This is a genomic window from [Micrococcus luteus] ATCC 49442 (assembly GCF_010367585.1).
GTDB lineage: Bacteria > Actinomycetota > Actinomycetes > Actinomycetales > Micrococcaceae > Arthrobacter > Arthrobacter luteus_A.
Map to the genome: position 1 here is coordinate 515042 of NZ_JAAAXP010000001.1, position 55735 is coordinate 570776.

At 65.5% G+C, this 55735-nt stretch carries 55 protein-coding genes and 1 riboswitch (1 of these 56 only partly in view); of the genes, 34 read left to right on the plus strand and 21 right to left on the minus strand.

Going from position 1 to position 55735, the window contains the following annotated elements:
- On the minus strand, positions 1–32 hold the 5' portion of the coding sequence (locus GUV69_RS02380) for an SAM-dependent methyltransferase (protein WP_164199379.1). 1276 nt of this gene lie to the left of the window's left edge; 32 of the gene's 1308 nt are visible here — the first part of the coding sequence; its start codon is at positions 30–32; its stop codon lies beyond the left edge, outside the window.
- Positions 33–116: 84 nt separating this feature from the next.
- Here GUV69_RS02380 and GUV69_RS02385 point away from each other — a divergent pair, with 84 nt between their 5' ends.
- From GUV69_RS02385 to GUV69_RS02415, 7 genes are all read left to right on the plus strand, one after another.
- Positions 117–470, plus strand: a complete 354-nt coding sequence (locus tag GUV69_RS02385; RefSeq protein WP_223883685.1) for a zinc ribbon domain-containing protein YjdM — start codon at positions 117–119, stop codon at positions 468–470.
- Between the two features lie 19 nt (positions 471–489).
- A complete protein-coding gene (locus tag GUV69_RS02390; protein WP_164199383.1) occupies positions 490–1548 on the plus strand; it encodes an FAD-dependent oxidoreductase in 1059 nt (352 codons plus the stop codon).
- A gap of 61 nt (positions 1549–1609) precedes the next feature.
- On the plus strand, positions 1610–2752 hold the full coding sequence (locus GUV69_RS02395) for a class I SAM-dependent methyltransferase (RefSeq protein ID WP_244292592.1): 1143 nt from the start codon (positions 1610–1612) through the stop codon (positions 2750–2752).
- Positions 2753–2910: 158 nt separating this feature from the next.
- On the plus strand, positions 2911–4113 hold the full coding sequence (locus GUV69_RS02400) for an ROK family transcriptional regulator (protein WP_164199385.1): 1203 nt from the start codon (positions 2911–2913) through the stop codon (positions 4111–4113).
- Positions 4114–4221: 108 nt separating this feature from the next.
- Complete coding sequence (locus GUV69_RS02405; RefSeq protein ID WP_164199387.1) at positions 4222–5574, plus strand: extracellular solute-binding protein; 1353 nt, start codon at positions 4222–4224, stop codon at positions 5572–5574.
- 3 nt (positions 5575–5577) lie between these two features.
- A complete protein-coding gene (locus tag GUV69_RS02410; RefSeq protein ID WP_431197090.1) occupies positions 5578–6495 on the plus strand; it encodes a carbohydrate ABC transporter permease in 918 nt (305 codons plus the stop codon).
- Positions 6492–7376, plus strand: a complete 885-nt coding sequence (locus GUV69_RS02415) for a carbohydrate ABC transporter permease (protein WP_164199389.1) — start codon at positions 6492–6494, stop codon at positions 7374–7376. Before GUV69_RS02410 ends, GUV69_RS02415 begins: the two co-directional genes overlap by 4 nt.
- Positions 7377–7394: 18 nt before the next feature.
- Here GUV69_RS02415 and GUV69_RS02420 read toward each other — a convergent pair whose 3' ends face one another.
- Positions 7395–7598 (minus strand): hypothetical protein, encoded by a 204-nt coding sequence (locus GUV69_RS02420; RefSeq protein ID WP_164199391.1) that lies wholly within the window; start codon positions 7596–7598, stop codon positions 7395–7397.
- A gap of 153 nt (positions 7599–7751) precedes the next feature.
- Between GUV69_RS02420 and GUV69_RS02425 the strand changes: the two genes are divergently transcribed.
- The 8 genes from GUV69_RS02425 to metE all read left to right on the plus strand — a co-directional run bounded on the left by GUV69_RS02425 (position 7752) and on the right by metE (position 16623).
- A complete protein-coding gene (locus GUV69_RS02425; protein WP_164199393.1) occupies positions 7752–8759 on the plus strand; it encodes an AAA family ATPase in 1008 nt (335 codons plus the stop codon).
- Positions 8760–8767: 8 nt separating this feature from the next.
- Entirely contained in the window at positions 8768–9652 is an 885-nt protein-coding gene (locus tag GUV69_RS02430; protein ID WP_164199395.1) for a DUF58 domain-containing protein, read from the plus strand.
- On the plus strand, positions 9642–10112 hold the full coding sequence (locus GUV69_RS02435; RefSeq protein ID WP_164199397.1) for a hypothetical protein: 471 nt from the start codon (positions 9642–9644) through the stop codon (positions 10110–10112). The genes GUV69_RS02430 and GUV69_RS02435 overlap by 11 nt, the downstream gene beginning before the upstream one ends.
- Positions 10103–11104 carry a vWA domain-containing protein gene (locus tag GUV69_RS02440; RefSeq protein WP_164199399.1) on the plus strand — a complete coding sequence of 334 codons (1002 nt, stop codon included), beginning with the start codon at positions 10103–10105 and terminating at the stop codon, positions 11102–11104. The genes GUV69_RS02435 and GUV69_RS02440 overlap by 10 nt, the downstream gene beginning before the upstream one ends.
- Entirely contained in the window at positions 11101–12168 is a 1068-nt protein-coding gene (locus GUV69_RS02445) for a VWA domain-containing protein (RefSeq protein ID WP_164199401.1), read from the plus strand. Before GUV69_RS02440 ends, GUV69_RS02445 begins: the two co-directional genes overlap by 4 nt.
- The gene (locus tag GUV69_RS02450; protein WP_244292593.1) at positions 12165–12932 is read left to right on the plus strand and encodes a hypothetical protein; all 768 of its coding nucleotides are present in this window, start codon (positions 12165–12167) and stop codon (positions 12930–12932) included. The genes GUV69_RS02445 and GUV69_RS02450 overlap by 4 nt, the downstream gene beginning before the upstream one ends.
- Positions 12933–13249: 317 nt before the next feature.
- On the plus strand, positions 13250–14233 hold the full coding sequence (locus GUV69_RS02455) for a methylenetetrahydrofolate reductase (protein WP_164199403.1): 984 nt from the start codon (positions 13250–13252) through the stop codon (positions 14231–14233).
- 50 nt (positions 14234–14283) lie between these two features.
- Entirely contained in the window at positions 14284–16623 is a 2340-nt protein-coding gene (gene metE, locus GUV69_RS02460; RefSeq protein WP_164199405.1) for a 5-methyltetrahydropteroyltriglutamate--homocysteine S-methyltransferase, read from the plus strand.
- Positions 16624–16731: 108 nt separating this feature from the next.
- On the opposite strand, the gene GUV69_RS02465 is transcribed toward metE, so the two are convergent.
- From GUV69_RS02465 to GUV69_RS02475, 3 genes are read right to left on the minus strand one after another with little or no spacing between them, the layout of a single operon-like run.
- Complete coding sequence (locus GUV69_RS02465; RefSeq protein WP_164199407.1) at positions 16732–17421, minus strand: DUF4386 family protein; 690 nt, start codon at positions 17419–17421, stop codon at positions 16732–16734.
- 25 nt (positions 17422–17446) lie between these two features.
- On the minus strand, positions 17447–17953 hold the full coding sequence (locus GUV69_RS02470) for a DUF2004 domain-containing protein (protein ID WP_164199409.1): 507 nt from the start codon (positions 17951–17953) through the stop codon (positions 17447–17449).
- Positions 17954–17998: 45 nt separating this feature from the next.
- Positions 17999–18916, minus strand: coding sequence for a LysR family transcriptional regulator (locus tag GUV69_RS02475; protein WP_164199411.1), 918 nt, complete (start codon positions 18914–18916; stop codon positions 17999–18001).
- Positions 18917–19043: 127 nt separating this feature from the next.
- Between GUV69_RS02475 and GUV69_RS02480 the strand changes: the two genes are divergently transcribed.
- The 3 genes from GUV69_RS02480 to GUV69_RS02490 are packed head-to-tail and all read left to right on the plus strand — an operon-like array spanning position 19044 to position 22515.
- Positions 19044–20423, plus strand: coding sequence for an NAD(P)/FAD-dependent oxidoreductase (locus tag GUV69_RS02480; RefSeq protein ID WP_164199413.1), 1380 nt, complete (start codon positions 19044–19046; stop codon positions 20421–20423).
- Entirely contained in the window at positions 20420–21151 is a 732-nt protein-coding gene (locus tag GUV69_RS02485; protein ID WP_164199415.1) for a DUF1365 domain-containing protein, read from the plus strand. The genes GUV69_RS02480 and GUV69_RS02485 overlap by 4 nt, the downstream gene beginning before the upstream one ends.
- Positions 21148–22515 carry a class I SAM-dependent methyltransferase gene (locus GUV69_RS02490; RefSeq protein WP_164199417.1) on the plus strand — a complete coding sequence of 456 codons (1368 nt, stop codon included), beginning with the start codon at positions 21148–21150 and terminating at the stop codon, positions 22513–22515. The genes GUV69_RS02485 and GUV69_RS02490 overlap by 4 nt, the downstream gene beginning before the upstream one ends.
- 48 nt (positions 22516–22563) lie before the next feature.
- Here the strand turns inward: GUV69_RS02490 and GUV69_RS02495 are convergent, their stop codons facing one another.
- Positions 22564–24105 (minus strand): HNH endonuclease signature motif containing protein, encoded by a 1542-nt coding sequence (locus GUV69_RS02495; RefSeq protein WP_164199419.1) that lies wholly within the window; start codon positions 24103–24105, stop codon positions 22564–22566.
- Between the two features lie 149 nt (positions 24106–24254).
- Between GUV69_RS02495 and GUV69_RS02500 the strand changes: the two genes are divergently transcribed.
- The 6 genes from GUV69_RS02500 (at position 24255) to GUV69_RS02525 (ending at position 31253) form a co-directional block, all read left to right on the plus strand.
- Positions 24255–26039 (plus strand): long-chain-fatty-acid--CoA ligase, encoded by a 1785-nt coding sequence (locus tag GUV69_RS02500; RefSeq protein ID WP_164206155.1) that lies wholly within the window; start codon positions 24255–24257, stop codon positions 26037–26039.
- A gap of 354 nt (positions 26040–26393) precedes the next feature.
- Positions 26394–26639 carry a glutaredoxin-like protein NrdH gene (gene nrdH, locus GUV69_RS02505; protein WP_164199421.1) on the plus strand — a complete coding sequence of 82 codons (246 nt, stop codon included), beginning with the start codon at positions 26394–26396 and terminating at the stop codon, positions 26637–26639.
- Positions 26640–26685: 46 nt separating this feature from the next.
- A complete protein-coding gene (gene nrdI, locus GUV69_RS02510; RefSeq protein WP_431197091.1) occupies positions 26686–27162 on the plus strand; it encodes a class Ib ribonucleoside-diphosphate reductase assembly flavoprotein NrdI in 477 nt (158 codons plus the stop codon).
- A 62-nt stretch (positions 27163–27224) separates the two neighbouring features.
- On the plus strand, positions 27225–29345 hold the full coding sequence (gene nrdE / locus GUV69_RS02515) for a class 1b ribonucleoside-diphosphate reductase subunit alpha (protein ID WP_164206157.1): 2121 nt from the start codon (positions 27225–27227) through the stop codon (positions 29343–29345).
- Between the two features lie 93 nt (positions 29346–29438).
- Complete coding sequence (gene nrdF / locus GUV69_RS02520; protein WP_164199425.1) at positions 29439–30413, plus strand: class 1b ribonucleoside-diphosphate reductase subunit beta; 975 nt, start codon at positions 29439–29441, stop codon at positions 30411–30413.
- A gap of 231 nt (positions 30414–30644) precedes the next feature.
- On the plus strand, positions 30645–31253 hold the full coding sequence (locus GUV69_RS02525) for a hypothetical protein (RefSeq protein WP_164199427.1): 609 nt from the start codon (positions 30645–30647) through the stop codon (positions 31251–31253).
- A 52-nt stretch (positions 31254–31305) separates the two neighbouring features.
- On the opposite strand, the gene GUV69_RS02530 is transcribed toward GUV69_RS02525, so the two are convergent.
- From GUV69_RS02530 to GUV69_RS02550, 5 genes are read right to left on the minus strand one after another with little or no spacing between them, the layout of a single operon-like run.
- The gene (locus tag GUV69_RS02530) at positions 31306–32340 is read right to left on the minus strand and encodes an AAA family ATPase (RefSeq protein ID WP_164199429.1); all 1035 of its coding nucleotides are present in this window, start codon (positions 32338–32340) and stop codon (positions 31306–31308) included.
- 25 nt (positions 32341–32365) lie between these two features.
- Positions 32366–33133, minus strand: coding sequence for an SCO1664 family protein (locus GUV69_RS02535; protein ID WP_164199431.1), 768 nt, complete (start codon positions 33131–33133; stop codon positions 32366–32368).
- Positions 33133–33687: a DUF3090 domain-containing protein gene (locus GUV69_RS02540; protein WP_164199433.1), complete on the minus strand. Its 555-nt coding sequence runs from the start codon at positions 33685–33687 to the stop codon at positions 33133–33135. Before GUV69_RS02540 ends, GUV69_RS02535 begins: the two co-directional genes overlap by 1 nt.
- Before the next feature lie 24 nt (positions 33688–33711).
- Positions 33712–34404, minus strand: a complete 693-nt coding sequence (locus tag GUV69_RS02545) for an MSMEG_4193 family putative phosphomutase (RefSeq protein WP_164199435.1) — start codon at positions 34402–34404, stop codon at positions 33712–33714.
- A 30-nt stretch (positions 34405–34434) separates the two neighbouring features.
- Positions 34435–34797, minus strand: coding sequence for a UBP-type zinc finger domain-containing protein (locus GUV69_RS02550; RefSeq protein ID WP_164199437.1), 363 nt, complete (start codon positions 34795–34797; stop codon positions 34435–34437).
- Between the two features lie 154 nt (positions 34798–34951).
- Here GUV69_RS02550 and GUV69_RS02555 point away from each other — a divergent pair, with 154 nt between their 5' ends.
- Positions 34952–36718, plus strand: a complete 1767-nt coding sequence (locus GUV69_RS02555; RefSeq protein ID WP_164199439.1) for an NAD(P)/FAD-dependent oxidoreductase — start codon at positions 34952–34954, stop codon at positions 36716–36718.
- Positions 36702–37568: a hypothetical protein gene (locus GUV69_RS02560; protein ID WP_164199441.1), complete on the plus strand. Its 867-nt coding sequence runs from the start codon at positions 36702–36704 to the stop codon at positions 37566–37568. The genes GUV69_RS02555 and GUV69_RS02560 overlap by 17 nt, the downstream gene beginning before the upstream one ends.
- A gap of 101 nt (positions 37569–37669) precedes the next feature.
- Here the strand turns inward: GUV69_RS02560 and GUV69_RS02565 are convergent, their stop codons facing one another.
- Positions 37670–38494, minus strand: coding sequence for a CAP domain-containing protein (locus GUV69_RS02565; RefSeq protein WP_164199443.1), 825 nt, complete (start codon positions 38492–38494; stop codon positions 37670–37672).
- Positions 38495–38898: 404 nt separating this feature from the next.
- On the opposite strand from GUV69_RS02565, the gene GUV69_RS02570 reads away from it, so the two are divergent.
- Complete coding sequence (locus GUV69_RS02570) at positions 38899–39483, plus strand: hypothetical protein (protein WP_164199445.1); 585 nt, start codon at positions 38899–38901, stop codon at positions 39481–39483.
- Positions 39484–39501: 18 nt separating this feature from the next.
- Here the strand turns inward: GUV69_RS02570 and GUV69_RS02575 are convergent, their stop codons facing one another.
- A complete protein-coding gene (locus tag GUV69_RS02575) occupies positions 39502–40401 on the minus strand; it encodes a DNA/RNA non-specific endonuclease (protein ID WP_164199447.1) in 900 nt (299 codons plus the stop codon).
- A gap of 128 nt (positions 40402–40529) precedes the next feature.
- Here GUV69_RS02575 and GUV69_RS02580 point away from each other — a divergent pair, with 128 nt between their 5' ends.
- Complete coding sequence (locus GUV69_RS02580) at positions 40530–40940, plus strand: hypothetical protein (protein WP_164199449.1); 411 nt, start codon at positions 40530–40532, stop codon at positions 40938–40940.
- 44 nt (positions 40941–40984) lie between these two features.
- On the opposite strand, the gene GUV69_RS02585 is transcribed toward GUV69_RS02580, so the two are convergent.
- Both GUV69_RS02585 and GUV69_RS02590 read right to left on the minus strand, forming a co-directional pair.
- On the minus strand, positions 40985–41236 hold the full coding sequence (locus GUV69_RS02585; protein ID WP_164199451.1) for a hypothetical protein: 252 nt from the start codon (positions 41234–41236) through the stop codon (positions 40985–40987).
- A 68-nt stretch (positions 41237–41304) separates the two neighbouring features.
- On the minus strand, positions 41305–42513 hold the full coding sequence (locus GUV69_RS02590) for an aminotransferase class I/II-fold pyridoxal phosphate-dependent enzyme (RefSeq protein ID WP_164199453.1): 1209 nt from the start codon (positions 42511–42513) through the stop codon (positions 41305–41307).
- Positions 42514–42771: 258 nt separating this feature from the next.
- On the opposite strand from GUV69_RS02590, the gene GUV69_RS02595 reads away from it, so the two are divergent.
- The gene (locus GUV69_RS02595) at positions 42772–43314 is read left to right on the plus strand and encodes a flavodoxin domain-containing protein (RefSeq protein WP_164199455.1); all 543 of its coding nucleotides are present in this window, start codon (positions 42772–42774) and stop codon (positions 43312–43314) included.
- Between the two features lie 45 nt (positions 43315–43359).
- Here GUV69_RS02595 and GUV69_RS02600 read toward each other — a convergent pair whose 3' ends face one another.
- Complete coding sequence (locus GUV69_RS02600) at positions 43360–44259, minus strand: diacylglycerol kinase catalytic domain-containing protein (RefSeq protein WP_164199457.1); 900 nt, start codon at positions 44257–44259, stop codon at positions 43360–43362.
- A gap of 8 nt (positions 44260–44267) precedes the next feature.
- Entirely contained in the window at positions 44268–45311 is a 1044-nt protein-coding gene (locus GUV69_RS02605) for an SPFH domain-containing protein (RefSeq protein ID WP_164199459.1), read from the minus strand.
- Between the two features lie 102 nt (positions 45312–45413).
- On the opposite strand from GUV69_RS02605, the gene GUV69_RS02610 reads away from it, so the two are divergent.
- Complete coding sequence (locus tag GUV69_RS02610) at positions 45414–46148, plus strand: NUDIX hydrolase (RefSeq protein WP_164199460.1); 735 nt, start codon at positions 45414–45416, stop codon at positions 46146–46148.
- Between the two features lie 222 nt (positions 46149–46370).
- Positions 46371–47303, plus strand: a complete 933-nt coding sequence (gene ppk2 / locus GUV69_RS02615; protein ID WP_164206159.1) for a polyphosphate kinase 2 — start codon at positions 46371–46373, stop codon at positions 47301–47303.
- Between the two features lie 51 nt (positions 47304–47354).
- On the opposite strand, the gene GUV69_RS02620 is transcribed toward ppk2, so the two are convergent.
- Positions 47355–48113 carry an SDR family NAD(P)-dependent oxidoreductase gene (locus GUV69_RS02620; RefSeq protein ID WP_164199462.1) on the minus strand — a complete coding sequence of 253 codons (759 nt, stop codon included), beginning with the start codon at positions 48111–48113 and terminating at the stop codon, positions 47355–47357.
- A gap of 541 nt (positions 48114–48654) precedes the next feature.
- Positions 48655–49185: a MarR family winged helix-turn-helix transcriptional regulator gene (locus tag GUV69_RS02625; protein ID WP_164199464.1), complete on the minus strand. Its 531-nt coding sequence runs from the start codon at positions 49183–49185 to the stop codon at positions 48655–48657.
- Between the two features lie 128 nt (positions 49186–49313).
- Between GUV69_RS02625 and ribA the strand changes: the two genes are divergently transcribed.
- Positions 49314–51203 (plus strand): GTP cyclohydrolase II RibA, encoded by a 1890-nt coding sequence (gene ribA, locus GUV69_RS23570; protein WP_208786570.1) that lies wholly within the window; start codon positions 49314–49316, stop codon positions 51201–51203.
- A gap of 11 nt (positions 51204–51214) precedes the next feature.
- On the opposite strand, the gene GUV69_RS02635 is transcribed toward ribA, so the two are convergent.
- A complete protein-coding gene (locus GUV69_RS02635; RefSeq protein ID WP_164199466.1) occupies positions 51215–52423 on the minus strand; it encodes a globin domain-containing protein in 1209 nt (402 codons plus the stop codon).
- Positions 52424–52552: 129 nt separating this feature from the next.
- Here GUV69_RS02635 and GUV69_RS02640 point away from each other — a divergent pair, with 129 nt between their 5' ends.
- Together GUV69_RS02640 and GUV69_RS02645 are read left to right on the plus strand one after the other, a co-directional pair.
- Positions 52553–53458: a ribonuclease Z gene (locus GUV69_RS02640; protein WP_164199468.1), complete on the plus strand. Its 906-nt coding sequence runs from the start codon at positions 52553–52555 to the stop codon at positions 53456–53458.
- 64 nt (positions 53459–53522) lie between these two features.
- Positions 53523–54494 (plus strand): dienelactone hydrolase family protein, encoded by a 972-nt coding sequence (locus GUV69_RS02645; protein ID WP_164199470.1) that lies wholly within the window; start codon positions 53523–53525, stop codon positions 54492–54494.
- A gap of 66 nt (positions 54495–54560) precedes the next feature.
- Here GUV69_RS02645 and GUV69_RS02650 read toward each other — a convergent pair whose 3' ends face one another.
- The gene (locus GUV69_RS02650) at positions 54561–55415 is read right to left on the minus strand and encodes a C40 family peptidase (RefSeq protein ID WP_164199472.1); all 855 of its coding nucleotides are present in this window, start codon (positions 55413–55415) and stop codon (positions 54561–54563) included.
- 3 nt (positions 55416–55418) lie between these two features.
- Positions 55419–55589, minus strand: a riboswitch (cyclic di-AMP (ydaO/yuaA leader).
- Positions 55590–55735: the final 146 nt, after the last annotated feature.

The window sequence follows — 55735 nt, forward strand, 5'->3', positions numbered from 1 at the left end:
AGCAGCGATGCTGCTCCGTTGTCTCTTGCCATGGTCTGCGCCTTTCTACCGGTATGGCCCAACAGTACGACGGCGGCGCGCCCCTGTCAGTGCACCGCCCCGATTATCATGGGGGAGTGAATGAGTCCCTGCCGCCGTGCCCCGAGTGTGCCAGTACCTACGCGTATGAGATGGGTGCACTCCTGGTGTGCCCCGAGTGCGGCCACGAGTGGTCAGCCGAATCAGCCGCGGAAGCGGAAGAGGCCGGACCGCGGGTGATCAAGGATGCCGTGGGCAACGTGCTCGCTGACGGCGACACTGTCACGGTGATCAAGGACCTGAAAATCAAGGGCAGCTCCAGCGTCATCAAGGTGGGGACCAAGGTGCGTGGCATCAGGCTGATGGACGGCGTGGGCGATCATGACATCGACTGCAAAGTGGACGGTGTGGGGCCCATGCAGCTCAAATCCTCCGTGGTGAAGAAGGTCTAGCGGAACCGGCAGGCAAACCATGAAAGACGCAAGCACCGATGTTGTGGTCATCGGCGCGGGGCAGGCGGGCCTGTCGGCCGCCTACCATCTGCAGCGCCGGGGACTTGAATACACGGTACTCGACGCAGAGCAGGGCCCGGGCGGTGCGTGGCGGCATCGCTGGAAAAGCCTGGTGATGGCAACGGTCAACGGCATCAGCGACCTTCCCGGAATCGCGAAGCCCGACGTGGACCCCGCCGAACCCAGCTCTGAATTCCTGAGCAGGTACTTCGGCGGCTACGAGCGCGAAGTCGGGATCGAGGTCTTTCGACCGGTCAAAGTCAGCTCCGTTGCCAGGGAAGATACGGATCCGGCCGGAAACCTGCGCGTCAGTTCCGACCGCGGCGGGTGGTCCGCGAAGGCCGTCATCAACGCCACCGGCACCTGGACCCGGCCGTTCTGGCCCATCTACCCGGGCCGCTCCACTTTCCTGGGCCGGCAGCTGCACGTGGCCGACTACGTCTCAGCTGAGGAGTTCCGCGGGCTGCACGTCATCGTTGTCGGCGGCGGTATTTCCGCTGTCGGGCTGCTGGACGAGATCTCGCAGGTCACCACCACGAGCTGGTTCACACGGCGCGAACCGGACTGGCGGGACGCGACGTTCGACGCCCAGGCCGGGCACAACGCCGTTGCCCTCGTGGAAGAACGCGTGCGGCAGGGACTGCCGCCGCAGAGTGTTGTGGCGGTGACCGGGCTCATCCGGACTCCCGCCCTGCGCGCGGCAGAAAAGCGCGGGGCGCTTGAGCGTCGGCCCATGTTCACAGCCATCGAGCCCGACGGCGTCCGGCTCACCGATGGCAGCCTGCTCCGGGCGGACGTCATCCTGTCGGCCACGGGGTTCCGGGCCGAGCTGGAACACCTCGCGCCGTTGCACCTCCGCGGTCCCGGCGGCGGAATCGCCATGGACGGCACCCAGGTGGCAGCCGAACCGCGCGTGCACCTGGTGGGCTACGGCCCGTCGTCGTCCACCATCGGCGCCAACCGGGCGGGCCGGGCGGCCGTGGCCGCCATCCTCAAGCTCCCCGCGCTGCAGCCCTGAACGCCCGCCAAGCAGCGCACCACAAACACACATCAACCAGAACAACGACGGCAGGAACCACGTGGCAGAGAACAGCCTTGAAGACATCTTCGGCATGCTCAGGCGGTACCCGGACGTCGAAGCGCCCAACCTTCAGGCTTGGGACGCAACGGACAGGCTCCTGCTTGAAGCCGCAGCCGGCCGCGTGGGTCCGGACAGCAGCCTGGCGGTGATCGGCGACCGTTACGGCGCCCTGACCCTCGGCGCGCTGGGCACGCTCGGAGTCCGGCGGGTCCGCGTGCATGAGGACCTCATCACGGGAGAACGGGCCCTGCAGAACAATGCCGGTGCCCTGGGGCTGGCAGGCTTTGAGCAGTTGCCGCTGGGGGCGGAGCTGCTCGCCGGTGCACAGACCGTGCTGCTGCAGCTTCCCCGGACCCTGGCGGAACTCGAAGAAATCGCCGCTGCCGTGGCCCGGCACGCCGCCCCGGATGTTGTGCTCCTTGCCGGTGGACGCATCAAGCACATGTCGATGGGGATGAATGCGGTGCTGGAGCGCCACTTCCAGGATGTCCGGCCGCAGTTGGCGCGGCAGAAGTCCAGGCTCCTCATCGCCGCCGGAGCGGTCCGGGAGGGCAGCCCCGGGCACCCCGCCGTCGGGCATTCCACTCTTGAACACATCGCCGAACTGGACCTGGATGTTGAAGTACACGGCGCCGTGTTCGCCGGCGCGAGGCTGGACATCGGCACCAGGTTCCTGCTGACGTTCCTCCCGGAAATGCCCGCCGCACGGCATGCCATCGACCTGGGCTGCGGTTCCGGGATCCTGGCTGCCATGTATGCCCGCCAGAACCCCGGAGCACGCGTCACGGCCACGGACCGGTCAGCCGCCGCCGTCGCCTCGGCGCTGGGCACCGCACGTGCCAACGGCCTGGCGGAGAGGATCACCACGCTCCAGGATGACGCCATGAGCACTTTGCCCGATGCCAGTGCCGATCTGGTCCTGCTGAATCCGCCGTTCCACCTGGGGGCAAGCATGCATGCCGGCGCCGGGATCAAGCTCTTCGAGGCAGCTGCCAGGGTACTGGCGCCCGGCGGTGAACTGTGGACGGTGTTCAACCGCCACCTTCAGTACCTCCCGGCGCTGGAGCGGCTGGTGGGCCCCACCACCGTCAAGGGCAGCAACCCGAAATTCACCGTGGCGGTCAGCGCCAGGCGCCCCTAGCCACGGGCCCGCTGCGCGGCCTGCCTCCGGCTCTGGGCGTGCGTCAGGCGGTAACGTACCATTCAGACATCATCACTACGAGGCCGCTAACCATAGGGGAGACCGTGCCAGAAACTCGCCAGCCCTCGGCGCCACGGCGCGGTACCAACCTGCCGCGCATGGGGGACTTTAACCTCACAGTGATTCTCGATGCCATTCGCCGGTCAGCCGGTGGCCTCAGCCGTGTTGAGCTCGCCCAGATCGTCGGGCTTTCGCCGCAGACCATTTCCAATATCTCGCGCCGTTTGCTGGACCAGCACCTGATTGTCGAAGCCGGCAAGGAAGGCAGCGGTCCCGGCAAGCCGCGCACCATGCTCCGGCTCAACCCGGCGGGCATGTATGCGGTCGGGGTGCACCTGGACCCTGCCGTGACAACCTTCGTGGTCCTGGACCTGGTGGGCTCCGTGGTCCAGCACTCCCGGATCAAAACACCCGGCGGGAACGATCCTGCCGCCGTGATCGCAACCATGGCCACCGAGATTGAGCAGCTGGTCGCCGGGTCCGGCGTCGACACCAGCAGGATCGCCGGCCTGGGCCTCGCCGCTCCCGGGCCGATCGACCTCGATCACGGCACCGTGGTGGACCCGCCGCTGCTGCCCGGCTGGGACCGCGTGGAACTCCGGGACGCCCTGGGCAAGGCCACCGGCTACTCCGTCCTCGTGGACAAGGACGTCACCAGCGCCGCCGTGGCCGAAACGTGGGCCGGCGGCCCCAGCGGCGCGGGCAGCTTTGTGTTTATGTACATGGGCACCGGCATCGGCTGCGGCATTGTGCTCAACGACGAAGTGGTGCGCGGAACGTCGGGGAACGCCGGCGAGATCGGCCATATCATCGTGGACCCTGACGGCCCGGCCTGTGACTGCGGCCTGCGGGGCTGCGTGAAGTCATCGGCCATCCCGCAGGTTCTGGTGGCTGAGGCCATCGAGGCTGGCATTCTTGACGGCCCGGGAAAGCACACCAGCGGAGCTGAGGTGCAGCAGAGCTTCGCGCAGTTGTGCGACCTCGCTGATGCCGGAGACGCCAGGGCCCTGGCCATCATCGACAAGTCTGCCGTGCTCGTTGCCCGGGCAGTTTCCGTGGTCACCAACACGCTCGATGTGGAGCGGGTGGTATTCGGGGGCCCCTTCTGGAGCCGGATCGCGGACCGCTACCTGGAGAAGATCCCGGCCCTGGTGGACGCCAGCAGCGCCGCCCGCCAGATCCATACCATCGAGGTTGTCGGCACAGGTGTCGGTGAGGACGTGGGCGCCATTGGTGCTGCCTGCCTGGTCCTGGAACATACCCTCGCGCCCCGGGCGCAAAGGCTTCTCCTGGAGGTCTGAACGGGGGCTTCTTGCCTGTGGCGGGAGCCCCATCTAGCATGTGGATATCACCGCGGCTGGGGGCCCGCAGTCAAAGGGGACGGCAGCCATTGATTTGAATGGAGCACCATGCGTCGTCGGGTCTTTGAAATCACCGCCCTCATCGCTGCAACAGCGTTGATGCTGACAGCCTGTTCACCGGCCGCCCCGCAGGACGAGGCAAAAACACTGAAGGTGGTTTACCAAAAGACCGATTCCTTCAGCGCGCTGGACAATCTTTTCCAGGCCGCCAAACAGGAGTTTGAGGCCGCCAACCAAGGGGTCACAGTTGCATTGGAACCCATCCAGGCAAACGACGACGACTACGGCACCAAGCTTGCCCTGGCCCTCCGGTCGCCTTCCACCGCTCCGGACGTCTTCTACGAGGACACCTTCAAGGTCCGGTCCGACGTTGATGCCGGCTATCTCCTGAAACTGGACAGCCACCTTGAGGGGTGGACGGACTGGGACACCTTCGATGAGGGAGCTAAGGCGGCAGGGCTGGCGGACGACGGCGGCACGTACGCTGTCCCGCTGGGCACGGACACCCGGGCCATCTGGTACAACAAAAAAGTCCTCACCGCTGCGGGCGTCAGTGTCCCGTGGGAGCCACGAAGCTGGCAGGAGATCCTGGATACAGCGCGGAAAATCAAGGCCAGCGATCCCAGCGTGGTGCCCTTCAACATGTACGCCGGAAAGGCCACCGGTGAAGGCACCGTGATGCAGAGCTTCTACGAACTGCTCTATGGAACCGGATCTGAACTGTACGACGCCGACGCCAAGAAATGGGTAGTGGGTTCCCAGGGGTTCACGGACTCGCTGGCCTTCCTCAAAACCCTCTACGACGAACAGTTGGCCGTCTCCCCGGCCGAGGCCCTCGACGCGAATGTGTGGAAGAAGGTCTTCGGGGAATGGCTCCCGCAGGGCAAGATGGCCGCCACCGTGGAAGGCTCGTACACGCCCTCCTTCTGGCAGAAGGGCGGCAGCTATGAATGGCCGGGGTATGCAGAGGACATGGGGGTGGCAGCGTTCCCCACGCAGAACGGCCAGGCGCCCGGCGGTGTCAGCATGTCCGGCGGCTGGACACTGGCGGTCGGGGCCGGAACCAAGGAACCGGACCTGGCCTTCGACTTCCTGGCCACAGCCCTGAACCGGAAGAACTCACTGGCGTTTAACATCGCCAGTTCCCAGATTGCCGTCCGGAAGGACGTCGCCGCGGATTCCGGCTACCAGGCGGCCAACCCCTTTGTGAAAGACGTGTCCGAACTCGTGGCGGTCACCCACTACCGCCCGGCCACGGCAGATTATCCGCGGATCTCGGCAGCGGTCCAGGAAGCTACCGAAGCTGTGATCACCGGGGCGAAATCCCCTGAGCAGGCGGCAGCGGACTATGACACGGCGGTGAAAGGCATCGTAGGTGACGCCAAAACCGCCGCGAAGTAGCCTGTGGCCACAACTACTCCCCAGCGGCTGCGGACAGTAAACCGGCTTCATCCCCTTGTCCGGCGGCAGGCACGGCTGCTGCCGGTCCTGCCGGCCGTGCTGCTTCTGCTGGTGTTCCTGGCCGGGCCCGTGCTGTGGGCGTTCCACGCGTCATTCACCAACGCTGCGCTGACCGGCCGCAACGCCCGCAGTCCGGGCTGGGTGGGGCTCGAGAACTACCAGCGCCTCATCACCGACCCCGTTCTCCCGCTGTCCCTCGTGCTGACCGTCGTCTTCGTCGGCGGCTCGGCCATCCTGGGGCAAAACCTGCTGGGACTTGCCCTCGCGCTGCTGATGAAGCGGGCACGCCGGCCGGTGGCCGCAGTTGTCGGAACCGCGGTGGTAGCTGCCTGGGTGCTGCCGGAGATCGTGGCAGCCTTCGCCGCTTACGCCTACTTCAGCCGCGACGGCACCCTGAACCAGATCCTGGGTGGCCTGGGATTCGGGCAGCCTGACTGGCTGTATTCGTTCCCGATGGTGGCCATCATGCTGGCCAATATCTGGCGCGGCACCGCGTTCTCCATGCTGGTGTACCGCGCGGCGCTGGACGATGTTCCCGGTGAGGTCACGGAGGCCGCACTGATGGACGGCGCCAGTGGCTGGCAGCGCCTGGCCTACGTGACCATCCCCATGATCCGCAGCAGCATCGCTACGAACCTGATGCTCATCACGCTGCAGACGCTGGCGGTGTTCACCCTGATCTGGGTCATGACGGCGGGGGGACCCGCCAACGCCAGTACCACGCTGCCTGTGCTGGCGTACCAGGAAGCCTTCAAGTTCGGCGATATCGGGTACGGAACGGCGGTCGCATCCGTGCTGATCCTTATCGGCCTGGTCTTCGGCGCGGCCTACGTGCGGCTGCTCCGCGGGTCCAAAGCATGACGACGGCGGCGCGGGCGTCACCCGGGGCCCGGCGGCGGGCGGGAGCGGGTGCTGTTTCGCGCGCGCAGCATCGTGCCCGGGTGCCGGCGGATGCAGCCCTGATCCTGATCGGCGCCTGCTTTGTGTTGCCGCTGCTGTGGCTGGTCCTTGCCTCCCTTGACGTCTCGGCCGGTCACGAGGCACGGCTTCCCGCCCGGGTTTCGCTGGATAATTTCGCTGCGATTATGACCCCGGGCCTGCTGTTCCAGCCGCTGTGGAACAGCATGGTGCTCTCTGCCGGGACCGCGGCCGTCAACCTGATAGCAGCTGTCCTGGCTGCCTACCCGCTCTCGCGGTACCAGTCGCGGTTCAACAAGCCGTTTATGTACACCATCCTGTTCGGGACCTGCCTGCCGATCACCGCCATCATGGTCCCGGTCTACGGGCTGTTTGTGCAGCTGGACCTCCTGGATTCCATGGCGGCAACCATCTTCTTTATGGCCACCACCACGCTGCCCATGGCCATCTGGATGATGAAGAACTTCATGGACGCGGTGCCGGTGTCCTTGGAAGAGGCGGCCTGGGTGGACGGAGCGTCCGGATTGACGGCGCTGCGGACCATCGTGCTGCCCTTGATGCGCCAAGGGCTGGGCGTGGTGTTCATCTTTGTGTTCATCCAGGCCTGGGGGAACTTCTTTGTCCCGTTCGTCCTGCTCCTGTCCGAGGCAAGGCAGCCGGCAGCGGTATCGATCTTCAGCTTCTTCGGACAGCACGGCGCCGTGGCATATGGCCAGCTGGCCGCATTTTCCATCCTGTACTCAGTACCGGTGCTGGCCCTCTACGTGATTGTGGCCAGGGGCGCCGGCAGTTCCTTCGCCTTGTCGGGAGCAGTCAAAGGCTGACCCGGCCGGGCAAGGCATTCAGTCGATGTCCTCAACAATGACGCCGTAGGGGATGGAGTCGTCGAGATGCGCCTGGTGGCCGGTGGGACCTACGTTGTAGGTGACCCGGACGCCATGGGACTGGTCGGCGGCTGACTGCTGCAGGACAGGCTTGACGGCAAGGATAAACCGCTCGCTTTTGTCGGCGAGAAACAGTTGGTAACTGGCTGGAAGCTCCTTCATTGCAACAGGATAGACCCGCGGACCCGCCATGGGGAGGGGTCCCCATTGCGGGTATATCCGCAGGTGGCTTGGATAGGATGGCGGGCGGAGTGCAGCCGGCAGGCAACACCATCAGTCCATCGTCATCAGGCACCACCATCAGGGGGAATTTCAGTGCTTCAGACCAGTGCGCCCGCACGCATCGAACCGGCGGAACTGGCCCGTGCACAGCAGGTTGTGGCGAATATTTCACGCAGCTTCGACGCCAAAGTGGTGGGGCAGGCACGGCTGCGTGAATCCCTGCTGGTGGGCCTCCTGACCGGCGGGCACATCCTCTTGGAGAGTGTTCCGGGCCTGGCGAAAACCACCGCCGCCCAGACCGTGGCCGAGGCCGTGAGCGCCGAGTTCCGCCGGATCCAGTGCACCCCGGACCTGCTGCCGAGCGACATCGTGGGCACGCAGATCTACGACGCCGCCAAGGGCACCTTCGTCACTCAGCTGGGCCCCGTGCATGCCAACATCGTCCTCCTTGATGAAATCAACCGCTCCAGCGCCAAGACCCAAAGCGCCATGCTCGAAGCCATGCAGGAACGGCAGACCTCCATTGGGGGCCAGGAATACAAACTGCCCGCACCGTTCCTTGTGCTCGCCACCCAGAATCCGATCGAGCAGGAGGGCACGTACCAGCTGCCGGAGGCGCAGATGGACCGTTTTATGCTCAAGGATGTGCTGGACTATCCGTCGCCGGCAGAGGAAACGGAGATCCTCCGGCGGATTGACGCCGGCGTCTTCACGGTGGAGCAGAAACCAGCAGCCGCGGCCTCCCTCGATGCCGTGGTGGGAGTGCAGGACCTGGTCCGGCGGATCTACATCGACCCGGCCATCATCAACTACATCGTGGGCCTGGTGTTTGTCACCCGCAATGCCGGGCAGTACATCGAACCCCGTCTGGCCGGCTTTATAGAATTCGGCGCCAGCCCGCGCGCCAGCATCGCCTTCACCCAGGCCGCCCGGGCCGTTGCGCTGCTGAACGGCCGGGACCACGTCATCCCGGAGGACGTTAAGTCCCTCGCCCACCGCGTCCTGCGGCACCGCCTCATCCTGGGTTTCGACGCCGTCGCCGAGCAGGTGCCGGTGGAGGCCATCATTGACGCCATTGTGGCGTCCGTCCAGACCCCCTGAGCCCGGCGGTGACCAGTCTCCTCCAGCGTGTGAAGTCGAAGATGGCCATCTTCGCCCACCGGAAAGCCCGCGGCATGCTCGACGGTGAATACGGTTCCGTCTTCCGTGGCCGCAGCCTGGACTTTGACGATCTCCGCGCCTACGTTCCCGGCGACGACGTACGGGATATTGATTGGAAGGCCTCCGCCCGCCATGGCTCCCCGCTCATCAAGAGGTATGTGGCGGTTCGCCGCCAGACAGTCCTGCTGATCGCCGACACCGGGCGGAACATGGCGGCTGAAGCCCGCGACGGGGGAACCAAAAAGGACATCGCCGTGATGGCCCTCGGTGTGGTGGGGTACCTGGCCCACCGGCACGGCGATGTGGTGGGCCTGGTCCACGGTGACGCCAACGGCACGCGCACGGTTCCGGCCAAGGCAGGCGAAGCGCACCTGGAACGGCTCCTGCGGGACGTCGACTCGGCTGCCGGCCCGGACTCCGGCCCCAGCAGGATTGATGACCAGCTCGACCACGTGGCCCGCATGGTCAAGGGCAGGTTCCTGCTGTTTGTGGTGGCCGACGAGCTGGCCGCCAGCCCGGGCACTGAGCAGCTGCTGCGCCGGCTCCGCGCCCAGCATGAGATCCTTTGGCTCACCGTCCGGGACGCTGACCTGGCCGGGGACGGCAGCATCCCGCAGGACGCCTTGAACGTGGCCGACTCCTCCGCGCTGTTGGGGCACCTGGCTGCTTCCGCAGCTGTCACCGCGGCCTACGCCAGGGCCGCGGAGGAGCGGGACGCCGGCAGGCTGGCCATGTTCCGCCGGACCGGCGTCACCCAAGGCCACGTGACCGGAAGCAGCACGGTCATGACTGAACTGTTCGCCCTCCTGGAAAGGCACCGGCGTGCAGGCTGACCCCGGCATCATCGGACCGCTCCCGTACAGCACGGGCTGGCTGTGGGCGGGCCTGGCCCTTCTCGCCGTGATCCTGGCCTGGTACGGCTTTGTGCTCCTCAGCACGCGGCCGCGCAGGTCACCCCCGCCGCTGGCCCGGTTCACCCCGCCGTCGGACCTTAACGACCTGAAGGCGGCCTATCTGCACAGGATCGACGCCGTGACGGCCGATGCCGCCGCCGGGCTCCTGACTGCCCGGGAGTCGCACCTTGAGCTGAGCCTGCTGGTGCGCAGGTTCGCCCGTGACGTCACGGGTGTTGATGCTCCACGCATGACGCTGGCTGAGCTGCACGCCCACCCCCTGCCGGCGGTTGCTGAAGCCGTCCGCAGGATCTACCCGGGTGAGTTCGGGCTGGAGCCGCTGCCGCAGGTTGAGCAATCGGCCGAGACGGCGCGCCAGGCGGTGTGGCAATGGAACTGATGTTCTGGTGGCTGATCCCGCCGGCCGCCGTTCTTGCTGGTGCAGCACTCTGGCGTGCGTACCGTCCTGACCCGCAGGCAAACGAACGACGACGGCTGGTAGCCAACGCGGACCGCCTCACCGCCCTGCCCGAATACCAGGCTGCCCTGCGGCGCCACCGGCGCTGGCTCGCCGTGGCCGCGCTCGCAGCAGCCACCTTGCTGGTGTCCGCCGTGGCCGCCGCTGCCCGGCCGGCGGAACTGACCACCATCAGCCCCGGGCAGCGGAACCGGGACATCATGCTGTGCCTGGACACCTCCGGCTCCATGAGCAGCGCCGACGCTGCCGTGGTGGAGGTCTTCGGCGTCCTGGCGAAGGAGTTTGACGGCGAACGCGTAGGCCTGACCATCTTCGACAGCAGCGCCGTCCAGGTCTTCCCGCTCACCGACGACTACGAGTACGTGCAGGAACAACTCACGCTTGCCAAGGATGCCTTCGACGGCGACCCCGGCAGTGCGGGGTTCCTGGACGGCACGTGGAGCGGCCGGGGATCGTCGCTGATCGGCGACGGCCTGGCCTCCTGCGTCAACGGCTTCCCCGGCGCCGGGCCGGGTGGTGCCGACAGCCAGCAGCGCTCGCGGTCCGTTGTCCTCGCGACAGACAACTTCCTCTCCGGCGACCCGATTTTCACCCTTGAACAGGCGGGCGTCCTGGCACAGGAGGCCGGCGTGCGTGTGTACGCACTGAATCCCGGGGACTTCGATTACGGCCCTGGCCCTGACCAGCCCGGGGCCACGCTGCGTGCGGCAGCCGATGCCAGCGGCGGTGCCTACTACGCGCTGGACACTCCCGATGCCGTGGCGGACATTGTGCGGCGCGTGCAGGAAAAGGAAGCCGCCGCACTGCAGGGCGCCCCCCGCGCCGTTGTCACGGACGTTCCTGATGTGCCGCTGACAGTGGCACTGCTCTCCGGCCTGGTGCTGGCCGGCGCATCCTGGCGGCTGAGGCCATGACCCTGCAGCCGATCCTTCCCTGGTGGCTGATGGCCATCCTCGTCACCGCGTCGGCGGTTTTCCTTGGCTGGCGGCTGGCCGTGGCGTCCCGCGGACCGGCCGGCAGCCGGCAGCGGCGGGAGTGGCTGTTCCGGAGCGCCATGGTACTGCTGCTCCTTGCTGCGGCCCTCCGCCCCGGTGTTCCCGGCGGGAGCAGCCAGGCCGCCACCGCCGACGTCAATGTCTTTTTTGTGGTGGACACCAGCAGCAGCATCGTGGCCGAAGACTACGGAAGCGGCTCGCCCCGGCTGGACGGCGTGCGCCGGGACATCATGGCCGTCGCCGGTGAACTCGCCGGAGCCCGGTTCTCCCTGCTGACGTTCGACAGCAGCGCTGTGGTCCGGATGCCCCTCACCACGGACACGACGGCGCTGGACACGGCCGTCGCAATACTGCAGCCCCAGGTGACCGCCTTTTCGAAGGGAAGCAGCGTTACCGCCGCCGGGAAGCTGCTGACAGAGCGGCTGCGCGCCGCCCGGGACAGCCACCCCGAACGGCCCCGGCTGGTCTACTACCTCGGCGACGGGGAACAAACCAGTGCAGCGGCACCGGAGGCGATCAAGCCCGACGGCGGACTGGTCAACGGGGGAGCGGTGCTGGGCTACGGCACGCCCGAAGGTGGCCGGATGAAGGAGAACACGGGTCAGCGTTCCGGCACTGACGGCGGATACATCCAGGACCGCACCACCGGGAGCGGCAGGGACGCACTGTCTGTGATCGATGAGGGCCGGCTCCAGTGGATCGCGGACCAGCTCGGCATCCCCTATGTCCACCGTTCGGCCGGAGACGCGGTGGCGCCCATGATGCAGGCCGCGGACCCGGGCGAGCTGCAGCGGGCCCCGGAAGGTTCCGGACTTGATGGCCGGACCGAGTTCTACTGGATCCTCGCGTTCGGGGCATTCCTGCTGGGCCTGCGCGAGGCGTTCCTGTTGCTGCTCCACTGGCGGCGGCTCCCGCGCGCGTCTGCGGTGCCTGACCACGCACAGAAAGCCGCAGTCGGGCACGCAGAGGAGGCACGGAAATGATGCACCCCGCACAGGTGCCGTCCGGGCACAGGCTCGCGCGCCGCCGTCGGCTGCTCTGGTGGTCTTTGCTGCCTGTCCTGCTGATACTGTGCCTGGCTGCCAAGCTGCTCAGCGTGGGTGTGCTGGCCGGCAACGCTGCACGGGCCTTCGAAGCAGGCGACCCGCGGGCAGTGGCGGAGGCTGTGGCGGGGCTGCGCATCGCCAACTTTACGGAACCGCACAAGGCGCCGTTCGCGGAAGGTGACGGCCTGTTCCTCGCCGGCGACTTCGCCGGAGCCCGGCAGCGTTTCGAGGAAGCGCTGGAGGTGGCGGGCCAGGATGACGAATGCGTCATCAGGGTCAATCTGGTGCTCAGCATCGAGCGCCTCGGTGATGCCCGGGCCGCTGCAGGGGATCCGACGGCGGCTGCCCGGCTCTTCGCCGAAGGCCTGGCGGTGGTGGAGGCTGCGCCGGCCGGCTGCTTCGACGCAGCCGCCGAAGCAGGCGGGGGAGCGGGCCGTGCCGAGGCCGAGGCAGGGGAAAAGCTGGAACAAGCAGCGGAGCGGCTAACCCAAAAGTCCGCAGAAGCGGCCGCCGGCACGGCGCCGGACCCGGGATCTTCACCCGGGCAGGAGGACACTCCTGCCGAACCGGGACACCAAAGCCGGCTCGAGGAGCTCAACAAGAGCACCCGCGATGCCCAAAGTGAACGGAATTCGGGGCGTGAACGGGACGAGTACCTGAGCGACGATGACTTCGGTGCGGGTCCTGACAAGCCCTGGTGACGAACAAAATTCTGCGGTGTGACGCAATAAGGCGTAAACCCGCGTCTTAATTCGGTGGTGGACTTGAACGGCGTCCCTTGGGATCCTAGAGTTCTATACAAGTTACCGAGGTAACGTGTCAGCGATCCTCCGCTATGGAGGGTGTGGGTGCCCCCATGTGGGCCTGACATTTGCTCACGGACAACTTCATTCCAGGCGTAACAGTCGCGGCTGCGTCCTTGTGGAGTTCTTCCGTGTTCCCCAAACTCAATTCATTGCGGCACCACCGCCACATCTGCTGGCCGGTAGCCGTCAATGGTACAAAGCCAAGGACGCAAATGTCACCGCCAAGCCTTATAGAAACACATCCAAACCTGACCGAGACGGCCCCCGTGGCGCTCTCCTATGAACTCTTCCCGCCACGTTCTCCGGCGGCCGCAGAGTCCCTCTGGACCACCATCCGGGAACTCGAGGCCACCGAGCCGGACTATGTCGCCGTCACGTATGGTGCCAGCGGTTCGAACCGGGACACCGCCGTCGAACTCATCCACCGGCTCGTGCTGGAAACCACGCTCCGGCCGCTCGCCCACCTGACCTGTGTGGGCAACACGCCGGACGAGCTGGCCGAAATCATCGGGGACCTGCTGGACACCGGGGTGCGCGGCATCCTGGCGCTCCGCGGCGACCGTCCCCAGGACGGCGAACCGCCGGTTGCCGGTTCGTTGCGGTATGCCCAGGATTTGATCGAACTCATCCGCCGGGTTGAGCAGCGGCGTTCAGCGCTGCTGTGCGCGGGCAAGATCGCCGTGGGAGTGGCCGCCTACCCCACCAGGCATCCGGAGTCACCCAGCGAGGCGCATGACGTTGAGGTGCTGCTCGCAAAGCAGCGCTCCGGCGCGGACTTCGCCATCACGCAGGTCTATTTCGACACCGCGCAGTACGCGGACCTCATCACGAGGGCCCGTCGTGCGGGTGTCACCATCCCCATCATCCCGGGTGTTATGCCGCTGACCAGCCTGCGCCGCGTCACCCGCCTCGGCGAGCTGGCAGGCGTCCAGCCGGCACCGGAGCTCCTGGCCCGCCTGGCCGGGGCCGACACTGAGGCCGAGCGGCTCCGGATCGGCGTCCGCGCCACCGTTGACCTGGCCAACGCGGCGCTGGACTCCGGCGCGCCGGGCATCCACCTCTACACCTTCAATGAACACGTGAGCGCACTGGAGGTGCTGGACAAACTGGCACTTCCGCGCCACGTCCGTTCAGTTGGCCGCCGCAGCGCCGCTGTCCGCTCCAACGCCACAAGGCACGCCCGGCTCGCCAGCTGACCGCCTGCACTTTCACACCACTTCCAGCTTCAACCTCCAAGGAATTTCCCATGCCTGAAAACAACACCGCCCGCACACCGTTCCCGGCCGCTTCCCTCCTGGGCTACCCCCGCATCGGCCGCCGCCGCGAACTGAAGAAAGCCGTCGAAGCCTATTGGGCCGGCACCATCGACGCATCGGCACTGGACGCCGCCGCCAAGGACATCCAGCTGACCATCGCCAAGCGCCTGCAGGAACTCGGCCTCACCGAGGCCGCTGCCGTACCGGGAACATTCTCCTACTACGACCAGGTGCTGGACGCCACTGCCCACCTCGGCGCAGTCCCGGCCCGCTTCGGTAACCTCCTCAACGCCGAGGGCCAGCTGGACATCGACGGCTACTTCACCCTGGCCCGCGGCACCAAGGAACAGCAGCCGCTGGAAATGACCAAGTGGTTCGACACCAACTACCACTACCTTGTGCCGGAGATCGGCCCCGAGACCAACTTCACGCTGGCATCCAACCGCATCGTGGAGGAATTCGAGTTCGCCCTGGCCAACGGCATCGAGACCCGCCCGTACATCGTGGGCCCGGTCACCTACCTGCTGCTCTCCAAGGCGTCCGACGACGCCCCCGCAGGATTCGCCCCGCTGTCCCGCCTCGAGGACGTCCTGCCGGTCTACGTGCAGCTGCTCGAAAAGCTCGCCGCTGCAGGCGCCGGCTGGATCCAGCTTGACGAGCCCGCCCTGGTAGTTGACCAGGACACCCCGGCCGCCGAAATTGAAGCCGCCGTTGCCCGCGCTTATGAGGTGCTCACCGCCACCGCCACGCGCCCGCAGATCCTTGTCTCCACCCCCTACGGCGCCCTGGACGGTCAGCTCGGTACGCTGGCCGCCACCAATATCGATGCCCTCCACATCGACGCCTTCAAGGGCGCAGTTCCTTCCGCAGCGGCACTTGCTGCCCTGGGGGACAAGACCCTGGTTGCCGGCGTCGTTGACGGCCACAACATCTGGCGGAACGACCTCGCCGTCTCCGCCGCCAAGCTGGATGAACTAAAGGCTGCTGCCGGCAAGCTTGCAGTGAGCACCTCAACGTCCACCCAGCACGTTCCGCACGATGTCACCGAAGAGGGCCAGCTCTCCGACGAGCTCCGCAGCTGGCTCGCCTTTGCTGACCAGAAGGCTGTTGAGGTCAGGACCCTCGCGTCCTACCTGGCAGACCCCGCCTCGGCCAAGGCCGCCATCGACGAGGCATCCGCCGTCATCGCAGCCCGTGCTGCCGCTAACGGTGTGTACCGCACCGACGTCCGCGCCCGCACCGGGGCCCTGACCGCCGCCGACTTCAGCCGCTCCGACTACGCAGTCCGCGAGGCCGCCCAGGAAGAGGCCCTGCACCTGCCGCCGCTGCCCACCACTACCATCGGCTCCTTCCCGCAGACCTCCGAAATCCGTTCGGCCCGTGCCCGTAACAACAAGGGCGACCTCACCAACGAGCAGTACGGGCAGCTCATGAAGGACGAGATCAAGCGCGTTGTGGAGCTGCAGGAAGAGCTCGGCTACGACGTGCTGGTGCACGGCGAGCCCGAGCGCAACGACATGGTCCAGTACTTCGCCGAGAACCTCGAAGGCTTCGACGTCACGGTCCATGGCTGGGTCCAGTCCTACGGCTCACGCTGCACGCGTCCGTCCATCCTGTGGGGCGATGTCACCCGCAGTGCCCCCATCACGGTGGCCTGGGCCGAGTATGCCCAGTCGCTGACCAACAAGCCCATGAAGGGCATGCTCACCGGTCCGGTCACCATCCTGGCATGGTCCTTCGTCCGCGACGACCAGCCGCTGGGCGAGACCGCCAACCAGGTCGGCCTGGCACTGCGCGACGAGATCGCCGACCTCGAAGCAGCCGGCATCAAGGTCATCCAGGTGGACGAGCCCGCCCTGCGCGAACTCCTCCCGCTGCGCAAGGCCGATCACGCCGCGTACCTGAAATGGTCCGTTGACTCCTTCCGCCTGGCCACCGCCGGTGCTGCCGATGCCACGCAGATCCACACCCACCTCTGCTACTCCGAGTTCGGCGTGATCATCGACGCGATCGACGGCCTCGACGCCGACGTGACCTCCATCGAAGCAGCACGCTCCCGCATGGAGGTTGTCCACGACCTCGAGTCCCACGGCTTCGGCCGCGGCGTTGGCCCGGGCGTCTACGACATCCACTCGCCCCGCGTTCCTGGCGAAGCCGAAGTCACCGAACTCCTGGCCACCGCTGTCAAGCACGTCCCGTCCCGCCAGCTCTGGGTCAACCCGGACTGCGGCCTGAAGACCCGCGGCTACGCCGAGACCGAAGAGTCCCTGCGCAACCTGGTCAAGGCCACCAAAACCGTCCGCGCCGGCCTGCTGCAAGCCGCGAAGTAACCCAAAGAACCACAACGACGGCGGCCGGTCACCCAGGTGACCGGCCGCCGTCGCGCTTTAACCCATCGACTGCTCCATAACCGCCCTTTTGAGCTCTCAAAAGGGCGCTTACGGAGCACTCGATGACATCCGCAGCGCACTGACGAGCAGCCACACACTCCAGACGACGGTCACCACGATCCCGAACAGGGTGGGCAACGTGTTGGCGGCGGCGAAACCGGATGCCCCGATGATCCAGCCCTGGGCCAGGTACGCCACCCCGGACAGGCCCATCAGGTAGCCGATGAGCCGGGATACGTGCCGAGTCGCCGCCACCACGATGCCAAAAAGTATCAGGGCGGCGCCCAACAGGAAGCTCTGGTAGCTGCGCAGTCCCCACTCGAGCCAGCGGATGCCTTCCGCGGTAGCGAACCTCATGGACTTCTCAGGCTCGGCGGCGGCTGCCCAGGCATCCGCGGCCTGCTTGAGGGCAACGCCGTCCACAGCCTGGAGCGCTCCGTAGAGTGCCAGGGCCGTGGCCGCGGCCAGTGCTCCGAAACGGGCAGTCACGGCGAGGAGTCCTGGCCGGACAATGAGCGCAGGCAAGAGCACAAACAACCCGGCGGTCAGCAGCGCCATGCCAAGGAACTGGCCCAGGTGCACCACAGTCCAGATCCCGCTGGCAGCGTAAGCCGCGAATGAGGCGGCGTGGTCATTGGCATCGCCCGCTTCAGCGTGCAGGAGGCCCGCCAGCAGGGATACCACCACGCCGGCAAGCAGCAGCTCCGCCGCCAGCCGCCAACGTCTGCGCTTATCCATGGCTCATGGGGCGGGTCGGTTGAGCTCAGGACTCCCAGAGGATTTCGTCGTCCACGACGCCGTCTTCGTCCGCGGAGGCAACCAGCACCTCGTCGGTGAAGTGGGCGCCGAGGGTGAAGTCCAGGACGAAGTAGCGCTCAGGCTGGCCGGGGAAAATGCCCACGTGGCCGAGCTTGAGGGCCTTGAGGAAGACGTCGTTGGTGAGCTGGCTGCGGTCCTCCACGCCGAACACCTTCTGCAGGTGTTCGTCCTTCAGTGCGCTGCAGTGGAAGCGGAGGTACTCCTGGGGGCTGGTGCCTTCCTGCTCCAGTTCGTCGGCGATCATCTGCCGGACCTCGTCCACGAGTTCGGGGAGGAACCTGAGCCGGTAATCCACCTTGTGCATGGCCGCTTCGTCGAAATGGTCATGCGCATTGATGTTCAGGTCGAGTTCCAGCGTTTGGCCCCCGAGCTCATGTCTGGCAGCGACGTTGTGGTCCCTGCCGTGGTTGAGCTCGATTTCTCCAAAGTGCTGGCTCGCTACCCTGTTCATACCTTCAACATAGACCCGAAGCGCTGTGCATTCCAGCGTTCGGAGCTATTTGCCTACAGCTCCCAGGCCCGCCAGCGTTTCCGCGAGCAGGTCCACAAACAGCTGCACCCGGGCGGTCTTCTTCTCATTAATCAGCAGCGCGAAGACGTTCCGTGCCAGCCGGATCTCCGGAACATCGAGCACCACCACACCCGCCGGCCGGTTCAGTAACGCAAGTTCCGGCACGAGCGCGGCGCCCAGTCCGGCCGCAGCCATTTCCAGGCTGGCATGGAAGTCGTCGCTGTGGGCCACCACGCGGGGGTGCAGGTTGCAGCTGGCGAAGAGCCGTTCGATCACCACGGCATCAGGGGTTCCGGGGTGGTGCATGATCCACGGCAGCTCGGAGAGGTGGTCCGCCGCCACCTTTGCTTCCGCGCCGAAGCCCCAGCCCGCCGGAAGGACCACACGGAAGTTGTCGTCGCCGATCCACTGCCGGTTAATGGTGTGGGGCCAGGCCAGCCCGGACTGGCCCACCTGGAAGACGAGCGCCACATCGAGTTCTCCGCCGGTGCGCAGCCCCTGGATGGTTTGGGATGGTTCCGCTACCGAGACGCGGAGGTCGATGCCCAGGTCTTTCCAGGCCGGATTTTTCAGGATGCGCGGCAGGACGTATGTGGCAAGGCTGGGAAAGATGCCGAGCCTGAGTTCCTGGCTGGTGCTGTCGTGGGTTTTGGCGGCGGCTGCCATCAGGGCCTCGATGTCGGTCAGCACCTTTGCCGCGTGCCGTGTCATCACCATCGCGGCCTCCGTGGGAATCACGCTGCGGGCGGAGCGCTGGAAGAGGATCACGCCTGCCTCGCGCTCGAGGGCGGACATCTGCTGGGAGACCGCCGAGGCGGTGTAACCCAGGCGTGCCGCGGCGGCAGCGAACGAACCCAGCCGGGTAACCTCAAGGAGGGTCTTCAGGTGTACGGGATTGACCACCCGCCCACCCTACTGCTGCAGGCCCGTTGGATGAAAAAGATCCCTGCCGGCCCACCCATCCAACGCGCTCACGGTTCCGAATTGCCGGTGTCTATCCAATGGCAGATGTTCAGCAGAGGAGCAAAGGTTGTCACCGACCCCAGTATGGAGTGGAGGCGCCAGAAGGCGCATTGCGGTCATCGGCAGCGGTGTGGCGGGCCTTACGGCCGCCTACGTACTGAACCGGCACGACCACGTCACGCTCTTCGAGGCCGACGGCAGGCTGGGCGGCCACGCCCACACGCACAGCGTCCCGCAGCCGGACGGTTCCACTTTCGGCATCGACACGGGCTTCATCGTCCACAACGAGCGGACATATCCCACCCTGCTGCGGCTGTTCGCCGAGCTGGGCGTGGAGACTCAGGATTCTGAAATGAGCATGTCCATCCGCTGCGATGGCTGCGGCCTGGAATTCGCGGGTGCGCGCGACGGCGGGAAAGGGATCATTGCCCGGCCGTCAAGCCTGCTGCGTGGCCGGTACTTGCTGATGCTGGCTGAGGTTATGCGCTTTTACCGCCGGGCGCGGGCCCTGATCGATGCGGGGGAAGCGTCCGACGGCGGCATGGGCACCAACGGTGCCGAGCTCACCCTGGGCGAATTCCTGGCGAAGGAACGGTTCAGCCCCTACTTCATCTCCCATTTCATGACCCCGGTGGTCAGCGCGGTCTGGTCCTGTGACGCCACCACGGCACTGTCCTACCCGGCGCGTTATCTCTTCACCTTCCTGGGCCACCACGGCATGCTGGGCGTCAAGGGCTCGCCGCAGTGGCGGACCGTCACCGGCGGGTCGGGGCAGTACGTGGAGAAGCTGGCCGCCACGCTGCCGGACATCCGGCTGAACAGCTCCGTCACAGCCATCCGGCGGCACGCCCTCGGCGTCGAAGTGGACACCGCTGACGGCGTGGAGGATTTCGAGGCGGTGGTTATCGCCACACATCCCGCTCAGGCCCTCGGGTTCCTGGCAGATGCCACCCCGGCTGAAAAGGAAGCACTCGGGGCCATGCCCTACTCGGTCAACCAGACGGTCTTCCACCGCGACCCTGCCGTGATGCCCGTGGCAAAGAACGCCCGGGCATCCTGGAACTACCGGCTTCCGGATTGCGATGCCCGGCCGGACAAGGTCCTGGTCAGTTATGACCTCACGAGGCTGCAGCGTCTGCAGCCCGCCGACGGCCAGCCGTATCTGGTCAGCCTGGGGGAGTCCGACCTGATCCGCGAGGACCGTGTTCTGGAACGTATGGTCTATGAGCACCCGCAATACACACCCGAATCCCTCCGTGCGCAACAGAAGATCGCAGCCTTGAGCGATTACCGCATCGCCTACGCGGGCGCCTATCTGGGGTGGGGGTTCCACGAGGACGGCGCGTTGTCCGGCGTCCGTGCCGCCGCCAGCCTGGGCCGCAGCTGGCCCGCTCCGGAGGCGGAACCCTACGCACCGGAGCTCATGACAGCCGCGGAGGGAACATGAGCACAACGGCAGCGATCTACCGCACATCGATCTCCCATGTGCGGCAGACTCCGCTAAAGAATGCGTTCACTTACCGGAGCTACAGCTGGTTTGTGGACGTGGACCGGCTGCCGAACCTTCCTTGGCCGCTGCGGCCGCTGGCGGTCTTCCGTGCCGCCGACCACCTCGGCGATCCCGCCGCCACATTCCGCAGCAACGTGGAACGGTTCCTCCGGAGCCGTGGAATAGAGCCCGACGGCGGGCCCATCCGGATGCTGGCCAGCGCCAGGGTCTTTGGCCATGTATTCAACCCGCTGACGCTTTTCTGGTGCTACCGGGAGTCCGGCGAACTGCAGTGTGTTGTAGCCGAGGTCCACAACACCTACGGCGAACGCCACTGCTACCTCCTGGAGACGGATGCGTCCGGCAGGGCCAGCGTTCCCAAAGCTTTTTACGTCTCACCCTTCAACGATGTGGACGGTCAATACCGGATGAAGGTGCCGGCTCCGGAGGACCGCCTCAACGTTTCAATCATCCTGGAGCGGGAAGGGCACCGGCCCTTCGTCGCAACCATGGACGGTGACCGGCGCCCGGCCACCACCAGGAACGTCCTGGCAGCCGCCGTCGCTGTTCCGGCTGCACCGCTGCTGGTATCCGCCCTGATCAGGTTTCAGGGACTTAAACTCTGGGCAAGGCGGCTGCCCGTCGTCAAAAGGCCACACCACCCCTCACAGGAGGCAGTTCAATGACAATGACCGACGAGAACGGAACGGCCGCTGCGCAGGTTCCCGCCGGGAAGTCCGCGCGGCACCCGCTGGCAGGCAACAGCGCCGCCGGGGTACCGGCGTCGCCGGCCACCATCGATCCGGACATCTGGCCGGGAGTTGCCCACGCGCCGTCGGGCACTAAATCCGTCATCGCAGGCAAAGCCGCAGGCTTGCTGTTCAAGGCAGCCGTCCGGCGCTTGCCATTGCGCGTTGCCTACCCGGACGGGTCGGTCCTGGGCACCGGCGGCACCGAGGCGCCGGTCATGACCCTGCTCAGGCCGGAAGCGTTTGAACGGCGGATCGGAGACAACGGCCTGATTGGACTGGGCGAGTCGTTCATGGCGGGGGATTGGGAGGCGTCTGATCTGGCCGGGGTGCTGGAGGTCTTCGCGGGATCCGTGGGCACACTCATTCCCAAGCCGCTGCAGACGCTCCGGACGTTGTATCTGCCCCGGACGCCTCGGCACGAACGCAACGAAGAGCAGAACACGCGCAGCAACATCTCACGGCACTACGATCTGTCCAACGAGCTCTTCTCGAACTTCCTGGACACCACCATGAGCTACTCCTCCGCCCTGTTCCCGCGGAATGAGGGCGCGCTGGAGTCCGTTCCCTGGGAGGTCCTGGCAGAGGCGCAGCAGGCCAAGATCGACAGGCTGCTGGACCAGGCCGGCGTCGGATCCGGCACGCGGCTGCTTGAGATCGGGACCGGCTGGGGCGAACTGGCGCTGCGTGCGGCTGCCCGCGGCGCCACTGTTTACAGCGTGACGCTTTCCAGCGAACAGCGGGCACTGGCACAGGAACGCATCGCGGCCGCCGGGTACGCGGACCAGGTAACGGTGGCGCTGCAGGACTACCGGGCGGTGGAAGGCGAGTTCGACGCCGTTGTCTCAGTGGAAATGATCGAAGCGGTGGGTTATGAATACTGGCCCATTTATTTCCAGACCATCGACCGGGTGCTGGCCCCGGGCGGGAAGGCGGCAATCCAGGCGATCACCATGCCGCACGGCCGCATGCTGGCCACGCGCAACGCCTACACCTGGGTACACAAGTACATCTTCCCGGGCGGGTTCCTGCCCTCCGTGCGGGCCATTGAAGGCGTGACCCAGCAGCACACCACGCTCCGGGTCCGCGAACGGATGGGCATGGGCGATCACTACGCGGCGACGCTGCGGCTCTGGGAGGAGAGGTTCGTAGCGCGCTCGCAGGAGGTAGGGGAACTGGGATTCGACGCCGTGTTCCAGCGGATGTGGCTGTTCTACCTGTGCTACTCCCGGGCGGGCTTCCAGTCCGGCTACCTGGATGTGCAGCAGATTGTGCTGGACCGCCGGGAGGCGCAGCTGTAACAACAGCTGGGAGGCGCAGCGGTAGCCACCGCCGTGCACCGGCCCGTGTCAAGCCCGGGCGTGGAGGAGACTCTCCAAGCCCTCTTCCCCAAGCGAAAGTCCGAGGTGGACAAGGTCCGGGTAGCCGTCCGGGTGACCTTCCTTGGATTTTTCATGCGGTTTGAGTTGATTGGGCCAGTGCGGAGGTTCCCAGTCCTGGTGTTCGCTCTTGTAGCGCCTTCCCGAGGGGGAAATCCAGCCCGGTGGTTCGTTCTTGGTGGCGGGTGTGGGTTGCCAGCCGCCGTTGTGCCGGAGCTTGTGGTGTTTGGGGCATGGCTGTCCCAGGTTCGAGACCCCGGTGGTGCCTCCCTTTGCCCAACCAAGGATATGGTCGGCATCGTTGTCCAGCGAGTTGTTGCTGCAGCCCGGGAAGGGGCACTTGCCGTCCCGCAGCCGCAACCACTGCCGCATGGCCTTGCTCAACCGGTAACTGGACCGCCCGATCTCCAGCGGTGCCCCGTCCCTTGGATCGATCAGAACCCGATAGAACGAGTCGGCCCCATTCGCTACGAGGTCCCGGGCCATCGATGCCGGGATTGGGCCGTAGCCGTCCAGCATCGCCGGCTCATCGGTGGCGCGGAGCAGGGAAAACACCGGCACGGTAATCAGGACCTGGGCCCGCGGCGGCGGGACGTGGCCTGGATTGTGTTCCGCCGGGTTGCCGCTGCCGTCCTGGTTTTCGTTGCCGTCTAGGGCTCTGTTGCTGACTTGATTTCCGCTGCTCAGGAGCGCGGTGGCGAAGGCATCGGCGCGGAGTTGGGTGAGGGTCCGGTTCTCACAAGGGCCCTGCAGCCCGCGGGCGATGGCAGTGATTCGGTTCGAGATTGCGACCGCCTGGTCTGCTGGCAGGTAGGCCGAATACCAGGCCATCCCGTCCTGGTCAGGGGTGTATTCGACCCGCCGGTCCAGGAGGCCTTTGGCGTGGCGTTTCTCGAGGCTCTCGGTGTGGTGGCGTTCGCGCCAGGTCCGGGCCCGGTGCCGGAACCGGGACGCCGGCATCTCCCCGGCGGGACAGCCAGTGGCCGCGCCCGGCGCGTCCGGGTCCAGGAAGTGGGCTTCCAGTGCGGCGGCGCCGGCGGGGTCGAGGGTGGCGGCTTCGTCCGCCATGACCCGGGCGTGCTGCCAGGAAATGGTGCCTGCCTGCAGGGCGCCCAACGTCAGCGGCAGAGCAGTGGTCAGGGCGTGGGAGAGGGCGAGGAACGAACCTGCCGCCCGGCCGCCAATGGTCAGGGCACACGCGACCTCGGCGGTGACTGCCATCTCCCGGGCCCGTGGCGAAGCGTCCGGCGGGGCCGCCGCGTCCGCGGCCGCAACAAATGTCGCGGCCGCAAGGGCTTTCAACCCGGCAATTTGCGCGTCCGCTTCCGCGGCCCCGGTCAGGATATCCAGGCAATCCCCGGACAATTCCTGCAACGGATCGACCCCCGGAGAAAGTCCACCAGGGCCGGATTCGCCCGCCTCACCGGTGAGCACGCCGTTGACCACTCCGGTGAGCACAGCAACGGCAGCGGTGATCTCCGCATACGCCTTCGCCACCACCGGATTCCTCATATACCCATCATGACAAGGGGGTCTGACAATCAACCGAGACCGCTGGTAAAGGCCGTCCCACCCTTGCTCCACCGGGCGTTGCGGGCCGCACCGGTAGGCTTCTTGCGGCGCGCAGGTAAGCTCGCAGACTCCAGCGGCAAGGACTGATGATGAAGAGAATCACAAGGAAGGCGCCCGACGGCGGGGCGGCGCAGCTGGCCGCGTCACAGCCGGGGCAGCCCTGGAGTGAGCGCCCGTGGACGAGTTTCTACGGGCCGGGTGTGCCGGCAAATCTGGTGCTGCCCAAGGGATCACTGGTGGACCTCCTGGACCAGTCCGTGCGTCGCTACGGTTCCAAAACTGCCCTTGAGTTTTTCGGCGCACGCACGAGCTACCGTGAGCTGGGAAAACTGATCAGCCGGGCCGCCTCCGGCCTGAAGAAATTGGGCGTCAAAGCCGGTGACAGGGTGGCCCTCGTGATGCCGAACTGCCCGCAGCACGTGATCGCCTTTCACGCCGTGCTGCGTCTCGGCGCTGTGGTGGTCGAACACAATCCGCTCTACACGGACCGGGAACTGCGGCACTTATTCGAAGACCATGGGGCCGCCGTCGCGATCGTTTGGGACAAGGCCGTGGAGCGGGTCCGTCAGCTGCCGGCCGACGTCGGACTCCGCACCATTGTCTCGGTGGAACTCATCCCCGCGATGCCACTGCCGCAGCGGCTGGCGCTGAAGCTCCCGATACCCGCCGCCCGCAAGGCCCGCGCCGCCCTCACGGTCGGCAGGGGTGAGCCGAGGGGTAGGCCAGCACCCGTTGTTCGCCCGGTGCTGCCATGGCGGCAGCTCCTCGAAGCCGGGGAGCTCAAGAAGAAGCAGCCGCGTCCCACTGCCCGGGACCTTGCTGTTCTTCAGTACACGTCCGGCACCACCGGCCTGCCCAAGGGAGCCATGCTCACCCACGCGAACCTGCAGGCCAACGCCGCCCAGGGCCGGGCCTGGGTTCCCGGGCTGAAGGATGGCAGAGAGACTGTGTATGCGGTGCTGCCGATGTTCCATGCTTACGGCCTGACCTTGTGCATGACGTTCGCCCTCAGCATCGGCGCGAAGCTGGTCCTGTTCCCCAAGTTCGACGTGGACCTTGTGTTGAAGGAGCACAGGAAGTCTCCCGCGACTTTCCTACCCGCCGTGCCGCCGATCTATGACCGTCTTGCTGCTGCCGCTGCGGAGCGCGGTATCGGGCTGGAGAGCATCCGCTTCTCCATCTCCGGGGCCATGAACCTGCCCACAGCCACTGTGGAGACCTGGGAGAGGGCGACCGGAGGCCACCTCATCGAAGGCTATGGACTGACCGAAACTTCTCCCATCGCCATTGGCAACCCCTTCGGACCAAGCCGAAAGCCCGGCACCGTGGGGGTGCCCTTCCCGCTGACGGACATCCGGGTGGTGGATCCGAAGAATGTGGCCCTGGACCGTGCCCCGGGCGAGGAAGGGGAACTCCTGATCCGCGGGCCGCAGGTGTTCGCCGGATACTGGAACCGTCCGGAAGAGACTGAAGATTCCCTGCTCGACGGCGGCTGGTTCCGCACAGGGGACATCGTCTCGGTGGATGATGACTACTTCGTGACCATCAGGGACCGGATCAAGGAACTGATCATCACGGGCGGGTTCAACGTTTCGCCCGGCGAGGTGGAGGACGTCATCGCCACCTTCCCAGGCGTTGCGGAGGTCTCCGTGGTGGCGTTGCCGCGGCCCGGCGGCGGCGAGGACGTCGTAGCCGCCGTGGTTCTGATCCCGGGCTCCACCATCGATCCTGATGCGCTTCTGGCCTTTGCGCGGGAGCAGCTGACTGCCTACAAGGTGCCGCGCCGGGTAGTGGTGCTCGATTCCCTGCCGCGTTCGCTCATTGGCAAAGTCCTGCGCCGGGAGATCCGGGACAACCTCGCGGCGAGAGGCTGAGCCTGTGAGGCGCGGCACCCTGTTCCGTACCTCGTCGCATGTCACGGGCCACTACATGTTCCGGGACTCGTTTACAGGGCCTGGCCAGAGGGTGCGACACGCCCGTCTACCAGGCGACACGCAGGGCGTTAATTGTGGCTAAGTACTCCACAGGGTGTGGATTTCGTCTGCAAAAAACGCTGGAATCCGGACATTTTGAAGGCCTCCGCCTGTGGATTAAAGGTGCATAAAATGACATACTTGTAATACATCATCTTGGGGTTCCGAAGAGCCGTCTGCACTACATGTAGTATCGACGTACAGCTTGGGCGGGACAAAGACGAGCGTAGATTTCGATAAAGGGGACAGGGAACCATGACCGTTACGGTTTACACAAAACCTGCATGTGTGCAGTGCAACGCCACCTACCGTGCGCTGGACAAAAAGGGCATCGCTTACCAGAGCGTTGACATCTCACAGGACGCCGATGCACTCGAGCGCCTGAAGGCGCTGGGCTACATGCAGGCACCTGTTGTGGTCACGGACCAGGACCACTGGTCAGGCTTCCGCCCTGACAAGATCGAGGAACTGGCACTGTCTGCCGTTTCCTCCGTGGCCTGAGGCCACCGCTTTCCGCCAACCGGCAATCTTCCAACACTCACATGAGGTGACTCCCGTGGCAGCAGTGGCCGGGGCCCAAGTGGCCCAGGTACCGCCTGTCACCACGCAGAGTCAGCTCATCTACTTTTCCTCCACCTCCGAGAACACCAGCCGCTTCGTAGCGAAGCTGGGACGGGAGCTGGCACGGATTCCGCTCCATGCGAAGGACGCACCCCTTCTTGCCACCCGGCCGTTCGTGCTGGTGGTGCCCACTTACGGTGGCACCGGAGGAGAGGGCTCGGTACCCAAGCAGGTCATCCGCTTCCTGAACAACCCGCAGAACAGGCAACTGATCCGCGGGGTCATCGGTGCAGGCAACACAAACTTTGGGGACAACTACTGCATGGCCGCGGACATCATCGCGGCGAAATGCCAGGTACCCCGGCTCTACCGCTTTGAACTTATGGGCACGCCAGAAGACGTGGCCCGCGTAAACAATGGATTGGACACGTTTTGGACACGACTGTCGCAGACACAGAAGTAACCAGGGCCGAAGGCCAGGGCGCAGCAGCTGAAAAGCTGAGTGCCGCCGTCGAGAAGCCCGAGATGCCGGCTGCCTACAAGGGGCTGGGCTATCACGAGCTCAACGCCATGCTGAACCTCTACGGCCCGAACGGGGAGATCCAGTTCGGGGCTGACCGCGAGGCCGCTCACCAGTACTTCCTGCAGCACGTGAACAACAACACCGTCTTCTTCCATGACCTGGAAGAGAAGCTCGAATACCTGGTTAAGAACGAGTACTACGAGCGCGAAACGCTCGACCAGTACACGATGAACTTCATCCGCGAGCTCTACAACCGCGCGTACAAGAAGAAGTTCCGCTTCGAGACCTTCCTGGGCGCGTTCAAGTTCTACACGTCCTACACACTGAAGACGTTCGACGGCAAGCGTTTCCTGGAGCGTTACGAGGACCGCGTCTGCATGGTGGCCCTGCACCTGGCCCGCGGCGACGAAAAGCTGGCCATGCAGATGGTGGACGAGATCATCGAAGGCCGCTTCCAGCCGGCCACCCCCACGTTCCTGAACGCAGGCAAGAAGCAGCGCGGCGAGCTGGTCTCCTGCTTCCTGCTCCGCATCGAAGACAACATGGAATCGATCGGCCGCTCCATCAACTCGGCGCTGCAGCTGTCCAAGCGCGGCGGCGGTGTGGCGTTCGCGCTGACCAACATCCGCGAAGTGGGCGCCCCCATCAAGCAGATCGAGAACCAGTCCTCCGGCGTCATCCCCGTGATGAAGCTCCTCGAGGACAGCTTCTCCTACGCCAACCAGCTCGGTGCCCGCCAGGGTGCCGGCGCCGTGTACCTGCACGCGCACCACCCGGACATCTACCGCTTCCTGGACACCAAGCGCGAGAACGCGGACGAGAAGATCCGCATCAAGACCCTCTCGCTGGGCGTAGTCATCCCGGACATCACGTTCGAGCTGGCCAAGAAGGACGAGGACATGTACCTGTTCTCCCCGTACGATGTCGAGAAGGTCTACGGCATGCCGTTCTCCGACGTTTCGGTCACCGAGAAGTACTACGAGATGGTGGACGATTCCCGGATCAAGAAGACCAAGATCAAGGCGCGCGAGTTCTTCCAGACCCTCGCCGAGATCCAGTTCGAATCCGGCTACCCGTACATCATGTTCGAGGACACCGTGAACCGGGAGAACCCGATTGACGGCAAGATCATCATGTCCAACCTGTGCTCGGAGATCCTCCAGGTTTCCCAGCCCACCACGTACCACGATGACCTGTCCTACGACCAGACCGGCAAGGACATCTCCTGCAACCTGGGTTCGCTGAACATCGCCAAGACCATGGACAGCCCGGACTTCGGCCTGACCATCGAGACGGCCATCCGGTCCCTCTCGGCTGTCTCGGACATGTCCAACATCACCTCGGTGCCCTCCATCGCCCGCGGCAACGACCAGAGCCACGCCATTGGCCTCGGCCAGATGAACCTGCACGGCTACCTGGCCCGCGAGCGGGTCCACTACGGTTCCGAAGAGGGCCTGGACTTCACCAACATCTACTTCTACTCGGTGGTGTACCACGCCATCCGCGCCTCCAACCTGCTGTCCATCCAGACCGGGCAGACCTTCGGCGGCTTCGAGAAGTCCAAGTACGCGTCGGGCGAGTTCTTCGACAAGTACACGGAGCAGGAGTGGGTGCCGCAGACTGAGAAGGTCGCGGAGCTGTTCAAGAACATCCACATCCCCACCCAGGATGACTGGCGCGAGCTGAAGGCCTCGGTCATGAAGCACGGCATCTACAACCAGAACCTGCAGGCTGTGCCGCCGACGGGCTCGATCTCCTACATCAACAACTCCACCTCCTCGATCCACCCGGTGGCGTCCAAGATTGAGATCCGCAAGGAAGGCAAGCTGGGCCGCGTGTACTACCCGGCGCCGTATCTCACCAACGACAACCTGGAGTACTATCAGGACGCGTACGAGATCGGCTACGAGAAGGTCATCGACACCTACGCCGCCGCCACCCAGCACGTGGACCAGGGCCTGTCCCTGACGCTGTTCTTCAAGGACACCGCCACCACACGCGACATCAACAAGGCCCAGATCTACGCCTGGAAGAAGGGCATCAAGACCATCTACTACATCCGTCTCCGCCAGCTTGCGCTGGAAGGGACCGAAGTAGACGGCTGCGTCAGCTGCATGCTTTAATCTTCAACCAAATCGGTGAGAGTACGACGGCGGGCGCCCGCCCGCCGTCGTACGCTTAATTTCAAAGAACCAACCCAACTTTTAGGGGATGACATGACCGAGAAGGTCAAGCTGCTTAGCCACGTCGAGGCGATCAATTGGAACCGTATCCAGGACGATAAAGATGTTGACGTCTGGAACCGCCTGGTCAACAACTTCTGGCTGCCGGAGAAGATTCCGCTGTCCAACGACGTCCAGTCTTGGGCCACGCTGACCCAGGACGAGCAGCAGCTCACCATGCGCGTGTTCACTGGCCTGACCCTGCTGGACACCATTCAGGGCACCGTTGGTGCCGTTTCCCTGATCCCGGATGCGATCACCCCGCACGAGGAGGCTGTCTACACGAACATCGCGTTCATGGAGTCCGTCCACGCGAAGAGCTACTCCTCGATCTTCTCCACGCTGGCCTCCACCAAGGAGATCGACGAGGCGTTCCGCTGGTCCACCGAGAACGCGAACCTTCAGAAGAAGGCGCAGATCGTCATGGACTACTACCAGGGCGATGACCCCCTGAAGCGCAAGGTGGCCTCCACCCTGCTGGAGTCCTTCCTGTTCTACTCGGGCTTCTACCTGCCGATGTACTGGTCCTCACGCGCCAAGCTGACGAACACGGCTGACCTGATCCGCCTGATCATCCGCGACGAAGCCGTGCACGGCTACTACATCGGCTACAAGTTCCAGAAGGGCCTCGAAGGCCTGTCCGAGGAGCGCAAGCAGGAGATCAAGGACTACACGTTCGAGCTGCTCTTTGAGCTCTACGAGAACGAGGTCCAGTACACGCACGATCTCTACGACTCCGTGGGCCTGGCCGAGGACGTCAAGAAGTTCCTGCACTACAACGCCAACAAGGCCCTCATGAACCTGGGCTACGAGGCCATGTTCCCGGCTTCCGTCACTGACGTGAACCCAGCGATCCTGTCGGCGCTGTCACCGAACGCCGACGAGAACCACGACTTCTTCTCGGGGTCCGGTTCGTCGTACGTCATTGGCAAGGCTGTCAACACTGAAGATGACGACTGGGACTTCTAGCCGCCGTCGGCGAGGACCAGCGCGCCTTCCAGATTGAGAAGCAGCTGGAGGGCTTCCTGGTCCCCATCTGGCGCGGCACCGCCGCCCTGCCAGGAGCTGGATAAACCGGGGGAGGGCCAGTGACTCCGTGGTCGGCCAGGTCCTACGGTGCATGGGCTTCATCCATGGGCCTTGCGGCAAGTTCCGGCCACACCGACAATGGTTGCTGGACTGGCCGGTAGGAGGCGCGAGGTGGAAGCGGTATCGGCTCGGAAAGCAAAGCTTTATGCAGCTTCGTGGTTCCTGATCACGGTGGTCGCCTACGGCATTTCCGGCGTCACCTTCCACTTTCCAGGCTCATTTCCGCCCAACAACGGGGAGGCTTTTAACTGGGCAGGAATCGCCGGTGCCGTGGTCAACGGGCTCGGGACCGGCATTCTGGTGGGTATAAGCCAGAGGTATCTGATCCGAAAGATCATCCCGAACTCCTGGCGTTGGTCGGCAGTAAGTACCTTTGCCCTGTGGCTCATCCACGCCGTAGGAGACACGTTTCCCGACAGCGTTGCACTGCCCCTGATTTTCAATTTAGGAGGACTGGTCATTGGGGCCCTGCAGTGGTGGGCGGTTCGCTGGCCTGCACGGTATGGACTCACCTGGCTGGCAGCATCCGCCTTGTCCTGGTCCGTCGGGCTGTGGCTTTGCCGTGTCCTTGTTTCCGGGGGCGATTGGCGAACCGAGCACCTCGTCACTGGGCTCTTGGGAGGTTTGGTTATAGGAGTGGTGACCGCCGGCGCGTGGCTCTGGATACTCTCAGACCACGCGTCCCTGTCAAAGCAAACTCTGGGAGCCATCTCCCGCTGAACCTCACCGGCCCGGCGGGTCAGCCCCGGCCAGACAGCCGCCGCGGATCCGGTCAGGCCAGCCAGCGCCACCAGCGTGGCCGCTCAGGTTCAGGCGTCGGTTCCGGCTCCGGCTTCTCGCCCAAGGCCAGCGCGGCCTCGACGATGTCGTCCGCGGTGAGCGTCATGACGGCCTCACGATCGAGCGCGTCGAGACTTTGTTCCTCGTCGAGCGACAGCCGCAGCGCCTGGCGGTTGAGCGCCTGCTCGAACAGCGTGCGGGCGAACCGTGCGTTGCCGGAGTCCTCACCCGCGTGGAGCCCGGTGAAGATGCGGCGCAGTATCTGGTCCGCACCCGGCCCAAGAGTGTACTCGTGCTGGGCCAGCATCTGGTGGAAGATCGTCTGGAGTGCGTCGACGGAGTAGTCGGGGAACGTAATCTCGCGGGCGAACCGGGAGCGCAGTCCGGGGTTCGAGAGCAAGAAGGACTCCATCAGCCGCGGGTACCCGGCCACTATCACGACCAGTCGGTGGCGGTGGTCCTCCATCCTCTTGAGCAGGATCTCGATCGCCTCGGGGCCGAAGTCCATCCGGCCGTCCTCCGGCGCCAGCGCGTAGGCCTCGTCGATGAACAGGACGCCGTCCAGCGCACGCCGGATCACCCTGTCCGTCTTGATGGCGGTCGCGCCGACGTACTGTCCCACCAGGCCTGAACGGTCGACCTCGACCATGTGGCCTTTCTGCAGCAGACCGACCGCGCGGTACATCTCGGCCAGGAGCCGCGCCACGGTGGTCTTTCCTGTGCCCGGGTTTCCGAGGAACACCAGATGCTGTGATGTGGCCACCTCCGGCAGGCCGTGCGCCTTACGGCGGGCCTGGACCTGGAGCAGTGCCACGAGCGCCCGCACCTGTTCCTTCACGGTCTCCAGTCCGACCAGCGCATCGAGCTCGGCCTGCACCTCGGACAGCGGCCGGGCCGGCCCGGGCCTCCCGCCGATGAGATCGCCGACCAGGTCATCGACGCGCTCCGAACCGTGCAGCCTGAGCTGATCGGTCAGATGACCGATGGTTTCGCGCAGGTCATCGAGCGGATTGCGGCTGGCAGCCATGCATCCACTGTAGTACTCGATTCCCTTAGAACAGCGGCCAGGGCACCGCCGACATCTCACCGCTCGGAGCCGGGAACCGACGCGCCAGGCGCAGCCGGGCGCAGCGCGCGGCGACCGAGGCAATTTCATCGGCGCTGAGCAGGTCCGCCAGGTTTCGGCCCAGCTCACCGTCCAGTCCGTCGCTGACGCGATCGATGCCCGCAAGTTCCTCGGCGGTCAGGGCGTCTCCCAGCCACCCCCACAGGACCGTGCGCAGCTTGTGGTCGCGGTGAAAGGTAAGACCGTGGTCCACGCCGTGCCGGTGCCCGTCCGTCATGGCAAGGATGTGATCGCCTTTGCGGTCGGCGTTGTTCACGACGACGTCGAACACCGCCATGCGCCTGAGCGCCGGAGAGTCCTCGTGTATGAGGGCGACCATCCGCCCATTCTCATCCTGACCCTCAAGGACCTGTTTCCAGCCGGTCTCCGGCACAGCGTCAGACGCAACGAGGTCCACCGGGTTCTGCCCGGGGTCGGTCTCCTGCCACAGCTGCACCATCCCTTCGCCGAACGGGCCGTCCCGCAGCCAGGTGCGTGGCACCACGTTCCATTCGAGGACCTCCGAAACCAGGTAGGCGGCAACCTCCCGGTGGGCAAGGAAGCCGTTCGGGAAGTCCCACAGCGGTTTCTCACCGGCTATCGGCTTATAGACGACTGTCGTGTCCCCGATGCTGCCCAGGAAGGTGGCGTTCGACGCCGTCGTGATGCGTCCGGTGAGCGTCAGCTCGGCGGTCAACAGGTCGGGCGCCGGCATCAGACCTCGGGCTGAGTGCAGACGTGCCCGTCGGGGTCGACGGGGTAACCGCAGAGCGGGCACGCGGGACGCCCGGCGCCCACAACCTCACGCGTGCGCTTAGCGAACGCGCGGGCGGTGCCAACCGGCATCCGCACCAGCAGCATTTCGGGCACGTCAGCGTCATCCTCATCAAGCGATTCGTCGTTGCCATCAGCGTCGACATCGGTGATCGGGTAGGCCTCTATCACCACCTGCGCCGTTGTCGGGTCCCACCCTAAACTTATGGCGCCGGTCCGGAACTGCTCCTGAACGGCCTCGAGCTGGTCATTGTCAACCAATTCAATGGGCGTGCTGGTGGGAACGCTGTGGGGGTTGCCCTCGACGGCGAGTAGGTGGTCCAGGATTTCGTCGATTTTATCGGCGAGCAGTGCCGACTGCTGCTTCTCCATGGCGATACTTACGATCTGGGTCCCCGCCCGCACCTGCAGGTAGAACGTGCGTGCCCCCGGAAGGCCAATGGTGCCAACGACGACCCGATCAGGCCAGGCAAACTCATGAACACGTGTAGGCATATGAGCATTTTAGGCATATAAGCTTCATGGCGCCGTTTGTCCTGCACCGCCGCCCACCGGCGCGTCGGCAGAGCGGATGCCGTTTGACAGCCACGACAGATCTCCCGCGTCGGTGTTGGTCGCGTAGACGCTCGGCCTGCTGGCTCCGTAACGCACGATCGAGACGGAGGCCGGGTTCACATTAATGCGTTGGAACAGGTCGAGGTGTAGGCCGAGCGCGTCGGCGATAACCGATTTGATGACGTCACCGTGACTCACCGCCACCCATACGGCTCCTGGTCCGTACTCCGCTTCGAAGGCGGCATCGTGACGTCGAACTGCTGCTACCGCCCGCGCCTGCATCGCGGCCATGGATTCACCGCCGGGAAAAGTGACGGCGGACGGCTGCGATTGCACAGCCGACCACAGATCTTCCGTGGCGAGATCACTGAGCGTGCGGCCCTGCCATTGGCCATAATCGCACTCGGTGAGATCGGATTCCAACGGCGCGTACGGAGTGCCCGCCTGGCGGTCAAGGATGAACCGGGCCGTCTGCTGACAACGCTCGAGAGGGCTCGATACCACCCCCACTACGGGCACGGCCGCGAGCCGCTCTCCGGTCAAAGCCGCCTGCCCGCGCCCGACCTGGTCCAGGCTGACACCGGCGGCCCTGCCGGCCAGCAGTCCAGTGGCGTTGGCTGTGGTGCGGCCGTGCCGTACGAGAATAACTGTTGCCATTCACCCAGCCTAACCATTCTGCAGCCGCGGTTACCGGTGTAGGTGCTCCCGCCAGTCTGCGGGGACCTTGTCTGCCGGGCCAGGCGCCGGCTGCTCCGGTGGTCTGGACTGAGGATCCGGAAGCCGGGGGCCGCGAAAGAACTTCTTTGTGGTGTGCTCGTAGAACCAACTCTCCCCGGGCTCAAACGACCTCATGACCGGGTGGCCGGCCGTGCGCGCGTGGGCACTGGCATGCTGTGACGGGGAAGAATCGCAGCATCCGATGTGGCCGCACTGGGCGCAGCGTCGAAGATGCAGCCACCATCCCGGGCCGTCACCGGCAAGGCACTCCAGGCAACCGGTTCCACTGGGAGTGGCGGTGAGGCTGATTCCCGGAATGGCGTGGTCCTTCATAGGATGCTCCATTCCTTCGCTCCGGTCGGCTCAGGACATCCTGCTTGCCCCGCCGTCGGGAGCCATTCTGGCAGAATCTCCGCGCTCTTGTCCCCACTGTCCCAGCGCGGGTATCGTGGGCGCCACCGAACCATTGAACCGAAAGACGGCGGCCATGGATCACTCGGTTCCGGTCATGCTGATTGCCACCACGGACCCGGCCTCCCGGCGCATTCTCGGAGATGAGTTACGCCGACGGTACGGGGCCGATTACGAGGTGGTGACCTGCGCCGACTACGCCCACGGACGGGCGGTGCTTGAGGGTCTGCGGCGTTGGAAGCGCCAGGTTGCCCTCATCCTCGGATGCTACGGACCGGATGACCACGGTGGACTCGAGTTCCTGCGGCGTGCCTATGGCTTTCACCCGGCAGCCAAGCGTGGTGTGGTGGTGATATGGGGGGATTTCGCGAGCGCCCCCGTTGTGTTCCGGGCGATCGCCCAGGGGTACGCCGAATTGATGATCATCCGTCCCGAACGATCGCGCGATGAAGAATTCCATGGGGCGATTACCGACGCCCTCGACGACTGGCACCTGGCCCAGGGGGTCGGGTTCGAGGCGGTCCGGCTGATCGGGGAGATGGGAGACGAAAGGACGCATACGTTGCGCGACTCCCTGAGCCGGAACCACATTCCGGTGGGCTTCTACCCTGCCGGGTCCGAGACGGCGGAACGGACGCTGGAAAGCGTAAGCCTGCGCGATCCCGTGCTGCCCGTCATGGTGCTGCAGTTCACCGCTTCACCAATTGTCCTCGAGAACCCGAGTGACCTGGAGATCGCCCAAGCGATGGGGGTGACGCGGCCGCCGCCGGCGGACAAGATCTTCGATGTGGTGGTCGTCGGAGCCGGTCCCTCCGGTCTGGCCACCGCAGTGTATGCCGCCTCCGAGGGCCTCTCCACCATGGTGGTGGAGGGAGAAGCTGTAGGAGGCCAGGCCGGCACCAGTTCACTGATCCGCAACTACCCGGGCTTCTCCCGCGGCGTGAGCGGCGCCCACCTGGCGTACCGCTCGTTTCACCAGGCCTGGACTTTGGGCACGGACTTCCTGTTTATGCGGACGGTGGAGGGGCTCGGCGTAGACAGGGGGTTGTACGCAGTCTCGATTTCCGACGGGAGCGTCGTACGGTGCCGTGCCGTTGTGGTGGCCACGGGCGTGGACTACCGTCGCCTCGGCATACCTCAGCTTGAGAATCTGGTCGGCAGAGGCGTTTTCTACGGGGCCACAGTCTCCGAGGCGCCGTCGATGGCCGGAAAGCACGTCTGTGTGGTGGGTGGCGGCAACTCGGCCGGACAGGCGGTTCTGCACCTTGCGAAGTACGCAAAGAAGGTGACGCTGCTGGTGCGCGGACCCACTCTGTCGGTCAGCATGTCGGAATACCTCATAGCCCAGCTGGAGGCCACCCGGAATGTTTCTATCCGTTACAGCACGGCCCTGGTGGGGGCCCGCGATCAGGACGGGTTCCTTTCCGCCGTCAGGGTCGCCGCGTCCGGAGCGGCCGACGGAACCCCGGGTGAGGAGATCGAAGCGGGCGGCTTGTTCGTGCTGATTGGTTCGGTGCCGCGGACCTCCTGGCTGCCCGGCACCATACAGTGCGACCCGGCCGGGTTCCTGCGTACCGGGGCCAGCCGGGAGGCCGGCGACGCCGCGTCCATCAGACCGGGCAGGCAGCCATTGGCGCTGGAAACCAGCATGCCTGGCGTATTCGCGATCGGAGATGTGCGGTCCGGTTCGATCAAAAGAGTGGCTACCGCAGTGGGGGACGGTGCCACGGTGGTCTCTATGCTTCACGCGTACCTGGCCGAAAACCCACTGCCTGCCCCGCCCCCGGCCAGTGGCGAGACAGCCGCACCCGAGGAGCTGCCCGGTGATGGCCGCATCAACTGAAATCTCACCGTTGATCCCGCAGATGCGCTGGCTGCTCTACGTCGCTGCATTTCTGGTGTTTCTCGCCGGGCTCGTGTTATTCGTGTTTCCGCTCCGGACAGCGGAATGGTTCGCGTGGACAGTCAGTCCGCCCATGACCGCGGTTTTCCTCGGGGCGGCCTACTGGTCGAGCGCCGGCCTGGAGGTGACCGGCGCCCGCTCAGCGGGTTGGGAGTCAGCGAGGCTGGCGGTCTGGCCCGTGTTCGTCTTCACGACATTGACCTTGGGAGTCACTCTGCTTCATCTCGACCGCTTCCACCTGTCGCCGGACGCTGCCCCCCTTGCCCAAGTTGCCACCTGGGCGTGGCTGGCAATCTATGCGATCGTGCCCGTGGCGATGCTCGTCATCAGCTGGATGCAACTCAGGTCCCGGCGTCCTGCCCCACAGGCCGTGGCGGCGCGACGACCGGTGCTGCCCACTGCGCTCCGCTTGCTCCTGATGGGAATCGCCGGGGTGCTGCTGGTATATGGCGTGGCGCTCCTGGCAGTTCCTGTTCAGGCCGCGACGTGGTGGCCGTGGCCCTTGTCCGAGCTCACTGCGAGGGCGGTCGGAGCGTGGCTGGTCGGTCTGGGCTGGTCTGCCGCGCAGGGCCAATTGAGCGGCGACCGCCGCACCGTTCGCCCCGTGGCCCTGACCTCCGTTGTGTTCGTTATTCTGCAGGCGATTGCCCTGCTGCGGTACGGTGACGCCCTGACATGGCCGAGCGCACAAGCGATCGGGTTCTTGACCGTATTGCTCGCCATTGGTGGGGCCGGCGGATGGGCGCTCGCACTATCCCGTACGCCGGAAGCCCGGGCAGGAGCTACGTGAGAGTGGGCATCTCCGAGGCTAGCCGGGTTTTGTGATGTCAGGTCCTGAGAGAGCTCGCCTTCGAGCGGAACGACGGCGGCTGGCCGCCGTCGTTCCTTTGCTTACTTCCCGTAGGTGGCGAAGTTCTGGGTGGCAACCAACTGCGCGCCGTAGGGGGAGCCTGAGGCGAGCCGGGCTGAGCCGAAGCCAAAGTCGGTCAGGCCGGCGTTGAGCATGTTGGCGTTGTGGCCCGGGGAGGCCTTCCACGCGGCGAACAGCGCATCGGCGTCGGCGTTTACCGCAATGTTCTCCGCGGAACGGGTCCAGCCGGACGGGATCTGGGCGGCTGCGTCCGGGTTGTGCCGGAAGCCGGCGCTGCCCTGGGCGTTAATGTCACTCATCATGGTGTTAGACCAGCTCTGCGCCACACTGGCGAGACCGGCGTTGTAGCGCAGCGCGGCGAGGCCGTTGGCTACCCGGTATTGATTGACGAGCTCGAAGGACCGCTGCGCTACGGCGTTGGACGCCGCGCCACCCGCTGCCGGAGGCGCGGGAGCCGGCGGGGCCGGGAGGGGGGCTGGAGCCGGGGCTGGAGCCGGAGCGGGTGCCGGGGCGGGGGGTTGGACCGCTGGCGCCGGTGCCGGAGCTGCGGGCACCGGAACCTGCACGGGAGCCGACTCTTCCGGAACCGGCACCTCAGCCGCGGGTACCGCAGCAGGAGACGACGTCGCAGGAGCGGACGTTGGCGGAGCGGTTGCGGGCGTCGAGGCGGTTGGAGCTGCGGAAGGCGTCGCAGGTGCCGGGGACTCTTCGCTGGCTGTGATCCAGTTCCACCAGTCCACAGGCCAGGAGGCGGCGCCGGCAGGGGTGGACGCGCCAATCAGCAGTCCACCGGCCAGGGTGAGGGTAATTACGGAGGCAGTGATATGTTTCTTGTCCTTTAGCACCCGGAGAACAGTACCTACTGCGTCCGCCGCACTGCACATTGAGTGATTTCGCTCACCGCAGTGAATAACGGATCAGCGGTGAATAGTGTTATGGCCCCCTGGAGGGCCCCTCGGGTTTGGGTCCACTTCCCTGGCGGCTGAATTGTGTGGCTGCAGCCGAGTGCACCAAGAGGCTCCATGCACTCTTCCCGGAGCTTCTTACCTGACCTAAAATGAAGTTCGGCAGCCCCGGAGCGATGGCACGGGGTGGCCCCGGGTCTGCACCGCGGACCCTTTCCAGACTGCCCTTCGTGGCTTGTTCCCGTCTGCCGTGCGGCTTTCCCCGGTTCGATGGTGGCCTCATCCGCAGGTGGCGGAGGTTGCCCTGCCCTGACCGGGCACCGGCATCAGTCAGAGGGGAATCCGTGACCTTGCCCGTCGGGCCGTACCAGAGCCCTAACGAACCGCTCACCGCCGCCGTCCACAACGCCGGGCATGTTGTGGGGTGCTACGCAGCCGGGCTGTCCCTGCATAGTGCAGTGACCGGGGAGGTATGCCGGGGTACTCCGCTTGGACTGAAGCGCGTGGCTGATCACTTCAGTTGGGCTCTGATCTGCTGGACCGGTCCCGCAGCCGAAGCCGTGCTCGCAACAAGGTCCGGTACTCCGGTGCAGCACGCTGCGGAGTGGATCTGGGCTCAATACCGAGCGGGATCCTCGGACCCGGAAGCCGGCAGCCATCCCGAGCCGGCGGAAGCCGATCCGGCCGTCCTGGCGGTAGCACTCTCCGTCGCCGACGCGAACTGGAAGGCCATTGAACGGATCTCGACGGCGCTCGCCGCAGCAGCCCAGCACGGGCACCGGATGCCAGGCCTCAGCCCACGGCAGGTCGGGCACCTGATCGGCACTGGCGCCGGGGAAGACATCGCCGGCGCCTTCGGCATCTGGGAGCCCGCCATGGCCGGGCTCAGGGAATCCCGCCGCCAGGCGGCCGGGAACCCGTGGTCTTAGCATGGGCGGGAGCGGGGCCTAGTCGCCGTTCAGGTCGAAGTCCAGGTCCAGGTCCTCGGGGGAGAGGAGCCTCCGCCAAGTCGACGTGACCCGGGCGGTGGGCAGCTCTGACGCGATGGGCATCCGGTCCACCGCAATGAGCTGGTCAAGGTGCAGGCCCGTCAGGGCCGCGATGTCCCGGATGGGGACTTGGAAAGTCAGGAACGGACCCAGCGGGGGAGCCTCGTCGACAGCCCCGGGCGGCGGCACGTCAGGCAAATCGGCAAGCTGTGGTGTCTGGTCCACAACATAGCCGGTGGCGGAGAGTTCACCGTCCTGGAGGAACACGGCCACTTTGAAAAACAGCAACGGAATATCCACGCCCCGGTACACCGGATCGGTATCCCCGAAGATGGGCCCGGTGAACACAACCAGCCGCCGGCCGTAATCTGCGGCATGCTCCAGCAGGTAGGACTCCAGGCCAAGCCACAGATCCAGGCCCTGGTTGAACTTCGCCGCCTGCGGTGCAGCGTTGGTGTAGTGAAAGGTGTCCTCGTTCGCCTGTGCTGCCTCGTCACGCGTGGCACCCCAGACAGCGGAGGCACGCCGCACGAGGTGCCCGCGGTCCAGGTCATTCCGGGCGTAGAGCCGCTCACCGGTTTGCTGGTCTTCAGTGAGCCGGGGATCCAGCCGCCACCGGATGCCGGACCGGTCCAGATCGATAAGCCTCTGCCCGTCGATCCCAAGGGCCGTGACCGCGGCCAGCCGCTTGTCCAACCGCATCAAAACGGAGAAGTGTGTGTAGGGCAGGAGGACCGTCTCCACGCCTGCCAAAGTGGGCGCGGGAACCGGAAGCCCGAGGAAATTGACATCGAATCCAGCCCGGTCCGACAAATCCCGGGCGCCAACGGCGTCGGGTACCAGCATCAGTTCATCCATGGCCGGACACTAGCATCCCGGGATGACACCGGGATGAATTTTCGGTGGCCGCAAGGCTGTGCTCTGCCTGAACCAGCCAGGCAGCGTTGTGTGCCGCGCCAGGCCGGGGCCGCTAGGCTCGCCTTGTGATGAGTTCGCAAAACGGCAACGAACACTATGTCGTCCTTCCATGGTGGAAGGGCCGGTCACTGCCGTGGGCGGCGTTGGTCTTGGTCGCCATCGTTGTCACAGGTGCTGCCCTGGAACGAACGGCGTTCCTGGCGGACGTGCCCGGCCCGGAGTTCATCGAGCGGGTGCGGGTGGGCAGGCTGTTGATGCTCGCCGGTTCTGCCGCATCGCTGGCAGCAGCCGTCTGGTCCCAGATCCGGGGCAACCCGCTGTGGGTCACCCTCTGCGTTGCCTCTCCGGCAGCACTGGTGGGCCTGGCCACGATGATCATGACGCCACCGTCGCTGACTCCACAGATCGCCGCTCTCATCGCCCTGCCGGCAGCCCTCGCGGGACTCATCGGGGGGCTGCTTCCCCGGCCCAAGGACTGAACGTGCGGCCCGGACAGTGTTGCCTGGAGGGGTTCCCGCAGGGCTTACCGGCGGACTTTCCTGACTCTCAGGCTGAGCCGCCTCGCCGAAGTCACGGTGCTGTCGCCGGCGACAACGCGTACGCGGCGAGGCGTCCTGCCGCGACGTTTGCCGGCAAGTTCACCGGAAGCCGGCGCCGACCGTACAAGCGAGGATCCACTCCTCCTGCGCCGGAACCGCACGATGACGAAGGCCGTGATGCCCAGCCATGCGATGGCCACGCCGATCACGAGAACAACCGCTGGCACCGTCTCCATGGTCAAGTCTAGATCCGAACTGTAAGTAAGGCTTACTAATTTCCCGGGTCACGTTTCGCGGTCAGGAATCACGCATGGCTTCCCTTCATTGCCGCTTCGAAGGCCGGCAGGCTGCGTTCGATCATGTCCTCGTTGGCGGTCAGGGAGATCCTGAAAAAGCCCGGGGTCTCGAACAAAACACCCGGAAATACGAAAACGTCCCGTCCGGCGAGTGACTCGGTGAACGCCACGTCGTCCGGAGTCGGCGAAGGAATATAGAGATAGAACGTGCCCTCCGGGCGCCAGACACGGTACCCCATGCTGCCGAGCGCATCGATCAGGCGATCCCGTCGGCGCTGCAGCTGGCCGACGTCGATGGTGAACTGCTCCAGCTTGGGAAGCGCGTGCTGGAGCAGGGCGTTCGGATACACCCAGCCCATGGCCACCTGCAGGCCGGTGATGGCCGGTCCCATCTCCTCGCGCTCCGGCAGCGTAGGCGGCAGCGCCAAATATCCCACGCGCTGCCCCGGCGAGAGGTGGGTCTTGCCATAGGAGTAGGCCAGCAGGGTGTGCGGGTAGAACTCCACCGGGCTGTGGAAGCGCAGGCCGTCATACACAATCCGGTTATAGGCTTCGTCCGAGACCAGGTAGATCCGCCGTCCGATCCGTGCCGAGGCCCTCTCCAGCAGTTCTGCCACCCTGACCAGCAGCTCGGGCGGATATATCCTTCCCGTGGGATTGTTGGGTGAATTGACGATCAGAACCCTTGTCCGCTCAGTGATGGCACCCTCAATTGCGTCGAGATCCAGATCAAACGTCGTTGTGTCGATGTTGACCTTCACCGGGACGAGTCCGGCTTCAAGGATCAGCGGCTCATACAGGAACCATGGCGGCAGGCTGTAGATAACTTCATCGCCCGGATCGGCTACGGTTTTCAGCGCCAACGCGATCGCGGCGAAGCCTCCGGTGGTGAGGTAAATGTCCTCGGGGCGGAATGCTACTCCGAGCAGTTGCTGGAGGGATTCCGCGGCAGCCTCCCGGGCGGCGTCGCCGTTGGTCTGGTAGGCGAACCATTGGTCGTTCAGCGGGGTGAGAGCCTCGCGCAGCGTATTGACGTAGCGGTCCGGCGGCATCTGGTGCGGGTTGCCAAACGTGAAATCACAGCCTCCCGCGTGGCTCTTCCGGCGCGCGTTGGTTTCCCTGAGGTAAGCGTCAACGCGCTGGTAAGAGGGGATCGAGGCCAGCCGTGCTGCACGGCCGGATACCGCTGAGATGGCTCGGGCTGTTGGATCGTTCATGTTCAACGCTCCTGTGCACTGCTGAGCGAGTAAAGGGGGCCGACGGTGGCTGGGGGCAGTGCGCACGGTCTCGGTACGCACCACACACCGCCGGCCCCGATGTCCACACTAGGAGGAAGGCAGGGGCCGATACACGAGTAGTGAGTACTCGTTTCGCAGATGCAGGACTACCCGCCCGAATAACAATCCCGCGGCGGGACTTATGGCACGTTCAAACCGGCCCGGCTTCCGTGAGACTGGGAAGCGAAGGAGGCTGCGATGACTGTCCTTGTTGCCTACGCGAGCGGGCTGGGTTCCACGGCGGAGATAGCCCAACATATGGCGTCCCGTCTTGCGGCTGCCGTGGACGCTGTCGAATGCCGTTCCGTGGAAGAGGTGGAGTCCGTCTCCGGTTATGAGGCCGTCATAGTGGGCAGCGCCATCCATAACCAGGCATGGCTGTCCCCGGCCGCGGCGTTCTTCAGCCGCCTTGCACCCGAGCTGGCGACACGTCCTGTCTGGGCCTTCAGCGTAGGAATGGCCGACGCTTTGCCAAAGCCGTTCCGCAAGCGCGCTGCGGCACTCCAGCTGAAAAGAGTAGGGGAGTTGCTGCCCCCGGAAGTTCCGCTTCGCGGCCACGTGATCTTCTCCGGTGTGTACCAGTCCGATCAGATGCCGGCACCGCTCAGGATCGTGTTCCGGCTTGCGGGCGGCCGATTCGGCGACTTGCGGAACTGGGCGGACGTCAATGCCTGGACGGATCACATTGCAGCCGACCTCGCTAAGCCCGCTGCCACGTCCCCGGGCAGTGGCACGCCGTGACTTCCCCCCCCCACGGATGAACCCGGTGAGGGCGGCGTAGAAGGATTACGCCACCAGCCGCAGCGGCCTCTCGCCCAGCTGCACCGTGATTTCCTGGCCCCATGATGCCGACAGGCGGTCATCTTCCATCCCGTCGCCGAAGATCACCAGCCGGTCGGAGGCCACGGTGATGCGGAGTCCTTCCCCCGCCGCCAGCACACCCTCGGTCAGGGAGGCGCCGGTCGCGGGGGAGGGCCATGCCTCGCGGACAAACCATGCAAGCCGGGCGTCCGTGGGTGCCGGCAGCGGGCGTCCGCCGCGTTCGAGGGCGATTGATGCGCACCAGCCTGTGGCGCCCGTCCCGGTGGAAACGATCAGTCCGGACGAGGACTGACGCTCTGCCTGGCCGCCCGGCGTGGTGAGCTGGTATCGCGCAGACTGGTGCGAGGCGTGCCCAATGAATATTTCGTTGAGGCCCGACAGTTCCTGGCCGTCGTCGAGCCGCGCGGTTACCGTTGTGAGTTCCTGGCAGCGCAGCTGTTCCACCGGCCCGGCCAGGGCCGCGCGCTGCAGGAGTCTTGCCGCAGCCTGAGGCGAGTGCCGGACCAGGACACCCGGATTGATTCCCGGCTCAGGGTCGACTCCTATCACGGGCTGGCCGCTAAGGTACTTCGCCGCATTGGCCACCAACCCGTCCTGACCCACCACGGCAATGATGTCTTCAGGGGTGAGCAGGAAGCGGCTCAGGTCCGCGCGTTCCACTTCAGCGTGCCGCCATTCGGCGGGGACCGCGGCCCGGAGGGAGGCCAGGGCAGCGGTGAGCCGGTCATGGCGCTCCTGGACGTCGTGGATGCTGCGGCCCCGGGTGCGGAGGAAGAATTCGGCCTGGCCCCGGGTGGCGTGCCGGTCCAGTAATTCCTGGAGCTCGGTGCGCCGGTGAACGAAGACGAGACGGGGAGTTGCCACGAGGGGCCCTACTTTTCGAGCCGGCCGGTGGCGCTGGCAGCAGGTGCTCCTGCCCCCGCCGGCTCCCGGAACAGACCCGCAAGCGCCCCGCTGAGGAGATCCGGTGTGATGGTGAGGTTGCCGATGCTGGGGAGTGATCCTGCTGCCTCACGGAGGGCCAGGGCCAGCAGCGTGGCCTGCTCCATGTCCCGGTAGACCTCCATTGTTGCGGCCTCGCGCGCGGCTGCGGCCTCACCGACCAGCCGGATCTGGTTAGCTTCGGCGGTGGTGGTGATGCCCTGGCGTTCGGCCGAGGCACGCGCCTCGATCAGTCCAGCGGCGGCTTTTTCCTCCGCCTGGCGCCGAGCGTTGGCACCCTCCTGGGCAACCAGGTGTTCGCGCCGCGTGGCCAGTTCGATCTGGCTTGCCATTTCGTTCTCGGAGATCGTGCGTTCACGTTCGACGGCGACCGCCCGGCGTTCGTACACGGCACGGTCCGCTTCGGACTGGAGCTGTTCGCGGACCGGCGTCTGCAGGGCCCGTTCGACGTCCGCTTCCGGCCGGACCGCCAGGACCTGCACGCCGAGGATTTCGATGCCGGTGGACAGGAGACGCGCGTCGGTGCGCAGCGCTCCGGTGAGGACAGTGCGGAGCTGGCTCACCCCGCGTTCAAGCGCCTCGGCGAGTGTGGTGGTGGCGATCTGGTCAATCGCGTGGCTCTGGCACAGTTGGCCGATGATGGTGGCCACCTGCTCGCGTCCGGTGGCCGGTGCTGAACCGGCAGGCTGGAGCCCGAAGTCGAGCCGGCTGGATACGGACACGGGGTCGATAAAGCGGTAGGTCACGTTGGCCTGGACGCTGACATCCTGGTGGTCCCGGGTGATGGCGTGGAAGAGCGTGGGCAGTTCCTGGTCATCAACGGGAACCTCGCTGAGCACGGAGTTCGCCGGCCGGAACCAGAACGCCTGGCCGACCCCCTGATGCCTGACCTGGCCTTTTTGCAGGTGGACGACGTAACCGGTGGGGCTGCCCAGGAAGTGGCTGATCCAGGGGTAGCGCTTGATGCTGGCCATGGTATTCTCCTCTGATCGCTTTTCGTCAAGCTGACGATAACTAGACGATAGGTTCCATGGCGACTTATTGTCAAGGTGACGATAAGTATTTAGGATGGCTTCATGCCAGCAACCCACCAGGAGCCCGCGCGCTTTCCGGTAACGGTCGACGTCGTCGCCCTCACCGTGCGCGACGGCGAACTGAGCGTCCTGCTCATCAATCGTCTTTTAGAACCCTTCCGCGGGAAGCCCGCCCTCCCGGGCGGTTTCGTCCTGGCGGGTGAAGAGTTGCTGGAGGCGGCAACCCGGGAACTTGCGGAAGAGACCGGCGTCGAGCGTCTCCCCGGCTACCTGGAGCAATTGGGCAGTTACGGTCCCAGGGGACGCGATCCGCGCGGAGACATCCTGACCGTTGCCCACCTGCTTCTCGCGCCTGATTTTCCAGTACTGTCGGCAGGGAGCGATGCCGAGCACGCAGCCTGGTACCCCGTCCGCGAGGTCCGGGGTGGCGACGTGCAGCTGGCCTTTGATCATGACCGGATCATGGCGGATGCCGTGGAGCGGGCCAAGTCAAAGCTCGAATACTCGCCGTTGGGTGCTGCCTTCTGCGGCGAGGAATTCACCATCGCCCAGCTAAGGGCGGTGTATGAGGCCGTCTGGGATACGCGCCTGGACCCCCGGAATTTTCACCGCAAGGCGACAGGAACCCCCGATTTCCTGGAAGACACCGGGCGGATGACCACAGGCGATACCGGCCGTCCGGCAGCACTTTTCCGGCTTGCGGCGGCAGCCCGCCCGGCGGCAGGCCAGCCGGCCAAGGCGGTGCTCAACCCGCCCATAATGCGGCCGCGTCCGTGAGATTCAAGGTCCGTGCCGGGGGTGTAACGGGGTGATCCAGGACCGGCGGCGGGCTGGGGGGTGAGCAGCTGCGGTTGTTGGGGGAACAACCGATGGCTCCGCCGCCGCCGGTCTACTTAAATTTTACGGCGGATCACCGATGGCGGCGCTGCGCGATCAGGCACTTTTCCGGCCTGTGCGTTCGTGAGACGATCCGGATATGACCGGGAGGAGAGCTTGGTGATGCTGGACAGGGAGGCATGGCGGCCGGCGGACCCGTGGTGGGTACGGGACAACCTGCGTGAGGCCATTGACCGGCTGGTGCAGCTCGGGTACACGGTGCGCGGCGGCCAGGGCGAGGATCCGGAACTGATCGATCCTGGCGGCTCCGCCATGCAGACCTGGCGTGAGGACTATCCGTACGAAGAGCGGATGTCCCGGGAAGAATACGAACTGGAGAAATACCGGCTGCAAGTGGAACTGCTGAAGTTCCAGTATTGGGGCCAGGACCACGGGCTCAAGAACGTGGTGGTCTTCGAAGGCCGGGATGCCGCCGGGAAGGGCGGCACCATCAAACGCTTTACCGAGCATCTGGATCCGAGGGCTGCCCGGACCGTCGCGCTGGGCAAACCGTCGGACCGCGAGCAGGGGCAGTGGTATTTCCAGCGCTACATCCAGCATTTGCCCACGGCAGGGGAGATCGTGCTGTTTGACCGCTCCTGGTACAACAGGGCCAATGTGGAAAGGGTCATGGATTTCTGCACTGACCGCGACTACTCGACGTTTATGGACCAGGCCCCCTTGTTCGAGAAGATGCTGGTGGACTCAGGGATCCACCTGACAAAATTTTGGTTTTCCGTGACAAGGCACGAGCAACGCACACGCTTCGCCATCCGCCAGATAGACCCCGTCCGGCGGTGGAAGCTCTCACCGGTGGATCTGGCGTCGCTGGACCGCTGGGAGGACTACACCCGGGCAAAGGAAGAGACGTTTCTGCGCACGGACACGGACCATGCACCGTGGATGACCATCAAGTCCAATGACAAGAAGCGGGGACGGATCAATGCCATGCGCTTCTTCCTGAGCCAGTTCGACTACGACGGCAAGGATGCGTCAGCGGTCCGGCAGCCCGACCCGCTGATTGTGCGCCGCGGGCGCGACGCTGTGGGCGACTGATCCCCGCGGGATACCTCGGCCGACGCCTTAGCCTCCGACGACGGTGTAGCCTCAGATGGCCGTGTAGCCTCCGTCAACAAGGTAGTAACCGCCCGTGATGAAGGATGCTTCCTCCGACAGCAGGAAGCTGACCAGGTGGGCCACTTCCTCGGCTGTTCCGAGCCGGCCCAGCGCGTGCTTGCCTTCGATCACCGAAAGGACTTCGGGGGTCAGGGCGCCCTCCAGTAGCGGTGTCCGGATGTAGCCGGGCCCAACGGCGTTGACGCGCAGGCCCTGGGGTCCGTACTCGACGGCGGCGTTCTTGGTGATTCCGACAACTCCGTGCTTGGCCGCCGTGTAGGCGCCGTTGCCCGGGGCGGCGACAGTGCCGTGCACTGAGGCCATGTTCACGATGGCGCAGTTCTCTGCACCGGCCGCCAGCATTTGCGGGATCTGGTAGCGCATTCCATACAGCACGCCGTTGAGGTTGATGCCGACGACTTTGTCCCACTCTTCCAGATCGGTTTCACCGGCGGGCGCCTGCTTGCCGCCGATGCCGGCGTTGTTCACCGCAAGGTGCAGGGCGCCGTACGTATCGACGGCGTGGCGGACCACCATCTCGGAGTCCTCCTTCCTGGCCGTGTCCTGGCGGACCGCCGAAGCCGTACCGCCGGCGTCGACAATCTCCTTGGCGACGCGCCGGGCAGCCTCCAGGTTGATGTCGGTGACAACCACGCTGGCGCGTTTAGTGGCGAGCTCTTTGCAGACAGCTTCGCCAATACCGGAGCCACCGCCGGTAACCAGGGCAACCTTGCCGGTGAACTGTGCCATGTTGAGTTCCTCTCCGTCTGCACCGCAGCATGTCCGCTGTGATTCACCCGTGCGGGTTCTGCTTCACGGTACCGCTGCGCGGCGGACGTTTGGCGCTTTCTTCCAGTCGGGTTTCCGTGACCGCCGCGGCGGCACCGCCACAGTGGCGCCGCCGCGGCCGATAGAAGCAGGCGTGGCAGGAAAATGTGCAGAATGGGACAAAGGCCCCTGATCGGGGTGGCGGTCCGGGTGTTTCATGTGCGTATGAGGGAGCATCAGTGGGAACTGAAGGCCGTCAAGGCCTTCCATACCTTCGCCTGGTTTACCATCGAGGCCTGCATGATTTATGTGCTGTACTCAGGGATCCGGGGCCAGAGCGACCGGAGGGCAGGAAAGGCCGCCGCCGTGGTGGCCGGTGAGACGCTGATCTTCGCGGCGAATGGATTTCACTGTCCGCTCACGCCCTTGGCGCGGCGCCTGGGTGACCCCACCGGGTCCGTCACTGATATCTATTTGCCGAGGTGGTTTGCGCACAATCTTCCGGCAATCCACGTGCCGCTGATCATCCTCGCCGTGATTCTGCATGCCCGGAACCTTGGCTCCTGGCCACGCCCTGCAGGCAGCGGCCCGCGGGGTCGACGGCGCCCATGATGCGCTTGCCGATGATTCCCAGCTGCCGTGATTGAGCCCTGGTAAGTGGATCAAAAACGAGCTTCCGGACGGCTTCCACGTGGCCGGGGGCGGAATCTGCGATCTTCGCCAGCCCCTCGTCGGTGAGTGTGGCCAGCGTAATCCGTCCATCGGTAGGGTCCGTGCAGCGGCTTACCCAGCCGCGCTTCTCCAGCCGACCCACCACCTGCGACAGCCTGGGCAGGCCTGACTCGGTGAAACCCGCAAGGTCGCTCATCCGGCGGGTTCGTTCCGGTGCTTCGGACAGGCCGGCAAGGACCATGTACTCAAAGTGGCTCAGCCCGGCATCCCGCTGCAGCTGCGCGTCCAGTGCGCCGGGCAGCTTTGTCATCACGCCCACAAGGGTCAGCCAGACCTCGCGTTCGTCACTGTCCAGCCAGCGGGGCTCTCCGGGGTTTTCCATAGGCCAAGTCTACGATATTTACTTCATGGGTGAAGTTTTAAGTCCTCCTAATCGCTTGCGTCGTGAAGTATTGGGCGGTACTGTTTACTTTAATATTCAAGTACTGCCTGCTTTCCAGAGGAGCACAGATGACCGTTATGACCGAGACCGTCGCGCGGCCATATGAACAGCCTGCCACCGTCCGGAGCCAGGTGACTGTCCCGCTGCGCTTCCCGGACGGCTTCGCGGCCACCGCTGAGGTCATGACCTTCCAGGGCCTGGCCGATGGCAAGGAGCACCTCCTGCTTGGACTGGGCCAGTGGGAACAGACGCTCCTGGACCAGGGGCCCGAAAACGCCGCACCGCTGGTCCGGCTGCACAGCGAATGCCTCACCGGTGACGTGTTCGGCAGCGAGCGCTGCGACTGCGGTCCGCAGCTGCGCGAGGCAGTTGAGCAGATTGCCGCCGTCGGGGGTTTCCTCCTGTACCTGCGCCAGGAAGGGCGAGGCATCGGCCTGTACGCCAAGCTTGACGCGTATGCCCTGCAGGACACTGGCCTTGATACGTACGAAGCCAACGTGGCCCTGGGGCGCGGCGAGGACGAACGGGACTACGGCGCTGCCGCCCAGATGCTTGGCGCGCTCGGCGCCGGCCGCGTCCGCCTCCTGACCAACAACCCGGACAAGGTGGGGCAACTCGCTTCCCTGGGCGTTGAAGTGACGGAGCAGGTCCCCACGGGGGTGCATCTCTCCGACGCAAACCTCCGCTACCTGGAAGCCAAGAAGCATCACACCTCGCACACCATCGAGCTTCCGGGCGAACGCCTTCCTGCGGAAACACCCACTGCCGCAGACCTCCCTGCCGCGGGTTCCGCCGTCCCCACCCATGACGAGCTGCTGGCCCGGGTGGACGCGCTAATTCCCCGGCTGCGTGAGCGTGCCGGCGAGACCGAAGAGCTCCGGCGCCTCCCTAAGGAAACCGTTGCCGAACTGAAGGCGGCCGGAGTCTTCCAGATGCTCGCTCCGGCAGCCGTGGGTGGCTTCGGAATGGGGCTTGAAAGTTATGTACAGATGGTGCGAAGCCTTGCCCGGGGCTGTGTTTCCACGGCCTGGACCGTGGGTCACCTCGTAGAGCACGTCTGGATGCTGGCGCGGTGGCCGCAGCAGGCCCAGGACGAAGTGTTCGCCGCCGGCCCGGCCCCCTTGGCTGCCGCAACCGGCGCCCCGCCAGGGGCAGCGAAGAAGGTGCCCGGCGGTTACTCCATCACCGGACGCTGGAGCTTCGCCTCCGGTGTGATGCATTCCGACTGGGCGCTGCTGGCAGTGCAGCACGGCGGTGTCCGGATGCAATGCCTGGTCCCGATGGCTGATCTCGAGTTGCTGGACGTGTGGCACACGGCGGGCCTGCGGGGGACCGGAAGCAATGACCTCCGCGCCGAGAACCTCTTTGTCCCCGCCCACCGCGCCCTGGAATGGAGCCTGCTGGCAGCCGCCGACAATCCGGGCAGCCGCATCCACCCGGACCCGGGCATCCACGTCCCAATGGCCACGTTCCTGAACATGGTTGCCCCGGCAGCTGCTCTGGGAGCCGCCGAGCATGCCCTGGAAGAGTTCCGGGAGCTGATGATGGTGCGCAAGGTCAAACAGACGGTGGAGAAGCGCCAGGCCGATTCGCCGCTGGCCCAGGCCAGATACACGCAGGCCTATGGCCAGGTTGCCACCGCACGGCTGCACTGGGACGAAGCGGTCAGGCTGGTGGCCGCCTCCTTTGACCGGCAGCCGGTGGCCTTCACCGATGCGGAGCGCGCCCGGTACAGGCTCTCCCTCGGCCTGAGCGGCCAGGCTTCGGCTGAGGCTGTCCGGCTCATCCTGACCGGCTCAGGTGGCAGCGTGCACCGCCTGACGCACCCGCTCCAGCGGATCCAACGCGACGTCAACGTGCTGCTCAACCACGCCTCGCTGACCATGGACCCGATCCTGGAACAGGCCGGCAGGGGACTCCTGGACCTCGGATTTGCTATTCCGGCGGAGCAGTTCTAGCGGCTTGAAAACTACTGGAAGTCTGCCAGCCACAGGTCCGGGCCGAATACCTCGTACTGGATGTCCCTGGCGGGGACGCCTTTGGCGATGAGGTCGCTCCGCACTGCCTGGAGGAACGGCAGCGGACCGCAAAGATAGTACTCGGCATCTATGGGCAGTTCGACGGCGTTGACGTCCATGAACCCGGTAAAGGAGGACTCCGCCGCCCCCTGGTCACCAGCCCGGTTCAGGAACCAGCTGTGCAGCGAAGCTTCCGACAGGAGGCCGATGTCCTCGGTCACCTGCTGGCGGAGGGGGAAAGACTCCGGACTGTCGTCGGCATGCAGGAGCATCACGTGCCGCTGGGAACCTGCCTTCACGAGGTGCGAGAGCATCCCGGCCATGGGCGTGATGCCGATGCCGGCGCTGGCCATGACCACCGGCCGGTCAGTGTACTCAAGCACGACGTCGCCGAACGGGGCAGAGAGAACCACTTCGTCGCCCACCTTGACGTCGTTGTGCAGCAGGTTGGACATCTCGCCGTCGGGTGTGGCGAGTCCGTGGACCCTCTTGACTGCGAACTGCCGGTGCTGCCCGTCGTCGGCGCGCGTCAGGCTGTACTGGCGCGGCTGGTGGACACCGTCCTTCATCAGCATTTTGATGGTGACGTACTGCCCGGGCAGCGAGGGCTTGACGTCCCGTTCGTCGGTCCGTTCCACAACAAAGGTGACCACATCCGGTGTCTCCTGGATGCGCTGGGCCACACGCCAGGTCCGCCAGATGGTCTCCGGCGAGAGGTGCACCGCGCCGTAGAGGCCGCGTTCCTTGTTGATCAGCATGTTCCCCATCAGCCAATAAACCTCATCCCAGGCGGCCGCAACCTCCGGCGTGACAGCATCACCGAGCACATCCACGATGGCCCAGAACAGATGGTCATGAACAATCTGGTACTGGTCCGGGCTCAGGCCCAGAGAGACGTGCTTGTGGGCAACCCTGGACAGCAGATGATCGGGCAGCTGGTCCGGCTTTTCGATGAGGTAGGTTGCGAAGGCGGCAATAGACCCGGCCAGGGCCTGTTGCTGACGGCCGTCGGCCTGGTTTCCCCGGTTGAACAGGCCATCGAGCAGGTCCGGCCTCGCGTCAAACATGTGCTTGTAGAACCGTTTGGCAATTTCTTCGATGTTTTCCCCCACCACAGGCAGCGTTGCCTGGATGACGGGGCGGGAAGTGTCCGAGAGCATAATGTGTCCTTCCGTGGTGACCGGCTGAACCAGCTGTGGTCCGGCTTGGCCGTCACAATTTAGCAGTCAGGCAAGGTTCGGAGAAGGGACTTATGGTGATAGCCGGACCGCAATGGGACACTCGGTTTCATGCGTGAGTTCATTGCCCTCGGCACAGCCTCCCAGGTCCCCACACGGACACGCAATCACAACGGCTACGTGCTGCGGTGGGACGGTGAGGGCCTGCTCTTTGACCCCGGCGAGGGAACACAACGCCAGATGATCCACGCCGGCGTGCCTGCCACGCAGATCACGCGGATCTGCCTGACCCATGTGCACGGTGACCATTGCTTCGGGCTGCCGGGAGTGCTTTCGAGGATGGCCCTGGACGGTGTGGCCCACCCGGTCCACCTGCACTATCCGGCTTCTGGAGAGGATATGGTCCGCGCCCTCGTGTCCGTCAGCACCCCCGGGATCGACCTTAGGCTGCACCCGCACGGCAGCGCCGGCACGGTAGCGCCGGGCCTTCAGGTCCGTCCGCTGAAGCACCGCATTGAAACCTACGGCTACAGGCTGGATGAACCTAATGGCCGCAGCCTCCTGCCGGACAGGCTCGCGGCGGCCGGAGTTCACGGCGCAGACGTGGGCCGCCTGCAGCGTAACGGGGTTCTGGGCAGCGTCCGGCTGGAGGATGTAAGCGTTCCGCGGCGGGGGCAGAGCTTCGCATTTGTTATGGACACCGCACCGTGCGCCGGTGCCGGGGAACTGGCTGACCGCGTGGATTTGCTGGTTGCGGAGTCCACGTTCAGTAACGACGACGGCGGGCTCGCAACTCAGTACTCGCACCTCACCGCCGGGCAGGCCGGGGAGCTGGCGGCCAGCGCCGCCGTCGGGACGCTTATCCTTACCCACTTCTCCTCGCGCTACGGCGACGATGTCACCGGGCTCGAGGAGCAGGCGCGGGAGCGCTCGGGCCGTGCAGCCGTGATCGCAGCCAACGACCTGGACCGGATACCGTTTCCGAACCGGCGGCAGGCGCCCGGCGCAGGCCAGTAAGGCGACCCCTTGCGGGACAGCCTGGTTCGGAGCAGGATGTTAGCCTCACGCGAGGAGGCCGGCCATGGTCCAGCTTGGAAAGTTTGAGCGGTACCTGATTGAGGAATTCTTCGACGACTACCGTGCCGGTGAGATGACACACCGCACGTTTACCCGCCGCGTAGCCTTCATCATGGGCAGCATGGCAGCGGCGTCCGCAGCGATGCTGCTGGTGGGGTGCACACCGGAGGAAGTCCCGCGCAGCACAGACCCAATGCCCACGCCCTCGGGTTCCACGACAGGCACTGCCACCGCATCGACGGGACCTGTGCCGGGGGCGAAGAGCCCGTTGTCCGTTCCCGAAGGCGCTGCAGGGCTAACGACGGCGACAGTCCGGTTGGCTGCGGGCGGAACCGACATCAGCGGTTACCTCGCGCGGCCGGACTCCGGCGGAGCAGGTCCGGCCGTGCTGGTCTGCCACGAGAACCGCGGGCTGACACCGCACATCCAGGACGTGGCGCGCCGGTTCGCGAAGGCAGGGTATACCGCGCTGGCCCTGGACCTCCTGAGCAGGGAAGGGGGAACTGCCAGCCTCGATTCGGACGCCGTTTCGGGGGCGCTGACCAAGGCAGGGGCGGCCCGTCATGTAGGCGACTTCGCGGCAGCCTTTGATTACCTCCAGGCCCAGGACTTCGTGGAGTCCGGACGCATTGCCATGAACGGATACTGTTTCGGCGGCGGCATTACCTGGCAGGCGGCTACCGAGCTGCCAGGCCTGAAAGCCACCGCAGCGTTTTATGGTCCGGCTCCGGACCTGAACAAGGTGCCGGCCATCAAAGCTGCCGCATTCGGGGTGTACGCCGAACTGGACCAGCGGATCACCGGCGCGATGCCGGCCCTCCGCGATGCCTTGGCCGCCACCACTGTGACGCATCAGCTCATCGTCTACCCGGGCGTGGACCACGCTTTCCACAATGACACCGGGGAACGCTATAACGAGGCCCAGGCGACCGCTGCGTGGAATGACACGCTGTCCTGGTTTGGGCAGCACGTCTGAGGATGCAGCAGCGGCCGACGGCGGCGGGCGGCTGTGTGCCGACCGCCGCCGTCCAACGGCCTGGGGTCACGCTACGCGGACGAAGGAAGCGCCCTGGAGCCAGCTGATGGAGTGGACCTCGGTCTTAAAACCGTCCACGCCGCCGCTGACAACCTGGCCGTTGCCGGCGAAGACGCCAACGTGACCGGCAGTGATGACAAGGTCACCCGGGGCAGGCGAGCCAACAACGCTGCCGTACTGGTAGAACTGGCCCGGGGCCAGGTCTCCAACGCTCTTACCGACCGAGCGAAGGGCCTTCTCCACCATGGCGGTGCAGTCCTGCTGTACTCCGAGCTGGCCGTAGGCCGCGGCCAGGATTGCCGAGCCGGCAGCGCCGGTCGGGGCCTGGACAGGGGCGGGAGCCTGAACCGGTGCGGAGGTTGACGCCAGCTGGATGCCGGTGTTGGCGGGAGCAGCCGGGGCGGCTGCCGGGGCTGCGGGTGCTGCCGGTGCCGGGGCGGCTGCCGGTGCCGGTGCGGCTGCCGGGGCTGCCTGACCGGCGGCGGGGATCTGGATCTGGTCGCCCGGGTAAATGATCGAGGACAGCGCCAGGCCATTGGCGGCCAGGACATCGTTGAGGGCTACGCCGTTGGCGGCAGAGATCTCGCCCAGCGTGTCGCCGGAGACGACGGTGTGGACATTGGCCGTTGCGGGGGCCGGGGCCGGAGCGACGGCTGCTACCGGTGCGCTGGACTGTGCCTGAACGTTACCCGTGCCGGAGTTGTCCGGTCCGCTGACCCCGGCGTGTGCCGGAGCGCTGAAACCGAAAAACAGGCCTGAAGCGGCGGCGACAACAAGGGCCGGCCGTCCGATCGTCAGGGCAAGGGACGTAGTAGGGGTGGTGGCGGCACGATGGCGTGCGGCAGTGTACTTCTTGGACATGGTTGATTGCCTCTCCCATGCCTGCGGGGTGAGCTGTCGGGTTCGGGTCGGAGACACCCGGCCGTGCGCCACCGTGCAGGACGGGACGCAAACGACTTAACCCCAAGGCCTCAGCTGAAGCCGTGAAAATGTGGTTCCCCCGTCCCTGCCAGTTCAATTGCGCTGGGATCCCGGGTCAGCGGCAGGGCTCGGCATACTGACGGGAATGTCCTGGCTTTGAACCAGGGCACCGAACGACCATAGCCGCTGGTTTTCCCAAATGTCACATTCCGATAACGGAATGTAGGGCCAAAACACGCTTGAAGGTGCCAGCAATTTTT

Excerpts from the sequence above, each read along its gene's own strand:
- GUV69_RS02390 (WP_164199383.1), top strand. The coding sequence starts at position 490 with ATGAAAGACGCAAGCACCGATGTTGTGGTCATCGGCGCGGGGCAGGCG.
- GUV69_RS02400 (WP_164199385.1), top strand. The coding sequence starts at position 2,911 with ATGGGGGACTTTAACCTCACAGTGATTCTCGATGCCATTCGCCGGTCA.
- GUV69_RS02405 (WP_164199387.1), top strand. The coding sequence starts at position 4,222 with ATGCGTCGTCGGGTCTTTGAAATCACCGCCCTCATCGCTGCAACAGCG.
- GUV69_RS02415 (WP_164199389.1), top strand. The coding sequence starts at position 6,492 with ATGACGACGGCGGCGCGGGCGTCACCCGGGGCCCGGCGGCGGGCGGGA.
- GUV69_RS02420 (WP_164199391.1), bottom strand. The coding sequence starts at position 7,598 with ATGAAGGAGCTTCCAGCCAGTTACCAACTGTTTCTCGCCGACAAAAGC.
- GUV69_RS02440 (WP_164199399.1), top strand. The coding sequence starts at position 10,103 with ATGGAACTGATGTTCTGGTGGCTGATCCCGCCGGCCGCCGTTCTTGCT.
- GUV69_RS02445 (WP_164199401.1), top strand. The coding sequence starts at position 11,101 with ATGACCCTGCAGCCGATCCTTCCCTGGTGGCTGATGGCCATCCTCGTC.
- GUV69_RS02450 (WP_244292593.1), top strand. The coding sequence starts at position 12,165 with ATGATGCACCCCGCACAGGTGCCGTCCGGGCACAGGCTCGCGCGCCGC.
- GUV69_RS02455 (WP_164199403.1), top strand. The coding sequence starts at position 13,250 with ATGTCACCGCCAAGCCTTATAGAAACACATCCAAACCTGACCGAGACG.
- metE (WP_164199405.1), top strand. The coding sequence starts at position 14,284 with ATGCCTGAAAACAACACCGCCCGCACACCGTTCCCGGCCGCTTCCCTC.
- GUV69_RS02465 (WP_164199407.1), bottom strand. The coding sequence starts at position 17,421 with ATGGATAAGCGCAGACGTTGGCGGCTGGCGGCGGAGCTGCTGCTTGCC.
- GUV69_RS02470 (WP_164199409.1), bottom strand. The coding sequence starts at position 17,953 with ATGAACAGGGTAGCGAGCCAGCACTTTGGAGAAATCGAGCTCAACCAC.
- GUV69_RS02485 (WP_164199415.1), top strand. The coding sequence starts at position 20,420 with ATGAGCACAACGGCAGCGATCTACCGCACATCGATCTCCCATGTGCGG.
- GUV69_RS02490 (WP_164199417.1), top strand. The coding sequence starts at position 21,148 with ATGACAATGACCGACGAGAACGGAACGGCCGCTGCGCAGGTTCCCGCC.
- GUV69_RS02495 (WP_164199419.1), bottom strand. The coding sequence starts at position 24,105 with ATGAGGAATCCGGTGGTGGCGAAGGCGTATGCGGAGATCACCGCTGCC.
- GUV69_RS02500 (WP_164206155.1), top strand. The coding sequence starts at position 24,255 with ATGAAGAGAATCACAAGGAAGGCGCCCGACGGCGGGGCGGCGCAGCTG.
- nrdH (WP_164199421.1), top strand. The coding sequence starts at position 26,394 with ATGACCGTTACGGTTTACACAAAACCTGCATGTGTGCAGTGCAACGCC.
- nrdE (WP_164206157.1), top strand. The coding sequence starts at position 27,225 with ATGCCGGCTGCCTACAAGGGGCTGGGCTATCACGAGCTCAACGCCATG.
- nrdF (WP_164199425.1), top strand. The coding sequence starts at position 29,439 with ATGACCGAGAAGGTCAAGCTGCTTAGCCACGTCGAGGCGATCAATTGG.
- GUV69_RS02530 (WP_164199429.1), bottom strand. The coding sequence starts at position 32,340 with ATGGCTGCCAGCCGCAATCCGCTCGATGACCTGCGCGAAACCATCGGT.
- GUV69_RS02535 (WP_164199431.1), bottom strand. The coding sequence starts at position 33,133 with ATGCCGGCGCCCGACCTGTTGACCGCCGAGCTGACGCTCACCGGACGC.
- GUV69_RS02540 (WP_164199433.1), bottom strand. The coding sequence starts at position 33,687 with ATGCCTACACGTGTTCATGAGTTTGCCTGGCCTGATCGGGTCGTCGTT.
- GUV69_RS02545 (WP_164199435.1), bottom strand. The coding sequence starts at position 34,404 with ATGGCAACAGTTATTCTCGTACGGCACGGCCGCACCACAGCCAACGCC.
- GUV69_RS02550 (WP_164199437.1), bottom strand. The coding sequence starts at position 34,797 with ATGAAGGACCACGCCATTCCGGGAATCAGCCTCACCGCCACTCCCAGT.
- GUV69_RS02555 (WP_164199439.1), top strand. The coding sequence starts at position 34,952 with ATGGATCACTCGGTTCCGGTCATGCTGATTGCCACCACGGACCCGGCC.
- GUV69_RS02560 (WP_164199441.1), top strand. The coding sequence starts at position 36,702 with ATGGCCGCATCAACTGAAATCTCACCGTTGATCCCGCAGATGCGCTGG.
- GUV69_RS02575 (WP_164199447.1), bottom strand. The coding sequence starts at position 40,401 with ATGGATGAACTGATGCTGGTACCCGACGCCGTTGGCGCCCGGGATTTG.
- GUV69_RS02580 (WP_164199449.1), top strand. The coding sequence starts at position 40,530 with ATGAGTTCGCAAAACGGCAACGAACACTATGTCGTCCTTCCATGGTGG.
- GUV69_RS02585 (WP_164199451.1), bottom strand. The coding sequence starts at position 41,236 with ATGGAGACGGTGCCAGCGGTTGTTCTCGTGATCGGCGTGGCCATCGCA.
- GUV69_RS02590 (WP_164199453.1), bottom strand. The coding sequence starts at position 42,513 with ATGAACGATCCAACAGCCCGAGCCATCTCAGCGGTATCCGGCCGTGCA.
- GUV69_RS02595 (WP_164199455.1), top strand. The coding sequence starts at position 42,772 with ATGACTGTCCTTGTTGCCTACGCGAGCGGGCTGGGTTCCACGGCGGAG.
- GUV69_RS02605 (WP_164199459.1), bottom strand. The coding sequence starts at position 45,311 with ATGGCCAGCATCAAGCGCTACCCCTGGATCAGCCACTTCCTGGGCAGC.
- GUV69_RS02610 (WP_164199460.1), top strand. The coding sequence starts at position 45,414 with ATGCCAGCAACCCACCAGGAGCCCGCGCGCTTTCCGGTAACGGTCGAC.
- ppk2 (WP_164206159.1), top strand. The coding sequence starts at position 46,371 with ATGCTGGACAGGGAGGCATGGCGGCCGGCGGACCCGTGGTGGGTACGG.
- GUV69_RS02620 (WP_164199462.1), bottom strand. The coding sequence starts at position 48,113 with ATGGCACAGTTCACCGGCAAGGTTGCCCTGGTTACCGGCGGTGGCTCC.
- GUV69_RS02625 (WP_164199464.1), bottom strand. The coding sequence starts at position 49,185 with ATGGAAAACCCCGGAGAGCCCCGCTGGCTGGACAGTGACGAACGCGAG.
- ribA (WP_208786570.1), top strand. The coding sequence starts at position 49,314 with ATGACCGTTATGACCGAGACCGTCGCGCGGCCATATGAACAGCCTGCC.
- GUV69_RS02635 (WP_164199466.1), bottom strand. The coding sequence starts at position 52,423 with ATGCTCTCGGACACTTCCCGCCCCGTCATCCAGGCAACGCTGCCTGTG.
- GUV69_RS02640 (WP_164199468.1), top strand. The coding sequence starts at position 52,553 with ATGCGTGAGTTCATTGCCCTCGGCACAGCCTCCCAGGTCCCCACACGG.
- GUV69_RS02645 (WP_164199470.1), top strand. The coding sequence starts at position 53,523 with ATGGTCCAGCTTGGAAAGTTTGAGCGGTACCTGATTGAGGAATTCTTC.
- GUV69_RS02650 (WP_164199472.1), bottom strand. The coding sequence starts at position 55,415 with ATGTCCAAGAAGTACACTGCCGCACGCCATCGTGCCGCCACCACCCCT.